Here is a 55,171-nt window from a genome sequence, read left to right on the forward strand (position 1 = left end):
CTTCATATTCCCCAACTTCGGCCCCCCCCGCCCGCGGGCGCTGCCGGGGGGGCGCCCGGTGTTGGGTGGGCTGCTCCCCCCCGCGCCCCCCGCCGTCCCGCCCCTAAGCGCGGCCCCCGCGGCCCCCGCGGCCGTTGACGCGATAGCTGACCACGCCGTCGCTGGCCACGTCGCCGATGTCGAAGCCGAGATAGGCCCTACCGGCGTCGTTGATGCCGGTTTCGACATAGCGCTGCCTGCCGTCGGGACGCTTGCTGACATAGTTGACGATGCCGCCCGGATTGCTGCCGCCATAGAGCACCGAGGCCGGACCTTTCAGCACTTCGATGCGCTCGATCCCGAAGGAATCTATATAGAATCCGCCGAAGCCATAGCTGAACAGCTGCAGTCCATCCATGTAGATGCCGGTGTCCGTCGCCTGGAAACCACGGATGAAAATCCAGTTGGTATCGCTGTCGGGACCGAAGGGCTGCGTGAAAACGCCGGCCGTATATCGCAGCGACTCGTCTATCTTCTGCGCGCCCTGGTCGTCAATTTCCTGCCGTCCGATCACCGAGACGGATTGCGGGATCTCGGTGAGCTTGGTCGCGGTCTTGGACCCGGTCTTTGTCTCCTTGGCAACGACGCCGTCGACCGGTCCGGTTGCGCTGTCGCCGGTCTCGCCTTCGACCACCACAGGCTCGAGCTGGATGTCGTTTTGCTGGGCGAACGCGCTCACGGACGGGATCAAAGCGAGGGCGGCGCCCGCCAACAGCGGCTTCATCCGGCAGATTCTGTTCATAAGGCAAACCCCAGGTTCTCGAAACGCATATACCTGACTGTTTACCTCAGCTTATGTGAGGGTCATTGGATGGATTTGCGCGGTTTGTCGGTTTTTGTCCCAAAAGGCGGACATTGCGACTTGATGTTGCGGAAAAGCGCGTCGCGTCTGATGAGATTGATGCGACGCGCTTAAGTTCTTGTTTTATGCATGTCGTCATCCCAAAACCGCTGCGCACTTTTGGGCGACATGCATTGGCGCCCACCGGCACTCCTCATCCACGCACCAGGCGTCAATCCGACGACGGATTTGAACACCCGTGTCAGATGTGCCTGATCGAAAAAGCCGGTCGCTTCAGCGATATCACCGAGTGACGCGGAGTCGCCCGCCATCATGGTCTGGATTTTGCGGACCCGTGCCTGCATCTGCCAACGGTGCGGCGGTATACCCGTAGCCGCCTTGAACGCGTGGCTAGTTGCGGTTTCCGACAGGCCGGTCAGCGCGGCCAGATCGGCGAGACGGATCTTGCCCAGGCAATGCGCGTCGATGTAGTCGGTGACCAGGCGCAGTTTTCGACGAGACAGCGGCGTGCGCCGCCGCTGTCCGCCCGGTTGGCCGATCTCGAAAAGTCCGGCGAACAATGCGTTCAGCAAGCCCTCGCCGTAGAGATCATGCATCGGCTGGCCGCTGTTGCATTCGGCCGCGATCAGGCCGGCAAGCATGGCGATCCGGTCGTCGTGAAACTGAAACCGCGACACATGCAAGGCGTCGCGGTCCAGGCTGCCGCCGAAGCGGCGCGTCAGCGCTGCCTCGTCAAAATGCAGATCGAGGTGCTTGATGCGGCGCAGGCCCTCGACCCTGCCTCTGATGGGGACCCCGGCCGGTATGTAGGCCATCGAAAATGCCCGGTCGTGACGGCGCAATTCGCCCTGCGAGCCCTCGACGAAAAAGGCGCCGTCGCCATCGACATCCAGCGTGACAAAGAGCCGGGGGTCGGGAGAGACATAATAGCCTTCCGCATTCGCTCCGCACGAGACGTCCCAGAGATCGGCGACGACGCCGTCCCAGACATGTGCCTTCAGGCCACCGATGACGGAAAAACCCTGAATGCGACTTTCCATGCGTGGAGCGAAGGCCACGTGCCGATTCCCTGTGATTGCATGATCTCTCGGCCTTGATATATTTCATGATGAAAATTATCAAGTTTTATAAAGACAGCAGCGGGCAAGCGGTCCGAGGTTTGGCGAAAGCCGAAGCGACATTCGATCTCCCCCGCAAAGGCGAAATCGGCAGCTTCGCCCATGGCGAGCTTTTGGGACTCTAATTTCGCGCTGCTTCGAGACGCGCGCGAAATTCCTCGAGCTCCGCTTCGGCAATGGCTGCCACTTCGGTATCGCCTGGATAGCTCCCACCGGCGACCTCCTTGCGGAAGCCCGACAGCGCCTCGACCCGCGCGTCCCTGACGGCTTGGTGCAAGGCAGCCAGATTGCCCCACGCACGGGCGTGACGCGGCACGCGAGTGTTCTCGCCGCAAATGTCCGAGGTGAACAGAAAGATGACGTCCACCTCGGTGCCCGAGCCGAGCGACACGGTGACCAGCGAGGTGCGGCGGTTGATCTCGGCCATCACCTCGGCCGCGATGATTTCGCATTCGACGGCGAAGGCGCCGGCATCCTCGAGCCGCCGGAAGCGGTCCCACAGTTCCAGTGCCTCGGCCGAGGTCTTGCCGACCGACCTGATGCCGCCGACCCAGGTGGATTTGCGCGGCACGAAGCCGAGATGCCCCATGACAGGGATCTGTTCGTTGGCGAGTAGCCGGACACTGTCATGGCCGCGCCCGGTGATCACTGCATCGGCGCCTGAGGTTATGGCGCCAAACGCCGTGCGCAGGATCTCGTCGCCGGTGATGGCGTCGGCGAAGCCGAGGGCCGCTGTCACGAAAACGCGCCGCGACCCTTCGCGCACGCGCGAAACGTTGGCGGCGCGGCAGACGACCATCTCGACGCCGGCGGCCTCGGCGGCCGCCGCCTCATCGGTCGTCTCCGCCGTCACCTGGGCGGCATGCCGCCCGGTTCCCTTGAGCGCGCGCAGATCCGCGACTGTTACGCTGCGCTCGACCTCGCGGCCGCCGAAATCGAAGATGCGCGGCATCTCAGCCTTTCAGCTTCTTGGCGTAGTAGTCCGGCGCGACGACGCCAGGCTTGGAGAACCAGGCCGGTACGTCGACGCCGGAATAGAGCAGGATGTTGCCCCACGGATCGAAGGCGCCGGTGCGCACGATGACTTTGGCCTTAGCCGCCATCTCGCTGAGGATGGTCTCGTGCTCAGTGGTTTCGAAATCGGCGTCGGGGAACAGCCGCTTCAGCTTGGCCAGCAGCGGCGCATTGTGCACCGGCAGCGTATCGGCGTAGCCGACGCGCTCGGCGATGAAGCTGGCGGCGATCGGCGCCAGCACGGTCTCCAGGTCCGGCACGTCAGGCGAGATGGCGAGGTCGATGCGCCAGGCGCTCGAAGGAATCGGAAAGCCCGCATCGCAGACGATCATCAGGTCGCCATGGCCCATCGAAGCGATGGCGTGCGCCAGTTCGGCATTGAGCAGCCGGTTTCGGTTCATGTCGTTTCCTTCTTGGTTGTCTTTAGGGGCTTTGTTGTCTTTAGAGGCCATGTTGTCTTCAGGGCTTCAGCGTAGAGCGCGTCGGCTTTGGCCCGCTGGGGCAGGCCGGGGATAACGCCGAGTTCGGTGCAGGCGATCGCGCCGCAGACGACGCCGAAGCGGACCGCATCGACGATGTCGCGGCCTTCGGCGAGTGCCACTGCGAAGCCCGAATTGAACGCGTCGCCGGCGCCGGTCGTGTCGACCACGCTGACCGGCACCGCCGGCACCATCACGTCGAGCTCGTCGGTCAGGATCAGCGCGCCGCTCCGGCCCAAAGTCACCACCACGTTGCGGACGCCGCGGCGGCGCAATTCGCCGGCAAGCTCGCGCGAGGAGCGCGGATCGTCGGCCGGCAGACCGAGCAGAATGCGCAATTCGCTCTCGTTCGGCGTCAGATAGTCGACGGAGGCGAAGATCGCGTCGGGAAGCTGGCGTGCCGGTGCGGGATTGAGGATTGTGCGGGCGCCATGCTTGCGGCCGAGCTCCATCGCGCGGGCGGCAGCAGCGATCGGCACTTCGAGCACGGTCATGACGACGTCGCTTTGCGCGATGCGTGGTTCCGCCGTATCGACGGTCGCGGCATTCATCAGCTCGTTGGCGCCCATGTCGAGGATGATGAAATTCTCGCCCTTGTCGTTGAGGATGATGAAGCCGACGCCAGTGGCGCGCTCGGCGCGCGTCGTGACCAGGCTCGAATCCACCCCTTCGGCGGCGTAGAGATCGGTGGCGATGCCGGCCAGCTTGTCGGTGCCGATGATGGCGAGCAGCGACGAAGCGGCGCCCAGCCTTGCGGTGGCGACGGCCTGGTTCGAACCCTTGCCGCCCGGACCCATGTCGAAATCGGTGCCAAGCATCGTCTCGCCGAAGATCGGCAGTTTTGGCGCCCGCATGGTCAGCCCGACCGCGAAACTGCCGACGATTGTGATTTTGGGCGTGATCTTGGGTGTGGTCATCAATGCCTCGTTCGGGGCCTCGTTCAGGACGCCATGGCGCGCGCCAGGATCGCTTCCTCGTTGATGCCGGCGCCGGTCAGTTCACCCGAGACCCGGCCGTTGCGCAGCACCAGCACGCGCTCGGCGTTCATGATCAATTCCGGAATCTCCGACGAGATCATCACCACCGCCACGCCTTCGCCGGCAATGCCGCGCAGGATGGCGTAGATCTCGGCCTTGGCGCCGACATCGACGCCGCGCGTCGGCTCGTGCAGGATCAGCACGCGCGGATTGGTGACGAGGCTGCGCCCGAGGATGATCTTCTGCTGGTTGCCGCCCGACAATGTCGCCAGTTTCTGGCTGAGATGTGAAATGCGCGCGTCAAGCCGGGCGACCTGCGCGCGGGCTTCGCGGCGGACCGCGCTGCGCCGCATGAAGCCGGCGAGCGAAAAGCGCGGCAGCGACGCCGAGACGACATTGTTGGCCACGCTCATCGACAAAAGCGCGCCGGCGCCGCGCCGGTCCGCCGGCACCAGAGCCATGCCGTTGCGGATCGAGGCATGCGGGTCGGCGGCGCGCAGTTCCTTGCCGTCGATTGTGATGCGCCCGCTACGGCCGCACAGGCCGAACAAGGCCTCGCCGAGCGTGTCCTTGCCGGAATCCGGCAAGCCGCCAATGCCGAGGATTTCGCCGGCGCGGGCGCTAAAACTCAGCTCGTCCAGCCCCGGTGCGGTCAGCTGCTCGACGGATAGCACAACTGGCGCGGCATCCGACCGCGCTTCGGACTGCAGCGACCATTGCGCCGCCGTGTCGAGATCGCGGCCGACCATGGCGCGGATCAGCCGGTCTTCCGACAGGCCATCATTGTCGAGCGTCTCGATGGTGCGGCCGTCGCGCATCACCGTGATGCGGTCGGCAAGATCGAGCACTTCCTTGAGATGGTGCGAGACATAGATGACGGTGACGCCCTCGCTGCGCAATTGCCTGACAATATCGAACAGCCGCTCGCTTTCGCGCTTGGAAAGCGCCGAATTCGGTTCGTCGAGGACAAGCAGGCGGGCACGCTGGCGGATGGCGCCGGCGATCTCGACCAGTTGCATCTCGGCGACGGAAAGCCGGCTAACTTTGGTGTCCGGATCGAGCTTGCCCATGCCGAGCCGGGTCAAGGCCGCCCGCGCTTCGCGCCGCATCTCCTCGCGCGGCACCAACGACACGGCCGAGCGCGCCGCCATCTCAGACATCATGATGTTGTCGGCGATGGTCAGCGTCGGGCAGAGCGCCAGTTCCTGATAGACCACAGTGATGCCGGCGGCCCGGCTGGCCAGCGGCGAGGCGACGGTGGCTTGCTTGCCGTCGATGCGGATTTCGCCGCCGTTCGGCTGCAGGTCGCCGGCAAGGATGTTCATCAAGGTCGACTTGCCGGCGCCGTTTTCGCCGATCACGGCATGCACCTCGCCGGCACGGAAATCGACGGAAATACGGTCGAGCGCCAGCACCCCGGGGAACCGCTTGGTCAGGCCGGAGATTTCGACGATGGGGGTAGGGGGCTGTTGCTCTGTCATTGGCTGGCTGGATGAAGGGTTGTCGACCCAAGGCCGGCAGCCCTTCATCACGCTGGCTTGTTACTTTTTGGCGACCTCGGCGATGTTTTCCTTGGTGTAGACGCCGACGCCGGTGTCGAGATTTTCGATCGTCTGGCCTTTCAGGAACTGGACGATCAGGTCGACGGCGGCAAAGCCCTGCTTTTCCGGCGCCTGGTCGATCGTGGCTTCGACATTGCCGTCTTGGACAAGCTGCACCGTCTGGTCGAGCAGGTCGAAGCCGACCACCTTGACCTTGTCGGCGGCGTTGTTGCGCTCGACCCAGGTGCCGGCGGCCGGCGTCGAGCAGCATTCGAGCGACAGCACGCCCGAGATCGCCGGATTGGCCAGCATGGCGTTTTCGATCGCCGAATAGATCTTCTGCGGGTCGGTGCCGGTGTTGAGCGTCGAGACCACCTCGATGCCCGGCTCGGCGGTAAGCGCCTCGCGCGCGCCCTTTTCGCGGTCGAGCGACCACTGGGCGGCGGCGTCGATTGTGGTGATCATCACCTTGCCCTTGCCGCCTAGCACCTTGGCCATCAGCTTGCCGGCTTCACGTCCCGACTGGACGAGATCCTGGCCGGCGAAGGCGAGGCGCTTGCTCTCCGGATTGTCGGTGTTGAAGGTCACCACCGGGATGCCGGCAGCGATGACGCGGTCGATCAGCGGCGCCAGCGCGTCGGTCGAAACCGAGGAGATCGCCAGGCCATCCATCTTGCCCATCAGCGTTTCGATCTCGCTGATCTGGCCGTCGGCGTCGGCGCCGACGGGACCGATGAATTGAGCGCTGACCTTGTCCTCCTTGGCGGCGCGCTCGACGCCGGCCTTCATGAACGGCGCGAATTCGTTGGAGACGTCATGGTAGGAGACGTAGATGTCGAGCGGCTCGCCGGCGGCGATCTTGGCCTTGATACGCTCGGCCAACGCGAAATCGGTCAGCTTGGCGCCGGCATGGGCCGACAGCGGCAGCAGGCTGAGTGCGGCTGCGAGAATGACATGTCTGAGTTTCATGGATAGTCCTCCCTTGTTTGGCCTTTTGGCCGCCTGTTGGTTTGGCCTGTTGCTTGGTTATTGCTGTTTTCAGCTCGGCCGGCGTGTGCTCCATTTGTCGATGCCGACCGCTATGATGATGACCAGACCGATCATCAGTTCCTGCACGAAGGGCGATACGCCCATCAGCACCAGCCCATTGCGCATGACGCCGATGATCAGCACGCCGAGAATGGTGCCGAGGATCGTGCCTTCGCCGCCCGACAGCGAAGCGCCGCCGACGATGGTCGCGGCGATGACGTCGAGCTCCAGGCCGAGACCGGTGCGTCCGGCCTGGCCGCTCGGCAGGAAGGCCAGGCTCAAAATGCCGGCGAAGGCGGCCAGCACGCCCATCAGCACAAAAGCGCAGATCTTGACCGAGTTGACGGAAATGCCTGAGACGCGCGCGGCCTTGGCGCTGCCGCCGACGGCGTAGACGCGGAAACCGAAATTGGAGAAGGCCAGCACCGCCCAGGCAAGTGCTGCGATGATGACGAAAAACACCAGCTGCATCGGGATGATGCTGAACAGATAACCCTGGCCCATGAAGCCGAAGGTCTGCAGGACCTCGGGCAGGGCGCCGTTGCGGGCGTTCACCGTCACCGGCTGGCCGTTGGTCAGGATGAGCGCAGCACCGCGAACGATCGACAGCATGCCGAGCGTTGCGATCAGCGAGGGCAGCCGGCCATAGGTGGAAAGCACGCCGTTGACGAGCCCTATGGCGACGCCGGTGAGCAGGCCGACGCCGATCGCCGGCAGCAGCGCCCAGCCGGCGATGATCAGCATGCCGGTGGCGAGGCCGGAGAATGCGTAGGTCGAGCCGACCGACAGGTCGACCTCGCCGGCGATCAGCACGAATGTCATGCCGACCGCCATGATCCCTAGCAACGAGATCTGGCGACCGACATTGAGCAGGTTCAGCGATGTCAGGAACCCGTCGGTGGCGAAGGATAAAAACAGGCACAGCACGAGCAGGGCGATGAACACGCCCGCCTCACGCGCCCGCAACAGCCGCGCCAACGTCAATCGGTCCGTGGCTGGCGCGCGCGCGCCGGTCCTGACCGCATCGGCCATACAGCATCCTCCCTGTACGTGGTGAACGGCCGGTCACGACCGGCGCCGCCACTCTTCTCCCGTTCCATCATCGACCCGTACCGAGCTCGTGCCCGGGCCGATGCATGAAAGCCAATGATCCCGAACAGAATCAGGATGCGGCTCTATCTCCCTGCTTCTCCACGATCTTTCCCATCATGGTGGGCGTGATTGCCCGCACCCGCTTTTGACGTCAGGACGCCTTGCGGAACGAACCGGCAGGCACCTTGCGCAACTCGTCGTAGTTTCCGTATTCTCGCACCTTCTTGAACGGCGCGTTCTCGATAGCGTTGTAGGAGCAGATATAGCCCCAGCGATAGGTATCCGAGCGATTGGCATCCGAGCGGTGCAGCAGATTGCCGTCGAAGATCAGCGCGTCGCCGGCTTCCATCTCGACATAGATATGCTCGTAGCGCTTCAGCGCGGCCTCCAGATGCTCCTGCTCGACATTGGTCTGATCGTTCTCGCGGATGTGGTTGAGACGGCCGAGCTTGTGCGAACCCTTGAGCACCTGCAGGCAGCCATTCTCGCGCGTCGCCTTGTCGAGCGCGACATAGATGCTCATCATCTCCGGCGCGAGGCAGCCGTAATTATACCAGTAGCCGAAATCCTGGTGCCATTCCCAGGCGCCGCCCTCATTGGGCTGCTTCATTGTCATCTTGTGGCTGTAGAGATAGATCGGTTTGCCGACGGCATCCTCGGCGAGATCGACCATGCGCTCGTCGCGCGCCAATAGACCATATTTGTCGTCCTCGGCCTTGGTCCACATCTTCAGGAGGGTGGTCTTGCCTTCCTTGTCGCCCTTGGCCATGACGGCGCCGCTCTTGGTCTCGGCCTCCAGCTGCTTGCGTGCGTGGTCACGAAAATCGTCCACCTCGGCCACACTCAGCAGCCCCTTGCGGATAATGTACCCTTCGCTGATGTAACGTTCCGTTTCTTCCTTGGTCATCGCGAGCATCGTCTTGCCTCCCTGGTCTTCGCGAACGGGCCCTCAGCGGCGCACGCGCCTTGAAGGCCTTGGGAAGAGCGAGGTCTCGAATGCCGACCTCGCCTGCCTCTTGAGAACGACCATAGCGGCGCCTGGCAGGGAACGAAATGGACAGCACCGCGCAGTTTTTGTATAAAACGCGCATGCGGGCAAGAACGTCGGTTCTCGAGAGTTTCCACTATGTGCCGGCCTCCGGATGGACACGCACGGCGTTCAGCGTGCTGCGCGCCGGCAAGGTCGCCGCGGCACCGGATTACCGGATAGAACGCGCGGCCTATCCCGGTCAGGACATCCTCTATTGCCTGTCGGGCCGGGGCGTCGTGGAGACGCTGGGGCAGCGGCTCGATGTACGGCCGGGCCAACTGGTGTGGATGGCCAACGAGGCGCCGCATGTCCATGCCGCCGACGAGCACGATCCGTGGAGCCTGCTCTGGTTCAGGCTCGACGGGCCGGACCCGGCAATCCTGCGGCGCAAGCTGTTCGGCGAGGGGACCTTGCGGGCCGTGTTCACGGAAGCCATGAGCCCGGTTGCGTGGTTCGAGCGGCTGTTTGCCGCGCTGCGGCGGCGAGACGCCAGCATTGACCTCAGGCTCAACCAGCTGGTTGCCGAATTCGTGCTTCTGGTCGACCGGGCGCTCGCCGGCACCGGCACCGATGATTTGCCGAAGCCGCTTGCCGCTGCCCTGGACGCCATGCGTGCAGAACCCGGATTTGCCTGGACCGCACCTGACCTGATTGCTGTTACCGGGCTCGGCCCCTCTCAGATCCGGCGGCTGTTCCAAAAACACCTGCGGACAAGCCCGCACCAATGGCTGATGCGCGAGCGGCTGATGCAGGCGCAATCGCTGCTGGTGCAGAGCGATCAAAAACTGGCCGAGATCGCCGAGGCCTGCGGCTTCTGCGACGTCTATCATTTCGGGCGGGAGTTCAAGCGTTCGGTGGGAATCTCCCCGGCCGCCTGGCGCCGTAGCGAGTTGAGCGCCGGGCCGGGACATTAGAGCGCTTTTGCGTTTGAACTCTTCGTCGCATTTGTCGGACGCCCAACGAGACGTTTGGCTGCCGACGCGGCGGGGGTCCTGCCGCTTTCCGAACGGTGCTACTCGATAAGCAGCAAGCCGCGCTTTTTGTCGCCGTCGCTATCGATTGTGTCCATGGCTGAGAACAGGCGCTCTCGCTCGATCAGCCAGGGCCTGTAGTCCTCGTTTACGTCGAGCACGAAGACCATGTCCTCGGCCTCCAGATACCCTCCGACCGGGGAAAAATGGCCAACGCCGGCGCCGAAAATCTTCTCACGGGTGAAGTTGACGATGTAGCGGCGGCTAGGATCGTTGGCGCGCTTCATGTGCTCGCGAAACGCATCGGCGCTCAGATCCCGAAGCACGGAGACCTTCCGCTTGGTGTTCGTTCGAGCGACCTCGGCAAGCTCGTCCAGCGTGAGCCCGATGATGCAGAAGCCCGTCCAGCACTTTCCCGTTCCCGCGAGGACTTCGGCTTCGGTTGTCTCCTCCTCGCCGATGGAGCGGAATGTGTTTGCGACACTTGCCGGGCCGCACCTCGACCCGTTCGATTGCCATATGACGTCGGCGTTGAAGGTGGCAGCCACGGGCAGCTTCCAGGCGCTGTCGATCAATTCAGGGGTGCGGATAACCGATGACTGGATTGCGTCTTGCGAAACTCTGGACTGACCAGCAATCAAAATTGCAGCGCCGCCCAGCAGACCGACGACGGCGATCACAATCACACCGAAAGCGAGACTGCGCTTCATTGCTGAACCTCTCGGCAGGCAGCAATCGGACAATGAAGAAAAGCCACCGCAACGTCAATCAGGCGTCACATCCCGCCAATCAACCATTCGGTCCGGCACAGATCCCTCAGAACGGTCGGGCCTTCACAGCACCTTCTGCCGGAACTTCGAATGACAGCTTGAGCAATCCTGCAGGATAAGATGCAGGAGGTGCTCGGCGGGAGTGCTGGCAGGATCGGCTCGCGCCGCTGCCGGCCGCTTGCCAAGCAGGCTGCCGCCGTCCATCGCCGGGCTGGAACCCATCCTCATGTCGTCGGTAATGCTGGCGGGCGCCCGCTCGGCCTTGGCGGCAAGCGTGGTCGCCAGCGTCCCGATGTGACGGGCCAGCGCCTCGAATTCCGAACGGGCCTGATCGATTTCCAACCTGGCACCCGAAGGCGCCCCCAATGTCGCGCTGGGAAATTCCGCAATGAGCGCAGGGCCGGTGCGGGCGCGAATGGTTCCGGCTGCCGCCTTGAAGGCCGCGGCGTCATAGGCCAACTTGCCATCGAACATCCCGGCGATCGTTTTCGCGGCTGTAGCCATCTCCTTCATCGAGGCCTGGCGCGAGGCGATGATTGGGTCAGGTCCGGCGGCTGCCATCACCGCAGAGGCACAGGCAAGCGAGAGCATCGCGGTGGCGGCGGTCCATTTCACTGAACCATGCCTTCTCCCGCCAGTTCGTCGATGATCGGGCAGTCCGGCCGCTCATCGCCATGGCAATGCTCGACCAGATGATGTAACAGGCCGCGCAAGCCCATCAGTTCGGCGATCTTCCTGTCGATCTCCTGCAGCTTGGCCCCGGCGATAGCTTTGACGTCGGCGCTCTCGCGCTCCTTATCCTGGTACAGCGAAAGCAACTGGCGGCACTCGTCGACCGAAAAACCCAGGCTGCGCGAGCGCTGCAGAAACCGCAAGCGGTGGATGTCGTCTGCCGAATAGTCACGATAGCCATTCTCCGTCCGGGCCGGGCGCAAAAGCCCGATGTCCTCGTAATAGCGTATCGTCTTGGACGGCAGGCCGGATCTTTCGGAAGCGATGCCAATGTTCATGATGAAAATCTCCGTTCGCAAAGAAAATAGACCTTCCAGCAACTGGAAGGTCAAGTGCCAGGGTGATTTTCACGCGTTGCAGCCCGTTCGGGAGGAGGATGACGAGACGCGGTATCGTGAGCAGGGTCGTTAGCGCGCCTTTAGTAGTTCCAGAGCCGACCCAAGTCCTATCTATTCACGCGGCGGATCCTCGCTAAAGCGAATGTGTTAGCGAAGGCCAAGGAAGCTGAGTATCGCGATTACGATAACAACGGCCCCAACCAGCCAGATGATATTGTTCATGACAGTTCTCCTTTGTCTCTGCCGCGAGCCTTGTGGCAGCTGGCCATAATTTATAGCGAACGCCCTCACGGCGTTCTCGTTCCAAAACTGGCGCTTCAAGCCGGCAACTGTTCTTGGGATCGGGAAAGCCCGCGCCTCTGGAGGAGCGCGGGCCGACCGGAGTACGGGCCCCGATCCAGCAGCCAATATCCGGGAGATATTCGCTGTCATCCTACAACTGTTAGTATGCGCTAATGTTCCATTGATGCAGAAAAGTCAGCGCCCCATTGAGGATCGGGCGCATGGCGCCTCGGCCGTGCTCGCATCTTGCCGGAATTGAGGGCTCTCCGGTGGACACCTCTCTGATGGGGCATATGTTTCTAGTGCGGCGCACAGCAGTATCGCCAGGCAACAGTGCATGCGGGATTTCGGGATGAAACCAGTTTGCGGAAACGTTTGTCGAACAACGCTCAAAACCTGATGCCCAACATCTGGTGCCGATGAGCAAACACCTCCGGCGGCACTTTACACCGTGCACGCGCCGAGGAGACAGAATATGCCGGCCAAAGCCTATATCAACCGGATCGCGACAGCGGTGCCGGAGCATGAGGTTCATCAATTCTATCTGCGTTTCGCGGCTTCCATGCTTGCGGCCGATCGCCGAAGGATTTTCGAACGCATGGCCGATCTTGCCGGCATCGAGCGCCGGTATTCCTGTTTTGCACCTGCCGGCGATCCCGAGGGACTAACTGCCGATCTTGCCGGGACTTTTATCCGGGGCGCCTTTCCTGGAACGGCCGAGAGAATGGCAATGTTCTGTCATGCCGCACCTGTTCTGGCGCAAAAATGCGTCGACGGTTTGCGGCTTGGTGACGGCGCTTCCCGCATCACCCATCTCATCGTCACCACCTGCACCGGTTTTTCGGCGCCCGGCATCGACCTGGAGCTGGTTGCGCGATGCGGCCTGTCGGACAGGGTCGAACGCACGATGATCGGTTTCATGGGGTGCTACGCGGCGATCAATGGCCTCAAGCTTGCCCGCCACATCGTCCGCTCCGACCCGCACGCCAAGGTCCTCCTGGTCAATATCGAACTCTGCACGCTGCATCTGCGCGAAACCACCGAGCTGGAGAAGCTGCTGTCGTTCTGCCTCTGGGGCGACGGCTGTGCGGCCGCGCTCGTCACCGCTGAGTCTCGCGGCATCGAGCTTGACAGCTTTCACTGTGTCGTGGCACACGAAAAGCGGGATCTGATGAGCTGGAGCATTGGCGACCACGGCTTCGACATGGTTCTTTCCGGACAGGTCCCGGCAGCGATTCATGAGGCATTGCGGACCAACCGGGACGCCATCCTCGGCGGCCGGACGACGGAAGCGATCGGCCTTTGGGCCGTGCACCCCGGTGGACGTTCGGTTCTCGACGCTGTCGAGAGGGCTCTGAAGCTCGCGCCCACCGCCCTGGAACCATCGCGTGAGGTGTTGCGCCGGTTTGGAAACATGTCGTCCGCGACCGTCATGTTCGTGATGAAGGAAATGTTGAAGGCGCCGCCGGGCCTGCTCGGCTGCGGCATGTCTTTCGGACCCGGGCTGACGGCCGAAACCATGCTTTTTCGAACTGTGTCATGAGCGGCCTGGAGCACCGCCAGCTTGAGCCGGAAATCCTCGACGGGCTTGCGGCCGACGATCCGCGAGCACTTGCCGCACGCCGCGATCTCCGTCGGATCAACGCGCTGATGTTTCAGACGAAGATCATGGCGTCGCTGCTCAGGAAATTTGTGCCAAGGCCGCCACGCCGCATTCTGGAGATCGGCGCTGGCGATGGCAAATTCATGCTGGCGGTAGCGCGGCGCATGGTTGGGCAATGGCCTGGGGTCGAACTGGTAATGCTCGACCGCGTCGACCTTATCACCGCGCAATTGCGTGGTGATTTCGACAGGCTGGGATGGGCGGTCGAAGGCGTCGCCGCCGATGTCTTCGACTGGGCCAGAAAGAATGAGGACACGCGGTTCGACGCGATCACCGTCAATCTGTTTTTGCATCATTTCCACGATGCCGAGCTCGTGCGTCTGTTTTCGCTGATGGCGCCGAAAGCGCCGTTGCTGTTGGCGACTGAGCCGTCGCGGACGAAACTGGCACTTGCTGCAACCCGTCTTCTCCCGGCAATCGGCGCCAATGACGTCACCAGAAACGACGCGGCTCAAAGCGTGCGCGCCGGCTTTCGCGGCAGCGAGCTTTCCGGTCTCTGGCGGGCAGTGAACGGCAAACCGCTCGAGGAACGGAGTGCCGGCCTTTTTTCCCACATTTTCGTCGGCTCCAGCGCGGGTGACGACCCATGACGCGGTTCCATGACGCGATCATCATAGGCGCCGGCCCGGCGGGCACATCCGTCGCGCTTACGCTGGCCCGGTGCGGATGGGCCGTGGCCATTGTGGAAAAGAGCGCGTTCCCGCGGCGCAAGGTCTGCGGCGAATACATGTCGGCAAGCAATCTTGCGCTTCTGGACCAGTTGGAGATAGGCGATGCCTGGCGTGCCAGTGCCGGCCCCGAAATCCACCGTGTCGGCTTCTTTTCCGGCGAGACCTGCGTCGAGGCGCCGATGCCTCGCGCAAGGAATGGAGTTTCTGCAAGGCCCGGCTTCGGCCGGGCGCTTGGCCGGGACATTCTCGACTGTCTGCTTTTGCAGGCGGCGGGGTCGGCGGGCGTCGAGATCTTTCAGCCTTGCCGCGCCATCGCCATCGATCGGGCTGGCGAAATGCAAATGGTGCGAATTCAAGCCGGAGACGAAACGACAACATTGCATGCGCCGGTGATTGTGGCCGCACATGGCTCCTGGGAACCCGGACCGCTGCCCAGCCAGCTCGGAAAGAGCAACCGCCCTTCGGACCTGCTCGGCTTCAAGGCGCATTTCACCGGATCGTCGCTGGCGCCTGATCTGATGCCTCTGCTGGTGTTTCCGGGCGGTTATGGCGGCATGGTCTCGGCGGACCATGGCCGGCTGTCGATCTCGTGCTGTATTCGACGCGATATGCTCGCGCGATTGCGCAAACAGCGTCGCCCCAAACATCACAGCCACGCGTCGGCCGCCGACGCGGTCTGCCGTAATCTGATCGAATCGTGCCGGGGCGTCAGGGATGTCCTGGAGTCGGCTCACCCCGACGGTCCGTGGCTTGCCGCAGGTCCGATTCGGCCGGGAATTCGCTCCTGCTACGAACGGGACATCTTTCGCGTCGGCAATGCAGCCGGAGAGTCTCATCCTGTTATCGCCGAGGGCATCTCGATGGCTCTTCAGTCAGGCTGGCTGCTGGCGTCGGAACTTGCCTGCGCGCCAAAGGGTCGTGCAGGGCGCGAGGCTGCCGGCAGACGCTACGAGGCGGTCTGGAAAAGACTGTTTTCAACCCGGGTCCACGCCGCTGCAGCTATCGCCGGAATTGCGCTTCGCCCCGGTAGCGCCAGCTTGATGGCGGCAATTGTCCGGAATTTCCCGCAGGCACTGACATGGGGTGCGCAACTAAGCGGAAAGACAAAGCCGGTTCCCGGCTTTGTCTAATGGCGGTTCAAACGGCAATGCTGGCGCAAACCGCAAATGGGCGCGTTTTTTTCGGTTTCGATGGAACAACAACCGCCGGTCGCGGTTGGGAACACAGTCGTTCTACTCCAGCGACTATGGAGCCGTTCGCACGGCTCGGACAAAGGCCCCGCGCTTCCTCCCCGCGGGGTCTTTTCCTGTCTGAAGACTGGGACATTCGCTACCGACCGGCCCCAACCTGTCAAAATCATTGTGTCGAGGAACTAGCTGCGGCCCTGGAGCGCTGCCGTTCATGGCTCGTCGATATCTTGTTTCGAGGGATTACGTGCGAGAGCGCGTTCCTCCTCGTCGTCCGGCAGCGCCTCGTCGCTGTCCTGGTACGGATTGTCGTCGTCTTCCTCCGGCAGCTCACCCTCTTTCTCGAGGTCATAACGGATGTCGCCGTTTCCCGGCACGCTGTCTGGTAGAATTTTGCCGCCTTTGATCGCGTCCCAATCCTGCTGTTCGATTGTCGGGCCTTCGGACGGATCGTCGGGTTTTCTGCGCGGTGCCATAGAAGCTCTCCTCTGCTTATGTGGATCACATGCCTAACTCCGCGGCCCGCTGCGTAGTTCCTCGACCGAACCGGCAGGGCCATTTTGCGTCCATCCCTCGGCTGTCCCGCCGGCGCGGCCATCCAACCACCGACACGTGCCGCAAGACCGGCCAGCAAGCGGCTTTGAACTTGCGTGTTATCTAATATAAGAGCACACTTCAAAAACGGGTGGAGGGGAAACAGCTCAGAAAAAGCAATAGGGAGGAAAGCCATGAACAGCATGAGCCTCACCACGCTTGAACGCGGCAAGACGACAGTTGATGCCGCGGCCCTGGAGGCGCTTTCGGTGCAGTTGCGCGGCACCGTGCTGAGGGAAGGCGACGCAGCCTATGACGACGCACGCAGCATCTGGAATGCCATGATCGACCGGCGACCGGGGCTGATCGTGCGCTGCGCCGGCGCTGCCGACGTCATCGCCTCGGTGAATTTTGCCAGGGAAAACCGGCTTCTTGTCGCAGTCCGCGGCGGTGGCCACAACATCGCCGGCAGTGCCGTCTGCGACGGCGGCCTGATGATCGATCTGTCTTCGATGAAGTCGGTGCGCGTCGATCCGGCGACGCGGCGGGCATGGGTGGAGCCTGGAGCAACGCTCGCCGATGTAGATGCCGAAACACAGGCGTTCGAACTGGCTGTGCCGACCGGCATCAACTCGACCACCGGCATATCGGGTCTGACACTGGGTGGCGGCTTCGGCTGGATCACGCGGAAATTCGGCCTGACCATCGACAATCTTCTCTGCGCCGATGTGGTTACCGCCGACGGCAAGCTGCTGCGCGCCAGCCAGACCGAGAATCCGGACCTGTTCTGGGCATTGCGCGGCGGCGGCGGCAATTTCGGCATCGTCACGGCGTTCGAGTTCAAGCTCCACCATGTCGGTCCGCAGGTGCTGTCGGGGCTTGTCGTTCATCCCTTCGCCGACGCAGAAAACGTGCTGAGCGAGTACCGGGCAGCACTCGAGACGGCGCCCGACGAACTGACCTGCTGGGTGGTCATGCGGCAGGCGCCGCCGCTGCCGTTCCTGCCAGTCGAATGGCATGGCAAGGAGGTGCTGGTTCTGGCCATGTGTTATTGCGGCGATCTGCGGGAGGGCGAGAGAGCGACGCAAAGGCTTCGCGCCATCGGCACACCGATCGCCGATGTCGTCGCTCCAAATCCGTTCACCGGCTGGCAGCAGGCTTTCGATCCATTGCTGGCGCCCGGTGCCCGCAATTACTGGAAGAGCCACGACTTCACCGCGCTTTCCGACAGTGCGGTCGAGGTCGTCACGGCGGCAATATCCAGGCTTCCAGGCCCCGAATGCGAAGTCTTCTTCGGCCATGTCGGCGGTGCCGCAGGCCGCGTGACAGCGGATGCGACAGCGTTTCCGCAGCGCAGCGCGCATTACGTGATGAATGTTCACGCCCGCTGGCGCGAACCGGAAATGGACCGCGCCTGCATCGACTGGGCGCGCGGTGTTTACGAAGCGGTCAGGCCCTATGCCGCCGGCACGGCCTATGTGAACTTCATGCCCGAGGACGAGGTCGACCGGGTCGAGTCAGCCTATGGCGGCAACTATCGGCGGCTTCTGGAAATCAAACAGCGTTACGACCCGCTGAACCTGTTCCGCATGAACCAGAATTTGCGCCTGGTGGAAAGCCTGCGCGCTGCATAGGACAGGCACGCAACGACAAGGCCCGCGTCCCCGACCGAGGACGCGGGCGTCATTTTCTCTAGGTAGCCATCAAGATCGCAATGCGATGCACGCCGACCACGGCGCTCGTGTTCGTCGCGGCGTCGGTTTTGCCCTTGGCGCAGGTGTACATGTCGCCTTCTTTGAGTTTGAATTCCTTGTCCACTTTCTTGATCATGAATTCCCCGGCAGCGATCGTGCATACCATGTCGTTGTCCATGACCATTTCAGGGGCCACTGCTCCGGGCTGAAAGACAATGTCGACAATTGAGATGCTCTTGTAAGCGGGAATGTCGGAGGTCCCAGTGCCGACCTCCACCAGTCTGACGCCGGGCGCAATCTCCGTGCCTTCATTCGGGCCGTACTCCTTGGCCGTTGCGGATCTCGCCAAAGCCAACAGAGGCGTTACCGCGGCGGCGGTGACGCCGAGAGCAATTGCAGACCTGCGATTCATGGCTTCCATCGCATCCTCCCTTTTGTTGGTCGCGCACAAATGTGCATGACCAAGGTATATTAGCACAAGCGCATCTACCTGTATGCAAGGCCGCGCCCGAAGCGCAACGTGCGCGCAGACGATCACAGGGTGATCCGACGCTTTTTATCCCGAAACAGCTCTCAGCTGTCGCCCACCCAGGCAAGGTCTAGTCCGTTCGGTTTCTTGACTCGGTCGGCAAAAACGGGCAGCAAAGCCTGGTATGGCGGGCATTTCCGCCGTTTTCATAGTCGGGGAGGGAGCTTTTTTGATATCGACCTTCGCCAAATCGGCGATCGGTTGAGGGATTGGTTAACCAAGTTTGTCCATCTTTGAATCAATCGGCAACAGACGCGAAGCGTGCAGGGGGCACCAGGCGACTGCGATTATGACGGCAGCGAGTCCCGCATGCCGCAAGGCCGATTGAGGTTGGTTGTATGGCGTTTATGCGTTTGAATAACCGGGGTGACAATCCTGATTCTGGGTTGACTTCGATGAGGCCCGGCCTTCGCTGGGTCGCGGTTCCCGTTGTTGGCGTTGCGATTGCTTTGTGGTCGGTGGCGACCCTGGCCGGCCTTTATTCGGTGGGGACTTCGCTCACCGCTGCCTCCAACAGTCTTCCGCAAGGCTTGCTCTCGCCGCGCACTATCGCGCTCGCCGATCACCGGCGCGCGCTTACCAATTCGTCAGCCAATTCCTGGGCGCCGTCACTGGCAAGCCGGCAGCGTCAGGCGTCGCTGCTCAGCCGATGCGATGCCGGCTGTGCGCACGCCGCCGCGAGCTTCATGCACGAGGGCAAGGTGGCGCGTCTCAAACCGTTGGCGCAGCCGGCTGCCGTGCCGCTTGTTGCAGAAATCTCTCCGCAAGCGCGCTTCGACAGCGTGGTGGCGAAGGCGGCGCTGTCGCCGCAAAAGCTTGCTGCTGCCTTTGCCCACGCAGCACCTCCTATGCTTGCCAGCCTGCCGGCGGCCGGGCGCGTCGAGGAGCCGGTGCGCCTGCCCGAGCAGAACAGCCCGGCCTCGGTGCGCTTCGGGCCGGAGGTCGCTGAGGTCGAACGATCTTCCCGTCTGGCGCTCGCGCTTGCGAATGCATTGCCGGAACAGATGATCGACGTGCTGCCGGAGGTGGCGACAGCCGACCCTGCTGCGCCGCAAGGGGGCGAGGTACAGATGGCCTCGCTGCCGCCGCAGGACGAAATGCCCGACAGCGTTCCGTTGCCGACCTTCCGCCCGCGGGCGGAAATCGATCGGTCAGAGGCGCCCGAGGTCGAGACACCCAAGGTCGAGGCACCCAGGGCCAAAGCGCCCAAGGTCCAGCCATCGAAGGCCGCCAAGGCCCAGTCTCAGTCATCCAAAGCCAACAAGGCGCAGATCGCTGACGCTCCGCAGGTCGAGATGCCCCGGGCGCTGGCCTTGTCGCCGAGGAGTTCGTCACCGGCGGCGATGCCAAGCATGCAAGCCAGTCAGGGCATGCAGGGCAGCCCGGGCAAGCCGGCCAAGCGGTCGAAGGCCACAGACATGCTGGCCTATGCCAAACCCGACAGCCCGGCGGGCGGCGGGGTCTTCCGCAACCTGTTCAGCAAGCCCGGCGTCGGCAGCGGCGTCGCCGTCTACGACATCTCGGCGAAAACCGTCTATATGCCTGATGGTTCGCGGCTCGAGGCGCATTCGGGACTGGGCTCGATGGCCGACCAGCCGCGCTACGCCAACCGGAAGAATGCCGGCCCGACGCCGCCCCATACCTACGATCTAAGGCTGCGTGAATCGCGCTTCCATGGCGTCGAGGCGTTGCGTCTCACTCCTATCGACGGCAAGAACAAATTTGGTCGGGACGGCTTTCTTGCGCACACCTACCTGCTGCGCGGCCGCAGCGGAGAATCGAGCGGCTGCGTCGTCTTCAAGGACTATGCCCGCTTCCTCGCCGCCTTCAAGAAGGGCAAGGTCAAGCGTCTCGTCGTGCGCGGCTAGCAAGCCGCTGATGCAGGTCGTGCCGGAAGGCGCGGCGCAGGTCGCCGCGATGGCCGTCTTCATGGCTTCTTCATCCCAGGGTCTTCGCGACGTCGCTTCGCTCCCGTTTCGCCGCGGGATGACGAAGCTGTGGGAAGATTTCGGCCAATCTCGAAGGTTTTCAATCCTGTTCAGGGATACTATGACTGGAGGTGCCGGGCGGCGGCTTCAACCAATCAACGAGGATGTTATGACTATACGCGCTGTCGTTTGGGGCGAGAATATCCACGAGCGGACCAATGAGGTGGTTGCGGGGATCTACCCCGAGGGCATGCACGCAACGATTGCCAACGCGCTGAAGCTCGATCCCGAAATTTCCGTCTCATGGGCGACGCTCGAGCAGCCGGACCATGGCTTGCCGGCCGACCGTCTGGCGCAAACGGATGTGCTGCTGTGGTGGGGACACAAGGACCATGGCGCCGTCGCCGACGAAGTCGTCGAGCGTGTGGCGCGCCGCGTTTGGGAAGGCATGGGGCTGATCGTCCTTCATTCCGGCCATTTCTCGAAGATATTCAAGATGCTGATGGGCACGCCCTGCACGCTGAAATGGCGCGAGGCCGGCGAGCGCGAGCGGCTCTGGGTGACGAGCCCCAACCACCCGATCGCTGCCGGGATCGGCGAGTATTTCGAGCTCGAGAATGAGGAGATGTATGGCGAGCAGTTCGCCGTGCCGGAGCCGCTGGAAACGGTTTTCATCTCCTGGTTCCAGGGCGGCGAAGTGTTCCGGTCGGGGCTGACCTATCGCCGCGGCGCCGGCAACATTTTCTATTTCAGGCCAGGTCACGAAACCTATCCGACCTATCACGACGCCATCGTGCAGAAGGTGCTGCGCAATGCAGTGAAATGGGCGCACAACCCGCAGGGGTCAAACCCAGCCATCCTCGACGCGCCGAACGTGCCGGTGGAAAAGGCGCTCGAGCCGATCGTCGAGCGCGGTGGAAAACTCCATGCCGCTGATGAAGCCGGCTATCGCTAGCCATCCCGAGGCTTCGGTTCGGAAAATCCACGGTCGAACAACAAGATAAAGCCCAATCCTAAGGATAAGAATCATGCGTCTGTTGATACTCGGCACCGGCTGGATGGCGGAGGAGCACGCCAGGCAGTTCGGTAAGATCGAGGGCGTCGAACTGGTCGGCGCCGTCGATGTCGACCGCAAGCGTGTCGACAAGTTTTCGGACATCAACAACATCCCCAACCGGTTCGCGTCGCTGGAAGACGCGCTCGCATGGGACAAGTTCGACGCGGTGGCGAACGTAACGCCGGATCGCATCCACCATCCGACCACCATGATGCTGGTCGCGGCGGGCAAGCCGGTGCTGTGCGAAAAACCGCTGGCCGAAAATTACCAGAGAGCCAACGAAATGGCCGATGCCGCCGAGCGAGCCGGCATCATCAACATGGTCAACCTGACCTATCGCAACGTCGCCCCGCTGCAGAAGGCGCGCGCCATGGTGCTTGCCGGCGAGATCGGTCAGGTCAGGCACGTCGAAGCGTCCTATCTGCAGAGCTGGCTGGTCTCCAAATTCTGGGGCGACTGGCGCACCGATCCGAAATGGCTGTGGCGGCTGTCACGCGGGCACGGCTCCAATGGCGTGCTGGGGGATGTCGGGATCCACATCCTCGATTTCGCCAGCTATGGCGCCGCACTCGACGTCGACCATGTGTTCTGCCGCCTCAGGTCCTTTGACAAGGCGCCCGGCAACCGGATCGGCGAGTACGAGCTCGACGCCAATGACAGCTTCACCATGGCGCTGGATTTCAGCAACGGCGCTTTCGGCGTCGTCCATGCCAGCCGCTGGGCAACCGGTCATCTGAACGAATTGCGGCTGCGCATCTATGGCGACAAGGGCGGCATCGAAGTCGTGCACAATCTGAACGGCTCGGAGCTGAAAGTGTGCATGGGCGAGAACATCGAGAACGCCAAATGGCAGGTCGTCGATGCCGGAACGGTGCCGACCAACTACCAACGCTTTGTCGATGCGGTGCGCAGCGGCGTTCAGGCCGAGCCGTCGTTCCGCCATGCGGCCGAATTGCAGAAGGTGCTCGACCTTGCCGTCGTCTCCGACGAGAAGAGGGCTGAGCTCAGGGCCCATGCCGAAACCCATTGATGTCGTTCGCTGAAAGGGTCCAGCCATGGTCACGCGCCGCGCCGAATGTTCCTGCGGTCAGCTATCAGCCACCTGTTCGGGCGAGCCGGTACGCGTCTCCGTCTGCCATTGCCTGGCCTGCAAGCGGCGCACCGGCAGTGCGTTCAGCTTCAATGCGCGGTTTCCCTGGGATAAAGTATCGATCGAGGGGCGATCGGCGGAGTTCACGCGTATTGGTGACGAGGGCGGCCGCGTCACCTACAACTTCTGCCCGGATTGCGGCACCACCGTCCATTACCGGATCGATGTCCAGTCCGGTCTGATTGCCATCCCGGTGGGTGCTTTCGCCGACCCATCGTTCCCGCCGCCCTTCCTGTCCTTCTATCACGACAGCCGGCGCTGCGAGTGGGTCGAAGTCCGCACTGAGCCTCTGGCGACGTTCGGCTGAAGACGCCGGCCGCGGAAGGCTGAGGTTTTAGGGCAAAATCCAATCACTCTGAGCGGTCGACCCTAAGCGTTCACGAGCGACCGGCCAACTCATGCCCCATTTCGGAAGTCGGCTGGCATTTGCAGACGACGGCTGATCGTCGCCCGATGGGTCGGACCAAGCGGGCCGCGCCAGAGCGACGTGCGTCCACTTGGAAAGTACGCTCTAGCACTTTTGAATCTGCGCACCGTGCTTTCCGAAATCGATTCCGAGTTTCGGGCCGATGCGTCACGCCTCGAGGAAGTCCAGGGCTTTTTCCACGAAGGCGCCGTGATACTGGAAAATGGCCGTATGCCCGCCGTCCTTGTACAGAACCAACTCGGCATTGGGAAAGCGCCGTGCCATGTCGAGGGAATTGCTGGTGGGCACCATTCTGTCTTGATCGCCATTGACCACGAGGATGGGGTGCCGGATACGCGACAGGTCGGCATGGCGCTCCCGGCCAAAGGCACGAACTGCCTTGAGCTGCTGGTTGAAGGCGCCGAGCGCGATGGGCTTGTCGCGGTCATTGGTCCGCTCCTTCAATCGCTGCAGAAACTCGCGCGCCGCCTTCTTGCCGTTGGCGCTTTGGGTGAAGAAGAGGTAGTTCTTTGGGTCCTTGATGGTCAGTGCGGCGCGGATCATGTCGAAGATGGTGACGAACGTCACCCTGTCGATGCCGGTACCTCCGGCTGGGCCGGTTCCCGCGAGGATGATCTTGCGAACCAGATCAGGCTCCAACTGAACAATCGCCTGGGCGATGAAGCCGCCGAGAGATAGGCCGAGCAGATCGACCTGTTCGAAACCGAGGGCGCGGATGAAGGCGATCGCGTCGCGGGCCATCGCCTCCACCGTGTTGGGAGTGGAGCCGGCTGATGCACCAACACCACGGTTGTCGAAGGTGATGACCCGCCGCTTTGCGGCAATGCCATCGACGACCCGGGGATCCCAATTGTCGAGAACCGCACTCAGATGGGTGAGAAAGATCACCGGTACCCCTGACGCGGGGCCAAGCTCCCGGTAGGCGAATTTCGTGCGGCCGACGTCGACCGTTTTCGTCGGCACGTCCCTGTGTTTGATGATCGCGGCAGGTCGCGATAGCTGGTGCACGTTCATGAGGATTTCCTTTCCGCTGGCTTGCCGTTCTCGCGGGGCTGGAGCAGCGCCTTCGCCGCCACCGCGCCTGCCTCAAGAATGCGATCGGACAGTTCGGTTCCGTTCACCGCGCGCGACAGCTCAAGCGTGCCGATCAGGGTCGCAAAGACACCGAACGCGACATCTTCGAGGTTGCGGGCGTCGGGCGTAAGTTCGGCCGCCACCGGGCGTACGAGCTTGAGCAGGTGCTCGGCGTAGACTTGGCGCGTCTCGACCGGCTCACGCGCGATTTCGGGCAACAGCGCGGCTGAAGCGCAACCTCTGCCCGGATTGTCCCGGTGGTCCGCCGACAGATACGCGTCGATGGCCATTGACAGGCCACCGGTGGCCAATAGCTCCTGAATCTGGGTCGCCTGAACCTCCAGGGCGGCCGCCACACTCTCACGCACAAGCGCCGCCTTCGATGGAAAATGGGGATAGAAAGCTCCATTGGTCAGCCCCGCCTCGCCCATGATGCCGGCGAGACCTGATGCAGCGATGCCGTCGGAGCGAAACCGTTCGGTCGCCACATCCATAATCCGCTGCCGCGATGCGTCTTTCCTGCCCTTCTCGTAGCGCATGTTTTTTCTCCTTCGATCAGCTATTGCATTATGATTATAATATCACTAAATGGTCGTAATGCAATAGGGACACGCCACTGCGGGTCTCTTCGATTTGGGAAAGCTACAATGAAGGCCTTCATCGTCGATCGATACGCAAAGAACGCTCCCCTGCGGCTTGGAGAGGTTCCAGAGACGGAAGTAGGGGAGAATGACGTGCTGGTGCAGATCCATGCCGCCAGCGTCAATCAGCTGGACTCTAAGATCAGGGATGGAGAATTCAAACTCATCCTGCCCTATCGCCGGCCCTTCGTTGCCGGCCATGACGTGGCCGGAACGGTCATTCGCGTCGGTTCGAAAGTCCGACAGTTCAAGCCGGGCGACGAGGTCTATGCGCGACCGCGCGACGGTCGGATTGGGGCTTTCGCCGAGTACATCGCCATCAACGATGCGGACGTGGCTCTGAAGCCGAAGAACCTCAGCATGGAAGAGGCTGCGTCCATTCCACTGGTGGGGCTGACCGCTTGGCAGGCGCTGGTTGAAAGGGCGAAGCTGAAGAAAGGACAGAAGGTCTTCATTCAGGCCGGCTCAGGCGGAGTGGGGACATTCGCCGTTCAATTGGCAAAGCACCTCGGCGCGACGGTCGCCACGACGACAAGCGCGTCGAACGTGGACATGGTCAGGAAATTGGGCGCCGACGTCATCATCGACTACAAGAAGGATGACTTCGAGAAGGTCCTTTCGGGCTACGATGTCGTCCTGAACAGCCAGGACAACAAGACGCTCGAAAAGTCGCTGCGTGTGTTGAAGCCGGGTGGCCTCGCCGTTTCGATCTCCGGTCCGCCCGATCCCGGGTTTGCCAGGGAGAAGGGCCTGAACATGGTGCTGAGACTGGTTATACGCCTTTTGAGCGCCGGCATCAGGAGACGGGCCAAACGCGCAGATGTCCGATATTCGTTCCTGTTCATGGCCGCCAATGGCGCGCAGTTGACCAAGATCACGTCTCTCATCGAGTCGGGCATTGTCCTCCCGGTCATAGATCGCGTCTTCCCGTTTGAGCTGACCAATGAGGCCTTGGCCTACATCGAGCAAGGCCGCGCCAAGGGCAAGGTTGTCATCAAGGTCAAATAGCTTGGCGGCGACGACCTTCGCTTCCGGCAATCCTAATGCCTTAGGATCTTGCTCAGAAAAGCGCGGCTGCGGTCAGTCTTGGGATGCGAGAAGAACTCGTCCGGCGTGCCGCTCTCGACGATAGCGCCGGCATCCATGAACACCACGCGCTGCGCGACCTTGCGGGCAAAGCCCATCTCGTGGGTCACCACCATCATGGTCATGCCTTCCTCGGCCACCGCGACCATGACGTCGAGCACTTCCGAGATCATCTCGGGATCGAGCGCCGAGGTCGGCTCGTCGAACAGCATGATCTTGGGGCGCATGCCGAGGCAGCGGGCGATCGCCACGCGCTGCTGCTGGCCGCCTGAGAGTTGCGCGGGATAGGCGTTGACCTTGTCGGCAAGGCCGACCTTGGCAAGCAGCTCGCGCCCGGCCTTCTCGGCCTCGGCGCGCGGGATCTTGCGCACATGGATGGGAGCGAGCGTGACGTTCTCGAGCGCCGTCTTGTGGGGATAGAGGTTGAAGGACTGGAAGACGAAGCCGATCTCTGTGCGCAGCCGCGTCATGTTGGTGGCGGGGTCGCCGAGGCGCTGGCCGTCGACCACCAGGTCGCCGTCGCGGATCGTCTCCAGGCCGTTGATGCAGCGGATCAAGGTGCTCTTGCCCGAGCCGCTCGGCCCGCAGACGACGACCACTTCGCGCGGCTCGACGCTGAGCGTGATATCCCTGAGCACATTAAGCGCACCGAACCATTTGTTGACGCCGCGAAACTCGATCATGCCGGTACCATTTTTGCTGCGGTTCGACGTCATAACTGCACCTCGCCATGGGCCGCACCCATGCGCTGCTCCAGCCGGCGGGCCAGCATGATCAGCGGATAGCAGACGATGAAATAGCCGAGGCCGACGAGGAAGAAGACCAGCAGGCCGTTCGGCACACGCTGCACCACCAGCCAGCCGACGCGGGTGAGGTCGGTGAGCCCGATGGCCGAGACGACGGAAGAGTCCTTGATCAGCAGCACATATTGCCCGACCAGCGGCGGCAGCACGATGCGCATCGCCTGCGGCAGCACCACCTGGCGCATGCGTTGCCAGCGCGACAGGCCGGACGCCAGCGCTGCCTCGACCTGACCTGTCGGCACCGAGCGGATGCCGGCGACGACGATCTCGCAGATGAAGCAGGCGGCCAGATTGGTCAGTGCGATGATGCCGGCGGTAAAGGCGTCCAGCTCGATGCCGAGCTCCGGCAGGATGAAGAAGATCAGGAAGATCTGGACCAGGAACGGCGTGCCGCGGATCAGGTCGACCCAGGCGCCGATCGCGCCGCTGATCAGCCGGTTGCCGCCGGTTCTAAGGATGCCGAGGCCAAAGCCGATTAACGTGCCTAGCACCAGGCTGATCAGCGACAGCATCACAGTCATGCCGAGGCCGCGCAAGGCGAGGGGATAGCTGCCGGCGAGGCTTTGCAGTTGCTGCCAGATCATGTCCGTGCCCCCGCTAGGCCGAGCCAGCGCCCGGACAGCGCCGCCAGTCCCTTCAGCCCGTAATAGAGCAGGAGGTAAAAGGCAGCGATGGTAATAAAACCTTCTGCCGGCATAAAGCGGTCGGAAGCGAGCAATTGTCCGGCACGCGTCAGTTCGGCGACCGCAATCAGCGACAGCAGAGCGGAATCCTTGACCAGCACGATCGCCTGTCCGAGCAGCGGCGGGATCGTCACCTTGAACGCCTGCGGCAGGATGACCAGGCGCATGCGCTGGACATAGGTCATCCCCGAGGCGACGCCGGCCTCGACCTGGCCGCGCGGGATCGACAGGATGCCGGCGCGGATGATCTCGGCGACATAGGCGCCGCTGTTCAGCGACAAAGCGAGGATACCGACGACGAGCTCAGGCAGGATGATGCCGAGCCGCGGCAGGCCGAAATAGAGGAAATAGAGCTGCGCCAGCAAGGGCGTGGCGCGCACCGCGTCGATATAGGCCTTGGCCGGGATGCGGAACAGCCGCCCGCGCTGCAGGTTCATGGCGGCGAGCACGATGCCGACGGCGAGCGCCCCGGCAAAGGAGAGGACAGACAGCCACACGGTCGTGACGAGGCCCTGCCCGAACAAGGGCAGATATTCGACGATGGTGCGGAAGCTGAAGTTTTCGAGCATGGCGGTGAATGGCGAGTAGCGAGTAGCGAGTAGCGAGTAGCGAGTAGCGAGTAGCGCTTTACTACTCCCTACTCCCTACTCCCTATTCGCTCTACTCAGTGATCTTTCTTCCAGTCTTCGGAATTGACCCAGTAGTCGAGGTTCTTCTGCAGGCGGCCGTCGAGGCTGACCTGGTCGAGGAACAGGTTCATCCAGGTCAGCAGGTCCTGCTCGTCATAGCGGGTGGCGAAGGCCAGCGGCTCCTTCGACAGCATGTCCGGCATGATGGTGAAGCTGCCGGCCGGATAGGCGGTCGACTGACCCTTGACCGCGGAGACGTCGTTGACGCCGCAATCGGCCTGGCCGTTGTTGACAGCGTCAAGCAGCAGCGGGCCGCCGCCCTTGTAGCTCTTGATGTCGGCGTCGGGGAAGGCCTTCTTGGCCTCCTTCTCGCCGGTCGCGCCGAGCAACACGGCGATCTTGGTGCCCTTGGCCTTGCAGTCCTCGGTGGATTTGAACTTGCCGTCGGCTTTGGTGAAGACCGTGCTGCCCGTGTACATGTAAGGTTTGGTGAAAGCGACCTTCATGGCTCGAGCCAGCGTCGGCGTCATGTCGGCGACCAGAAGATCGGCCTTGCCCGACAGCAACGCCGGGATCAGCCCGTCCCAGTCGAAATCGAGGAAGGTGATCTTGACCCCCATTTCCTTGGCCATCAGTTCGGCAAGCTCGACCGAACTGCCAGTGCGTTCGCCGGCAGCGCCGACCAGGGAGAAGGGCGGTCCTTGCGTCTGCACGGCAACGCGCAATTCGCCGCGCTTGGTGATCTCGTCGAGCGTTCCGGCGTTGGCGGCGGCAGTGAGGCCGGCGAGCGCAAGGCCTGCGATGAAAAGTTTGGCAATCTTCATTGGCTTCATCGAGTATTCCTCCTTGTTGTCGTTTGTTATTTCACCCGTCCTGGGTGCTTTTTGAGCGGCAGCGCCGTTGCCGGCGGCGGCCACCGTTCGAAAATCCTTCAATCCCAGCTGGTCGTTTCGGATACCCGTATACCGCGCCGGGCCAATTCGTCGAGGAAGCGGCCGTCAGGCACATGCAGCAGCGGGTTGAGCAGGCCGGGCTCGGTAATTTCGCTCCGCGCCAGCATCTGCGCCACGATGCTGGCGGGATAGCCGACGCCGAGGCTCATGCCGAACAGGCCGGAGGCGAGATCGCGTTCGATGATCAGGTCCGACGTCACCGTCTTGCGGCGGCCGCCTTGGGTGCCGGCAAAGACGTTGCGCATTACGCAAAGGTCCTTTTCGTCGGCGCCATATTGCAGTTGCGGTCCGAGCAGCCGGCCGAGAAATTCGCGCGGGCTGGCGCCAACGCCGGGCACCTTGTCTTCGGAAAGGAAGCCAAGCTCCTTCAGCGGCGCCCAGAACGCCGACCAGCCGGGCCAGCGCAGCGAATAGCGGCCGGAGCGCTGCAACCCCTTGGCGGCGGCAAGCATGCCAGCATAATGCGGCGCGTCGCCATTGGGGAAGGCTTCCAACCTGCCCAGCCCCTCGACCTCGATCTGATGGATGAACGGATTGTCGTGCTGGCGGCCGGCCGGCACCTCGACCCGTCGGCCGTCCTCGACCAGCACGCTGTCGCGGTTCTGGCTGACCAGAACCATGTCGAAGTTCCAGCTCACCTTGTAGCACAGCGGCTTGGCCATCGCCTTCGGTTCGGGGATGCCGCCGCAATAGGAATCGATCGCGGTGATGGCGTCGAACTGCTTCGCAGCGCGCGCGTAGAGCACGAGGTCGATGCCGGGGTCGAGCCCGCATTCTGTCATGATCGAGACGCCGGCTTTTTCCGCTGCCGGGGCAAGGTCGGCGATCGTCTTGCCGTAATTGGTGGTGACCAGTGGCGTGCGCGTCGCGATCGCCGCCTGCACCGCTTCGCGCATCAGCGGCTGCGGCAACAGGTCGATGGCGGCGTCGACACCTGTCAGCACATTAGCCAATACTGGACCGATCGCACCTTCGGGCACGACGAAACGCACACGGGCAAGATCAGTCAGGCCGCCAAGCCGGGCTGCCCCATCCGGCGCGGTATCGACGCAGACCACCTCTTCGACATCGGCGCTGGCGACGAGATCGGCGATTGCCGCCCGGCCTTGCAGGCCGAGGCCACCGAGAACCGCGATCTTCATGGCATTTCCTTCCGGCCGGTTTCGGGCCGCCCAGTTTCGTCGCGCTTGCTCTCGTCCGACCAGCAGCCTTCCGGCAGGCTGACCCATTTGTTGCAGGAGGCCATGACGACGAAGGTCTCACTGCGCACGACTTCGCCCGGCTCGCCGGCACCGGGAATCAGCTCGCTGGTGACGCGGTAGAGGTCGGCGACATCGCCAGCTACGGTGACGTCGACGATGATGTCGAAGCGTCCGGTGACCACCGAGGCCGAGTTCACGAAAGGCAGCTCGCAGATACGCTGCGCCAGTTCCCGCGCCCGGCCGCGCCCCTGCGCATTGATGCCGACGATGGCCGAGATCAGTTCGGGGCGCTCGGTCAGGTTAAGCAGCCCGACGATCTTGAGCAGGTTGCGGTCCAAGAGGTTGCGCAAGCGCATGCGCACCGTAGGCACCGAGACGGCCATCTTCTCGGCGAGGCGATTGACGCCAAGCTGCGCATCCTGCGACAGCAGCTTGACCAGTCGCCGGTCGGTCTGATCGAGATGTTCCCGCAAACGCTCAGGCTTTCATAAATGGAAAGAATTTATGGTTTTTTCTTTCTGATATGAAAACAGCTTAGGGTGTATCTTTTGAAATCGCAAGAGCGTTCGGCCGCCTGTCAACAAGGCGAACGGTGTGTCCGGGAAGGCGGCATGCCGACTAACGCGGCTTCTCGATCCCCGGAATGCCGCCGATCCGCTCGGCGAGAAAGTCGACCAGCAGCCGGACCCGGGCAATGCCCGCGCGCTCCGGGACGATCAGCATGCTTAGCGGTACGGGAGGCGGGGAATAGCCTGGCAGGACCACTTCCAGCCGGCCGGCTGCCAGAAGATCGTCGACAAGCCAGTGATGGGCGGGCGCGATACCGCGTCCGGCGATAAGGGCCTCGCGCGCGGCAAGTCCATGGTCCACCCGAAATCGGCCGCCAAAAGGCACCGCATGGCGTTCGCCCGCCGGTCCCTGCAGGGCGAGCGTGTCGCTTCCCGCGATGTTCGACATCCGGATGCCTTCATGGCCAGGCAGATCCTGCGGAACAGCCGGTCTGCCCCGCGCCGCCAGATAGGCTGGCGCCGCCACCAGCAGACGTCGGGATTGGCCGAGCGCCCGCAGCTTCATCGAGCTGTCGGTGAGCGGGCCCAGGCGAAGCGCGATGTCGACGCCCTCCCGCACAAGGTCGATGCGCTCGTCGGTGAGGCTGAGATCGATCCCGATGTCGAGATAGCGGTCCTGGAAGGCGAAGATCAGTCGGCTGACGTGCAAGACCCCGAGCGCCGCCGTGCAGGATATCCGGATCGTGCCGGCCGCCGCGCCGCGCGTGCCCCGCGCCTCATCGCCGGCCTGCTCGACGAGGCGCAGGATCAGGACGGCGTCGGCATAGTAACGGGCGCCTTCATCGGTCATCGTGACACGCCGGGTGGTCCTGCTGAGCAAGGGCACGCCGATGGCCTCCTCGAGCTCCCGCAGATGCCGTGTGACCGTCGATTGCCCAACGCCGAGCTCTCGCGCCACCGCCGAGAGGCTGCCGCGCTCGGCGACGCGAACGAAGGTGCGCATGCGCTCGAGCGTGACGTCGGATTTATCCATTATTCGGCTTAATCTTATGCATTACCTGGATATAGCGGATCAGCCCGGGGCTGGCTACCTTTGCACCAATCGTCCTTCCTTCGGAGTTGACCCATGAAAGTCCTGCTTGTTTTTGCCCATCCTGAACCGCGTTCGCTCAACGGCGCACTGCGTGACGTCGCCATCAGGGAACTCGAGGCCCAGGGCCACGAGGTGCTGATATCGGACCTCCATGCCGATGGCTGGAAATCCGAGGTGGACCGTGCCGATTTTCCGTCGTGGCCGCCCGATGCCGGCTGGGGCCTCCAAAAAAGCTTTTGCGACCAATACATTGACCGATGACGTTAAAGCGGAAATCGACAAGCTGCTGTGGGCCGACACGCTGATCCTCCAGTTCCCGCTGTGGTGGTACGCCATGCCGGCGATCCTCAAGGGCTGGGTCGACCGGGTGTACGCCTACGGCTTCGCCTATGGTGTCGGCGAGCACAGCGACAAGCGATGGGGTGACCGCTTTGGTGAGGGAACACTCGCCGGCAAGCGCGCGATGCTGATTGTGACCGCCGGCGGGTGGGAGGAGCATTATGCCGCCCGCGGCGTCAACGGCCCGATCGACGACCTGCTGTTCCCGATCAATCACGGGATCCTCTACTATCCGGGCTACGACGTGCTGCCGCCGTTCGTGATCTACAGAGTGGACCGTTTCGGGGAGGCCGACTTCGAGCCTGTCGCGGAACGCCTGCGCGAAAGGATGCGGACGCTCGAGACAACCCGGCCGATTCCCTATCGGCAGCAGAATGGCGGGGACTATCACATCCCGAGCATGCAGCTCCGCCCCGAACTGGGCGATCCGGGGGCAACGGGCTTCGCGCTTCACGAGGATCGCGCCAAGTCGGCGACCCCGCGTTCGACTTTGCGGGACGTGGCCTGACGCAGGATCCCGAAATGATGATGGTCAGGAAACCTGTGGGACAAATCAGCGACCGGCCTGGAAGATCGCGACGGCAGCAGCCGTCAGTGCGGCATTGCCTGATGCCGTAGTGCCGTCCGGAAGCTGCTTGCCATCTTCCAGCCCGACACGCGTCGACCAGTGGCGTTCCGCCGCCCGGTGCACGAACGGCCAGACCGTGGCGTCGGCGCCGTGCAGCAGGATGGCGCGACGCAGCCCGGCGCTGTCGAGCACCGCCGCGATGCCGTCGCTGACTTCCCATGCCACGTCCAGTTCCTGCTCGGAGATCTCGATCAGGATGCGCAGCACCTGGCTGCCATGATCGAGCCGGACCAGGCGCTCGGCATCAGGGACGGAGGCGAGCCCGGCTTCGATGCCGATGCCGCGCTGGCGCAGGCAGTCCATGACCTCGGCGGCGGCCTTTTCGCTGAGATTGACCGAGGCATAGTCGGGCAGCTCACTCCAGCCGGTGATCGCGGCAAGCGTCCGCTCGTCATCGTTCTCGATCCAGGCGCCGGTCGACACGCCGATCAGCGTTCCCGGGCAGGCGCGGCGGAGGGCAAGGATGGTGCGATCCATCGCCTCAGGTGCGAGGCTTTCGCGGCGATCGGGCCCGCGTGCATGGACATGCAGCTCGGCGGCACCGGCGGCGACGCAGGCCGCGCCGTCGCGCGCCATGGCGTCCGCGTCAAGCGGCAGCTGCGGGTGGAAGTCGGCGCTGCGCGCGCCATTGATGCAGGTCTGGACAATCATGAGATGGCGGCCCGGTTGCGGTTGCAACCAGTCTAGCGCACGCCCGCGAAATCCGGAATCGGCCCGGTGCGCATTCCTGACAACGGATGACGCATATTGGGAAGTTCAAGCAGCACTGCTGAGATCGGCTATCTTGACGATCGTCAGCGGATGCTGCGGTATCCGGCCCCGAGCACGCCAGGAGCAACGTCATGCCCGGCCGGCCGAAAGGATATTTTAGAAATGAGTGAGCTCAAGGTCAGGACCCGAACCACCGGCGCGGTTGCCGTGCTGTCGCCGGGCAGCTTGCCTGTCGTCACCACGCCGACCGGCGGCATGGTCGACGTCGTGACCGGTGTCAGCGCGCCGGGCTTCAATCCGCTCGACCTTCTATATGCCTCCGTGGCCGCCTGCATGGTGCTGAGCGCGCGGATCGCTGCCATGCGCATGGGTGTCGCCGCCAGCCTCGGCGACGTCCGCGCCGATGTGAGCGGCGAAAAGGCGGCGGGCGACGTTTCCCGCGTCGGCCGCGTCACGATCACACTCGACATATCGGGCGATCTCGACGAGGCCGTAAAAAGGCGGATCGTCGAGGACGCCGAAACGATCTGCACGGTCAGCAACACGCTGCGTGAGACGCCCGAGCTTGTCACTACGCTCGCCGGCTGATCGCATCCTTGTTGGCTAATTTCACGTATCCTCCGAGGCCGCCCATGGCACGTATTTCCCCGATCGACTATGACACCGCCTCGCCTGAAATCCGCGCGGCGCACGACGAGGAATTGCGCTTGCGCGGCCGGATGACGAACATGAAGCGCATCCTGCTGCATTCGCCCGCTGCCCATCGCATCTATGCCGAGTGGTTCACCTTGCGCGACCTGCTGCGGTCTGATCTCGACGATCGCGCCATCTGGCTGTTTTCGCTGACGATTTCCGCAGTGTGCCGGGCCGAGGTGCCGGTGACCTTCTTTCGCCGCGCGCTGATCGATATGGGGCTCGATCCGGAGAGCATCCAGCCGACGGCCGATGAAGCGCTGCTGATTGCCTTCGGCAAGGCCATCGCGACTGACGCCAATGCTATTCCCGATGAGATCTGGGCCGAACTGAAAGCCCGCTACCATGAGCCGCTGCTCGTCAATCTGGTCGCTTTCGCCGGCATCATGGTGGCGACGACCGTGTTCACCAATGCGGTGAGCGTCGACCTCGATCCGGAGCTCGAGCCTTACCGCAAGAAGGCCTGAGGCAATCGAAACCACCGCGCTGGGCGACCTCTATCTGGAAAACTCGCTGCGCACGATGCCGTGGCGCTGGAGCTTGTCGTAGAAGGTCTTGCGCGGAATCCCCAGCGCCTCGATCGTACGCCTGACGTCGCCCTCGTTGCGGCCAAGAGTCTCGCGGATGATGTCGGCCTCGTAGCGTTCCAGCCGCTCCGGCAGTTTCATGGCGGCGTCCGGCTGGGCTGGGGCAGGGGATGACGTCGCAGCGTCTTCCTCCAATCCAAGCACAAGCCGCTCGGCGAAATGCGCAAGTTCGCGCACATTGCCCGGCCAGTCATGCTCCCTGAGATGGCGGTGCACCGAGGCCGGTATTGCCGGCACCGGGCGCCGGAAGCGGGCGGCGGCGCGCTCGGCGAAATAGAAGAACAGCAAGGCGACGTCGTCGCGGCGCTCGCGCAGCGGCGGGATGGAAATCGTCACCACGTTGAGGCGGTAGTAGAGGTCCTCGCGGAACGTGCCGCGCTGGTGCGGATCGCCGAGATCGACCTTGGCGGCCGCAACCACGCGCAGGTCGACGGGCCGCATTTCGTTGGTGCCGAGCGGGGTGACCTCGCGCATCTCCAGCACGCGCAGCATCTGCACCTGCGTCGAGACCGGCATGCTTTCGATCTCGTCGAGGAACAGCGTGCCGCCGCTGGCATGTTCGATGCGGCCGATCCGCTTCTTCTGCGCGCCGGTGAAGGCGCCAGCCTGGTGGCCGAACAATTCGCTCTCGATGACCGTCTCCGGCAGCGTGCCGCAATTCAGCGCGACGAAATTGCCCCTGGCGCGGCGGCTCCAGCGATGCAGAAGGCTCGCCACCACCTCCTTGCCGGAACCGGTTTCGCCGGTCACCAGCACGTCGACATCGGTGTCGGCGATCTGACGCAGCGTGCGGCGCAGCCTTTCCATCGCCGGCGTCTGGCCGATCAGCGGCAGGCCGTCCTGCGCTTCTCCGGCCGCCTCGCGCAAGGCGCGGTTTTCCATCACCAGGCGGCGCTTTTCCGCCGCGCGGCGCACGCTTTGCACCAGGCGGTCGGCGGCGAAGGGCTTTGTGATGAAATCGTAGGCGCCGTCCTTGATCGCCTTGACCGCCATGGCGATGTCGCCATGGCCGGTAACGAGGATGACCGGAATGTCCGCATCCAGCCGCAGGACGCGGTCGAAAAGCAGCAAGCCGTCGATCTCAGGCATCCGGATATCTGATACCACCACGCCGCCAAAACCGGCGTCGAGCCTGGCCAGGGCCTCGGCCGCCGCCGAAAAAGCGGAGACCGAAAAGCCGGCAAGCTCAAGCGTCTGCGCCGTGGCCTTCAGGAGATCGCTGTCGTCATCGATCAGGATGACCGGCGCTGCGTCGTCGTTCGTCATACTGCCTTGGCCATTACGCTGCTTTCAAGAGATGGATGGTGAAGCGGGTGCCGTTGTCGTCGCTCGAAACCTCGATGCGTCCGCCATAATCGGAGACGATATCCTTCGAGATGACGAGGCCAAGGCCGAGACCTTTTTCCTTCGACGTGTTGAACGGCGTGAACAGCGATCTGAGAATCGCTGGCGGAATGCCCGGTCCGTTGTCGGACACGCCGACCGTCACGCCGTCCGCTGTGTCTTCGACCGAAACCTGCACCCGAGCGTCGTCGCGGCCTTCCAGCGCCTCCAGCGCGTTCTGGAAGAGGTTGATCAGCACCTGTTCGAGCCGGACCCGGTTGCCCATGACCTTGAGGGCAGGTGGCGGCAGGTCGATGGCGAGTGCGTCGAGCCGGCCGGCAAAGCGGCTCCTCAAGAGCACGACGGCGCCTTCGATGATGCTGCGCAATTCCACCGGCTCGGCGGCGGTGCGGCCCTTACGAGCAAAGGCCTTCAGCTCCTCGGTGATAGTACCGATGCGTTCGGTCAGCGCGGCGATGGCGCCGAGATTTTCCTCGACCGGCGAAGTCTGCTTGCGGTCGAGGAAGGTGCGGGCGTTGTCGGCATAGGCGCGGATGGTGGCGACCGGCTGGTTGATCTCATGGGCGACGCCGGCGGCGACCTGGCCGAGGATGGCGAGGCGGTTGGCCTGAACCAGATCCTGCTGCACCACCTGCAGCTTGGCTTCCGTGCTGCGATGGCCTGATATCTCGGCCTGTAGCCGGTCGCGGGCGCGGCTCAGATCCTCGGTGCGTTCGACGACGCGGCGTTCGAGCTCGGTGCGCGCGGCCTGTTCGGCTGCGATCCGCATTTGTCCCGACTGGCGGCGCCACAACAGATACGCGGCAAAGCCGAGCAACGGAACGATGACGCCGAGCGCCAGCAGTCGCATTTCACGGATCGCGGCGGCGATCGGCGCTTCAGCCGGAACGAGATAGTCGAGCCGCCAGGGGGTCGAAGGGACTGGCGTTGAAAGCCTGAGATATTCCGCGTCGCTGCCGCCGGGCGTCACCGCGTGGACGATCGACATATCAGGGCTGAGTGCCTGGGCGCGCGTGATCGGCAACGGCATCAGCGGTGCGTCGCCGAACTGCTGGCTGCCCTGGATGGTGGCAAGATCGGGCCCGGCCAGCCGCCCGGTCGTCATAAAGCGCCAGGACGGCACGCTGGTGATCAGGACGACGCCCTTCTCGTCGCTGACATAGGCCGGCCGGTTTGCCTCGTGCCAGTCGGCCTCGAGCTGATCGAACTCCGCCTTGACGACGACGACGCCGAGCGGTGCGGCAGCATCGCCGACGCGTCGCGAGATGTAGAGGCCGGGGCGTTTGCTGACATTGCCGAGCGCGAAATATTCAGCGGTACCCGATTGCATTGCTCCTGAGAAATAATCGCGGAACCGGTAGTCGTTGCCGACGAAGCTGATCGGCTCGCGCCAGTTGCTGGAGGCGATCGCCAGCCCGTCGGTGCCGATGACATAGAGCACCGAAGCCTTGGTGCCGGAGACCAGCCCGTCGAGCTTGCGGTTCAGCACATCGACCGCCGCATTGCTTTTCTGTGACAGCGCGTCGCGCACCTGCTGGTCTTCCGACAAAAGCAGGGGCAGGGCGCGGGGGCTTTCCAGCACGGCGCGCAGCAGCGCGACCTTCAGATTGGCGTCGGTGCGGCCCTGCGCCGCCAGTGCCCCAAGCTCCGTGGCGCGGCCATAGAGACCGGCGCCGTAAAGTGCGGCCGTGGCGATCGCAAGGGCGATGACCGCAAACAGCAGCCACGCACGGCGCGCCCGCCTGCCGAGTTGCTCGGGCGTCGACAAGGCAGCGGCGGGGCGTTGCAGCATCACCCATTTGTGCATGATTTCGCACAAAGCACAATTCGGCTATGCGAATATCCGCACTTTCTGTGCGCGAAGCGACCTCGTGAGTTCTTGAATATTAAATAAAATCAAAGTGCTGGCTCTTTTTCGTGCGCTTGGCACGGCAGTTGCTAACACGAATTCAGCGGTCGTGAGGCTGCTGGGGGTGGTCAATGCAATTGCTCCGGGAGGTCGAGCTTTCGATCGGAGCACAATGGAGGACGTCATGCAGACAGCATTCGCTGCCGCCGAGCCGCGCGGCAAACTTCCCTTCTACCGGCATCTCTATGTGCAGGTGCTGGCGGCGATCGCCGCCGGCGTGCTTCTCGGCCATTTCTATCCCGAAACCGGTGAGGCGATGAAGCCGTTCGGCGACGCCTTCATCAAGCTGGTGAAGATGGTGATCGCGCCAGTGATCTTCCTCACGGTAGCGACCGGCATCGCCGGCGTTTCCGACCTGCAGAAGGTCGGCCGCGTCGCCGGCAAGGCGATGATCTATTTCCTGACATTCTCGACGCTGGCGCTTGTCGTCGGTCTCGTCGTCTCCAATGTCGTCCAGCCCGGCGCCGGCATGCACATCAATCCGGCCACGCTCGACGCCAAGCAGGTGGCGACCTATGCCGAAAAAGCGCACGACACCAGTATCGTCGGTTTCCTGATGAACATCATCCCTGACACGATCACCGGCGCTTTCGCGAAGGGCGACATCCTGCAGGTGCTGTTCTTCTCGGTGCTGTTCGGCGTTGCCTTGGCTATGGTCGGCGATCGCGGCCGTCCGGTCGTCGATTTCCTGCAGGCGCTGACGACACCGATCTTTCGCTTAGTCGCCATCCTGATGAAGGCTGCGCCGATCGGCGCCTTCGGCGCCATGGCCTTCACCATCGGCAAATACGGCATCGGCTCGATCGCCAACCTCGCCATGCTGATCGGCACATTCTACCTGACCGCGCTTTTGTTCGTGCTGGTCGTGCTTGGCGCTGTCGCCCGCTACAACGGCTTCTCGATCCTGGCACTGGTCCGCTACATCAAGGAGGAGCTGCTGCTGGTGCTCGGCACCTCGTCCTCGGAAGCGGCATTGCCGGGTCTGATGGCCAAGATGGAGCGCGCCGGCTGCAACCGCTCGGTGGTCGGACTGGTCATCCCGACCGGCTACTCCTTCAACCTCGACGGTACCAACATCTACATGACGCTGGCCGCCCTGTTCATCGCGCAGGCGACCGACACGCCGCTCACCTTCGGCGACCAGATCCTGCTGCTCGCCGTCGCCATGCTGAGCTCCAAGGGCGCTGCCGGCATCACCGGCGCCGGCTTCATCACGCTGGCCGCAACGCTCTCGGTCGTACCCACGGTGCCGGTTGCCGGCATGGCGCTGATCCTCGGCGTCGATCGCTTCATGTCGGAGTGCCGGGCGCTGACCAACTTCATCGGCAACGCGGTGGCGACCGTGGTCGTGGCGCGTTGGGAAGGCGAACTCGACCAGACCAAGTTCGCCGCCGCGATGGCCGGCGACTTGCCCGAAGAAGTCGACCTGTCGCTGCCCGGGCTGCAACCCGCCTGACTGTTGGCTGCATGGTCCGAAGCCGGCTTGCCGCCGGCTTCGGGACAGCCGCCGCCAATCTCCAACATCTGCGATTATCAACAGGCCACGCCGCTGCGCGCCGCGTCAGATGTAACAGGCTTGTGAGCCTTGTTCTCGGCGCGGGGCTTGTTCCAGCCGTATTTGAAGGCCACTATCCGCCATGCCTTCAAGGCGCTCGCCCACTTCGATCCCGACCTGATCGCGACCGAAGGCGGGACATTTCCGTCGGACTCGGTTGCGACCGGCCGAAATCGTCGGATCGTTTGCTGCCACAACCCTGACCAGGCGGCAGCCCTCGAAGGCATGGCGGCCTCAGTACGAAGTCGCAAGAGACGTGACCCGTCTCCTGATGGAAGGCGCAGGCTTTCCTCTCAGGAACTCGTCGGGCACTTGAAGAGGGGGCGCTTGAAGAGGAAGCAGGCCCGTGAGCGGGCCTTTGCCGAAACCAAAGCAAGATGTGAGGTCAAACGCGATGCAGCCCGTCCCGAGGATTCCGGTATCCATCATCATCCCGAACTACAATTACGCGCGGTTCCTCAAACGCAGCATCGATAGTGCGCTGGAGCAGGACTACGCGGATGTCGAAGTCATCGTCGTCGATGATGCATCGCAGGACAATTCCACGACAATCATGAAATCCTATGGCGACAGGATCCTTGCCTGCCCCCGAGAGAAAAATGGCGGGCATGCCGCCGCCTTCAACACCGGCTTTGCGGCAAGTTCGGGCAAGATAGTCCTCTTCCTCGACGCCGACGATTATCTGTATCCAACTGCCGTCTCGACGATTGTGGACACCTGGGACGCGGCAACCGCCCAGGTGCAATCCAGGCTGCATATCGTCGACGAACGACAAGGCACCAAGCAAGAAGGCATCAAGGATGTCTTTCCGCCGCCCGAACTGCCCTTCGATAGCGGCGACGTCATGCCGAAACTGCTTCACAAGGGCCGCTATCAGACAACCGTGACCAGCGGGCTGGCCTTTGACCGCGCAACCCTGGAATCGATCATGCCGATTCCGGAGCTGGAGTTCCGCCAGGGCGCCGATGGCTATCTTGCAACGCTGGCGCCCATGTACGGGCACGTCCAGTCCATCGACGAATGCTTAGGCGCCTACCGGATCCACGGCGCCAACCATTCGGTGTTCGGTGAAAAGCTCGCCGAGCGGGCACGCTGGAGAGTAACCCACGATTTCCGCCGCATGCAGGCGCTGTCGGACCAGGCTTCCGGGATCGGCCTGACCATCGTGCCGTCAGAAGCTGTCCGCCACGATCCGGTTCACCTGGAAGAGCGGCTGGCGTCGCTCTGCGCAGACAGGGGCCAGCACCCCGTAGCCGACGATTCCCGTCTGGCGCTCGGGGCGGCCGGCGCCGTCGCCAGCCTTGAAATGTCAGCGTCGCTGCGCCGGCGCGCCGTCCTTGCCGCCTGGTTCCTGTCGGTCGGGGTGTTGCCGCGGAAAATGGCGACGGCAGTGCTGTCGTGGAAGCTCGACGCATCGTCGAGACCGGCATTCCTCAGTCGTCTGTCCAAGACTATCCGCCACGCCATGGGGTAGCGATGCCGTGACATAGCTCCGCCAAGCCGGCCGGTCCGGGCCAAGCGTCGTGGTCGCTGACGCGTTCGAAACTGCGCCGCTATTCAATGTCCATTCTGGATCGGGTGCGATCATCGCCTCCGACAATTTGGATCGCCTGTAAATTATTTGCTTACATCTGGTTGACCTGCGTAAGCAGCATGCTTACATGTTGCATGATCAAATCGTTCAAGCACAAGGCGCTGGCGGAACTCTTTCAAACGGGAAAGACCGGGAAGATCGACGCCAAGATGCATAAGCGCATTCTTGCTCGGCTTGACCGTTTGGAAGTCTCGGAAAGGCCTGAAAACATGGACCTGCCCGGTTTTGACTTCCACCCTTTGAAGGGCTTCAACCCGACCCGCTACACAGTGCATGTCAACGGGCCGTGGTGCATCACATTCGAATTCGACGCCAATGATGCCGCCCGCGTCGATTTCGAACAGTACCATTGAGGCGGCCAGATTGGAGAAGTCGGAGATGAGCGTGTATGAGCCGATGCGTCCGATGGAGCGCTGCCCATCCCACCCTGGAGCGCTGCTTGACGACATTATCCCGGCAACCGGAAAGACCAAGGTGGAAATCGCCAACCTACTCGGAATCTCGCGCCAGCAGCTTTACGACATCATCCGTGAGAAGAAGCCGGTGTCGCCGGCTGTCGCCGCCCGTCTTGGAAAGATGTTCGGCGACGGCGCCGCGATCTGGCTCAGGATGCAGGCCGCTTATGATGCGTGGCATGCGGAGCGCGAAGTGGATGTCAGCGCCATCCCAAGGCTGCACGCTGCCTAAGACACAACAAGCCCGAGCGCATCAGCAGGATGCCTTCGGGATGGTGCGTAGCGGCCGGCCTGCCTGCGCTAATGCGCCCCGCGCAGCCTGACCACAACACTGCGCACCACAAGCACCAGCACTGTGATGATGATCAGGATCACCGAGAGTGCTGCGATCGCCGGGTCGATGTTGTCGCGCAGGCCCATCCACATCAGCCTGGGTAGCGTGATGGCGTTGACCGAGGTGATGAATAAGGTGACGCCGATCTCTTCCCAGGAGAGCACGAAGGACAAAAGGGCGGCGGTGATGATGCCGAACTTGATGTTGGGCATGATGATGCGGGTGGCGCGCTCCCATACGGTGGCGCCAAGGCCGCGCGCGGCAAGGTCGATGCGCCGGTCGAGCTGGCTGAGCGAGACCAGGATCAGCACCGTGGCAAAGGGCACCGTCATCACCGCATGCGCCATGGCGACACCGAGCCAGGTGTCGTAGCCGAAGAACGAGCTGGCGCCGGAAATCGAGGTCAAAAGGAAATAAAGCGTGATCGCCGAGACCACCGGCGGCACCACCATCGGCAGCAGCACGAAGCCGACGAGTGCGGCGGTAAAGCGCGGCTGGAACATCCAGACGCCGAGGCTGAAGCACAGCGCCAGCACGGTGGAGAAGGCGCTGCTGACCACGCCGATCCTGATCGAGAGCAGGATCGAGTTGATCCAGCGCGGATCCTCGATCAGCGCCCGGTAGTGGCGCAGCGACAATTCGCCTGATGGCATCGCCAGCATGCGGGTCGGCGTCAGCGACACCGGGATGACGGCAAGCAGCGGCAACAGCAGGAACAGCGCCACCAAAACGGCGAGGATCAGCGAGACGGGACCGGGACGATAGGTCGGCATCAGATCATCTGCTTCGGTCTGATATAGCGGAACAGCAGCGCCATCAGCACGCCGACGAACAGCACCAGCACCACGCTGATCGCCGCACCCAGGCCCCAGTCCGGGCTTTGGAAGATGCGGAGATAGATCAGCTCTGCGATCATCACGCTGCGGCCGCCGCCGAGGATCGCCGGCGTCACGAAGAAGCCGAGCGAAAAGACGAAGACGATGAGCGCCGAGCCGATGATGCCGGAGCGCGTCATCGGCACGAAGACGGACCAGAAGGTGCGCATGCGGCTGGAGCCGAGGCCGCGCGCCGCCAGCAGCACGCGGTCGTCGAGGCTGCGCATCGAAGATGCCAGCGGAAACACCGCGAAAGGAATGAGGAAATGCGTCATGCCGACGATGACGCCGAACTCGTTACGCACCAGCGTCAGCGGTTCCGAGATAAAGCCGATCGCCTGCAGCCAAGTGTTGATCAGGCCGCGGTTGGACAGCAGCGCCACCCATCCGAAAGCGCGCGTCAGCACCGAGATCCAGAACGGCACCAGGATGCAGAACTCGGCGACCACACGCTGCGCCGGCGTGCCGCGCACCCAGACCACGGTGATGGCGTAGGCGGCGGCAACCGAAACAATCGTGACGATTGCGGCGATGCGCAGCGTGCGGATGAACACCGACTGAACCAGCGGGTCGCTTAGCAGCGTGCCATACTGCCCGAGCCCCGGCTCGGGCAGGGTGAAGCTCCATCTGACGACGCCCAGGAATGGCCAGGCATAGGCCAGCACGAGGAAGAGGAGCAGCGGCGCCATCAACAGCGCCGCGCCCGTCCTGTCGGAGAGATATGCTTTCATCTCAGCCCCGGTTATCCCGGTCGATCAGGCGGAGATGATCTTCGTGTATTCGTCGAGCGCGGCCCCATAGTTCTTGGCGTACCACTCCATGTCGAGCGCGATCTGCTTCTTCATGTTTTCGGGGTCGACCGGGTTGATGCGCTTCTTGTCGGCGGGGATCAGCGCGTCGGCGGCCGGATTGGCCGGGCCCTGGCCGAGCTTGTCGAACATGATCAGCTGCTTTTCCGGATCCTGGGCGCTGGCGATGAACTTCATCGCCGCTTCCTTGCCGCCGGGATTGCCCTTCAGCACGGCGAGCGCGCCGGGCGAGATCAGGCCCTGGTCCCAGATAAACTTGATCTTGCCGCCGGAATCCTGCTCGATCAGCGAGGCGCGGGTCGACCAGACGATCGCCATCGAGGCCTCGCCGTCGAGCAGCACGCTCTGGCTTTCGGCGCCGCCGCCCCAATAGGCGACGACATTCTCCTTGAAGGCAGCGATCTTGTCATGCGCGCGCTTGAGGTCGAGCGGGTAGAGCGAGGCCGGCGCGATGCCGTCGGCGAGCAATGCGGCTTCCCAGCTCGATACGCCCCATTTGTAGAGCGAGCGCTTGCCGGGGAATTTCGCCACGTCGAAGAAATCGGCCATGCCGGTCGGCGCCTGGCTGCCAAACTTTTCGGCGTCATAGGCGATGACATAGGAAAAGAAATAGGTCGAGGCGGCGTGCTCCCAGCCGAAGCCTTCGCGCATCTTCTTCTTGTCGACGATCGAATAGTCGATCGGCTCCAGCATGCCTTGGCTGCCCAGCGTGATGGCCGAGAACGGGTCGACGTCGACCAGGTCCCAGGTCGGAGCGCCGCTCTTGAACTGTGCCGCGATCGCGCCCTCGGTCGGGCCCGAGCCATCCATCTTGACGGTGATGCCGGTCTCCTTGGTGAAGGCCTGGCCATAGGCCGCATCATAGGCGGTGATGGCGTCGCCGCCCCAGTTGACCAGCACCAGTTGCTTGGCTTGCGCGAAGGCATCGGTCGAGCGCAGCAGCATCGGCGTGCCGGCCAGCACGAGTGCAGCCAGCTGCGTGAACTGCCGGCGCGAAATCTCGCCGCGCACGGCTCTGGCGGACAACGTCTCGATGGTGTGTTTCTTGGTTTTGTTTGTCATGTCAGTTCCCCTTTTTTTCGTTAATATTTCCCGAAAGCCTGGCGAATTTCAGCTTCGCCATGCCGATCGTCATTGTCCTCCGTCCGGAAGGAGGAAGCCCTTTTCCGCCGGCCATGTCAGCCACACGGAATTGCCCTTGCTGAGTGCCGAAGCGGCAACCTCGTTCGGCACCGAGACCGTCACCTTGGCGCCCTGGCGCGTCGTCAGATCGAGCCGCGTCGCAGCGCCGAGATAGGTCGAGGCGACCGCAGTGGCGGCGATGCCGTTCTCGCCCGCTGCCGCTTCGGGCGCGATCGACATGTATTCTGGCCGGATCGCCAGGATGGCATTGCTGCCGACAGCGCTGGCATTGCCGCGCAGGTTGATGGTGCGGTCTTCGCACAGGCCGGTGGCGCCATTGTCGGCGTTGCGCACACCCTTCAGCGGCAGCATGTTGATCTCGCCGAGGAACTCGGCAACGAAGCGGTTGGCCGGCCGGTCGTAGACTTCGTCAGGCGCGCCGACCTGCAGCAATTTGCCGTGGTTGAAGATGGCGACGCGCGACGATAGTGCCAGCGCCTCGCTCTGGTCATGGGTGACGAAGACGAAGGTGGTGCCGGTCTCCTGGTGCAGCCGCTTCATCTCGGCCTGCATCTGGCCGCGCAGGCCCTTGTCGAGCGCCGAGAACGGCTCGTCGAGCAAAAGCACACCAGGTTCGAACACCAAGGCACGCGCCAGCGCCACGCGCTGCTGCTGGCCGCCGGACAATTGCGACGGCAGTTTCTTCTCGTGGCCCTTCAGCCCGACGCGCTCGATCATCTCGCCGACGCGTCGCTTGATCTCGGCGGCCGATTTCTTGCGCACCTTAAGCGGGAAGGCGATGTTGGCTTCGACCGACATATGCGGGAACAGCGCGTAGCCCTGGAACACCATGCCGGCGGCGCGCTGCTCGGCCGGCCGCTCGGTGATGTCGACGCCGTCGCTGTAAAGGCGGCCGTCGGTCGGCTGCACGAAACCGGCAAGGATCATCAGGAAAGTGGTCTTGCCCGAGCCCGACGGCCCGAGCAGGGTCAGGAACTCGCCGCGGCCGATATCGAGCGTCAGATCGTCCAGCGCACGGAATGAGCCGAAGCTCTTGCCGATCCCGATTGCCTTGATCTCTGCGGCCCGGCCGGGTTGCTGCATCCTGCCTTTGTCCTCACGCTGAGGTAAATCGTAGGGCAGGGCGGCGGCTCACCGCAACCGAATAGTTTTCGCCGGACCGGCAAATTTGATTCATCTGTTGTCGACGTTGGAGAGGCGAGCGGGACGCTGCTGCCAATCTCCCCCCTTGAGGGGGAGATGTCGCCGAAGGCGACAGAGGGGGTCGGTCCGACTGGACTCAGCCTGCTGCCGCAGATGGAGGTTGGCGCTTCACGCGCGGCGACCCCCTCTGGCCTGCCGGCCATCTCCCCCTCAAGGGGGGAGATTAGCTATTCTCCGACAGCTTTGACCTCAGCCATCTCACGAATACATCGAGCACCGGATGCCCGGCCTTCGCATGCTCTGACACGAGAAAATACGAGCGCGGCGATTTGATCGCGATGTCGAACGGGCGCACCAGCCGGCCTTCGCTCAGCGCCCGGCGGCTGGTCAGTTCGTCGCCCATGGCAATGCCCTGCCCGGCGATCGCCGCCGAGAAAACCAGGTTCATGTCGGAAAAGAAGATGCCGCCCTCGATGTCGGGATTCTCGACCTTCGACAGCGCCAGCCAACGCGCCCAGTCCTCGGTGTCGCCGAGATGCAGGAGATTGGCGCGCAGCACGTCGGCGGGCTTGGAAAAACCGCCGATCTTGTTGAGCAGCGTCGGGCTGCACAGCGGCGTGAACGAGATTTCGCACAACAGCTCGACCGCGCGGTTCGGCCAGTTGCCGACGCCAAAGGCGATGAAGGCGTCGGCCTCGGCATTGCTGACATCGTCCAGCCGCCGCGGCGTCAGGATGCGCAGCGCTACATCGGGGTACATCTGCCGGAATTCGCCAATGTGAGTACACAGGAACAGCGAGGCGAAGCCCGGCGTGCAGCTGACGCTGAACGAGCCGCCGACGCCGGTGCCGGCATGGCGCGTTACCGCGTCGCCCAGCACCGTCAACGCCTTGCGCACGTCGCTGGCGTAGCGCTGGCCGCGCGGGGTGAGCGCCACGCCCTTGCCGATGCGCTCGAGCAGATCGAAGCCGAGATCGCGTTCGAGCAGGCGAAGCTGGTGGCTAACCGCGCTACGGGTCAGGTGCAGTTCGTCGGCGGCGCGCCAGACGCTGCCGTGGCGGGCAAAACTGTCGAGGGCGCGCAGCGCCTGCGTCGAGGGAATTCTCAAGAGGTGAACCGAATTTGCATGAGCCGGAAATACATATCACTTTTTGGCGAGGCGCTTCACTGCTTTCTTTGACCGATGGAGGAACCGGTGACGAACTCGGCCCAAGCGACCGCGCTTGCTTGTCTGGACGATATCCAGCCGTCGCTGTCGGCGTGGACGAGGACCATCTTCGACTTCGGCGAGACCGCCTGGCGCGAATACCAGTCGGCCGCGTGGTATGTCGAGCGGCTGAAATATGAAGGTTTTTCCGTCGAGGAAGGCTCTGGCGGCATGCCCACAGCCTTCTGCGCGCACTGGACCAACGGCGCCGGGCCGACAATCGGCATGTATGCCGAGTATGACGCGGTGCCCGGCAATTGCCAGGATGCGGCGACCGTCAAGCGAGCGCGTCCTGGCCTCGGCGAACAGGCCGGCGGCCACACCGATCCGCATTCCGGGCTCGGCATTGCCAGCCTGGGCGGGCTTTTGGCGGCCAAGGCGGCGATGCAGCGCCACGGCATACCGGGCACGCTGCGCTTCACCGGCGAGCCGGCGGAGAAGGTGCGGGGCTCGAAGCCGATCCATGCGGCTAAGGGCTATTACGATGGCCTCGCCGGCATGATCTCCTTCCATCCGTTCTACATGCTGCCGCTCTGCAACACGGCGCGCTGGGACACGCATTGCGGCGCGGCCTATGCGATGATCTACCGTTTCGTCTGCGACGAGCCCGAAAATTGGGTTCGCGCAAGCGATGGCGCGCCGATCCCGCAGGCGCATTCGGCGGTCAGGGCGCCAGGCGCTAACGACGCGCTCATGATGATGTATATGGCGTCCAAGGCGCTTCGCGATTCCATGCTGCCGCATCAGGGCGGCTGGTCGATCAGCGAGGCGATCCTGACGGCGGGGCAGGCTACCGCCGACAATCTGCCGGCCGGGCTGGCGGAGATCCAGTACATGATCCGCGCGCCGACCTTGGCGATGGCCGAGCAGGTGACCGCTGTGCTCGACCGCAATGCGGAAGCCGCCGCGAAAATGAGCGGCTGCCGCCATGAGCGGCACTGGGTGTCGAAGTCGCGGCCGGGGCTGGCCAATCACGCCATGGCTGATATTGCCTATGAAGCGCTGTCGACAGTCGGGCCGCCGCGCTGGGACGAGGCGGCCAAGGCAATCGCCCGCGAAATCCAGGTCAATGCCGGCGGCACGGCGACCGACGAGCCGTTCATCGCCGAGATGGAGCAGCTGATTGCACCGCGGGAGGCAGAGGCGATCCTGCGCCGCGACCTGCCGCCATCGCAAATCAACTCGACCTCAGACGATTATACCGACATGTCGTGGCATGCGCCGACGGCGCGGTTCTATGTAGCCCGCCCGGCGCTGCGTTCTGGGAGTGGCCACGCCTATCCGTCCTGGGTGATGAACGCGCTGGGCGGCATTTCTGCGACGATCGATCCGATGGTCACCTGTGCCGCGAAGACGATCGCGCTGGCAGCACTTCGCCTGCTGGAAGACAAGTCCGCCCGCGATGCGGCGATGGACGAATTCGTCAGCCGCACCGGCGGCGGCATCGGCGGCTCGAACTGGATCGCGCCGCTCTGCGACTACGACCCGCCGATCCATTTCCGCTGGCCGGAATATGTCACCACCCCGCGCGGACGGGACTGGTGGATACCAAGCAACCCGCAACCCGCGTGATCACCCAAGCCAGGAGAATCCCATGACCGTTCATGACCGCATCGTCGCAGAACCGTTTTCGTTGCAGCGCCGCAACCCGGCCGGCGGCACCAAGCCGCTGACCACTTGGGGCTTTGCCAACGAGACCGATGTCCTGACCGACGTGCTGCTCGGCTCGCCCAATTTCCTGCGCCACCTCTCGACCAGCTCGCTGTCGCGCAAGCATCTGCGCGAGGCGCCGTGCAACGTCCAGATCGCGCAGGCGCAGCACAAGGACCTGGTTGCCGCCTACGAGCATTTCGGCGTCAACATCCACTGGCACGAGCCGACGCCGGAACTGCCGATGCAGGTCTACTCCCGCGATTCCAGCGTGATGACGCCGTACGGCGTCATCATCACCGCGATGGCCAATTGGTGGCGGCGCGGCGAGAACTACGCGGCGATCCGCACTTATGAGAAGCTCGGCATCCCGATCTACGATATGGTCACCGCAGGCACTTTCGAAGGCGGCGACTTCAACGTCATCGAGGACGGTGTGGTGCTGATCGGCTGCGGCGGCGCCCGCACTCAAGAAGAAGGCGCCCGCCAGGTTCAGGCCTGGTTCGATAAGGAAGGCTGGGAGACCCGCATCGCCTTCATCGACGAGTACTACGTCCATATCGACCTGATGGTGGTGCCGATCGCCGAAAAACTGACGGCCGTCTGCCTCGCCTGCACGGAGCCGGGCATCGTCGACTGGCTGAAGGGCAAGGGCCATGAGATCATCGACGTGCCGTTCCAGGACACGATGGCGCTCGGCTGCAACTTCATGTCGCTGGGCAAGGACAGGGTGATCGCGCCGACGTCCAGCCAGACGCTGATCGGTCAGCTCAAGGCACGCGGCTTCGAGGTTGCGGCGGTCGACATGAGCGAGATCTCGAAGACCGGCGGCGGCATCCACTGCATGGCGCAAGCGCTGAAGCGCGAGCCGGCGTGAGGGGGCAGGTGCGAAGCCGGGCCTGACAGCGGCGCCTTATTCCAGCGTCTTGCGCAAGAAAATGCGGGCGTGACGGTCGTCGCCGAACTCAACCCGGCCAATTTCGTCGTAGCCGTGCCGGAGGTAGAAATCCGGAGCCTGGAAGCTGCTTGTCTCGACGACGGCGCGCTTGCAGCCGCGGCTTCTCGCTTCCTCCTCTACCGCCGCGAGAAGCCGTGCACCTTGCGATTTCCCGCGTACGAGCTCCGGCAGGAAAAACATGTCGAGAAACAACAGCCCAAGCTCGGTCCGGCCCCAAAGGCCGCCCAATACCTCTCCCGAAGAGCTGCAAAGCTCTGCGCCGATCGGCATTCTGTCGTCGATCCCGGTCTTTTCGATATTGTAGCGGTAGAGAGAAGCGGCGGCCCGTTCCTTTGCCTGGAGGTTCGGGGCCCGGAGGTCCGTTGCATGCGTCAGCCGGACGGTCCATTCTCCGCTGTCGTTTCGGTATCGCATGGCGCTCCTCCATTGCCGCAACATAGGGCAGGGATGGTCAATGCAAATGCCGGCTCGATCGGCGCCCGTCCGCTCCTGCGAAAGCGCCATTGTCAGCAGCGTCGATCCCGCCTGGCTCGCACGCGCCTACAGCAAGACCAGCTTTCCCTTGCCTAGGCGCCGGGCGCAACGATAGGCGAGGTCGGCGGCGACCATGTCTTCCATCGCAATGCCCATCGCCTTGTAGGTGGTGATCTCTCGATCCGAAACGCGGCCCGGCGCGCGGTCGAGCAGCATGGCGCCAAGCTCGGTGCCGAAATCCGGGTCGAAGCCGGCAAGCTCGCAAGAACCGACCGGGGTCGGTTTGAACGCATCCTTGGTCTCGACAAAAAGACTGGATTTGCCGATGAGTTCGATCGGCATTTCACCGCCGGGAGGCGCCACCCCGACCGACGAGACATGCGTGCCGGGCTGGACCCAGTCTGCCTTGATCACCGGCTCGTAGGAATGCGTCGCCAGGCACACCACGTCGGAACTGCGCACTGCCGCTTCGAGGTCGGCGACCGCCACCACCGACGGATGCAGCCGGGCAAGCGCTGCCGCATCGTCGAAGCTCTTTGAAGCGACACGGATTTCGGCAAAGTCGCGCACCAGCGGCAAGAGATGAAGGTGCTGGTTGGCCTGCACGCCGGCACCGACCACGGTCGCGATCCTGGCATCCCGGCGCGCAAGCGCGCGCACCGACAGCACGGCGGAGCCGGAGGTTCGTACCGCGGTTATGAAGGTGCCGTCCATAATACAGACCGGCAGGCCGGACAGCGGATCGAACAGGCTGATCGTGGCGAGGTGGCTGGGCAGGTTCTTGGCCAAATTGCCTTCGAAGACATTGACGATCTTGACGGTCAAATTCATGCCCTCCATCCACGCTGGCATGGCGAGGCTGTAGCCGGCGGCGGGGATGTCGAGTTGCGGTCGGGGTGGATTGACGACCTTGCCTTGTGACAGCGCCTTGAAGCCGTCTTCCAAAACATCGAGAAGCTGACTGAGGTCGATGCATTCCCTCACGTCGGTTTCGCTCAGCACCAGGATCTCGGTCGCTCCCTTGCTGATTTCCGCCGCACTCCTGCCGGCTGGGCTGAACGCTTCCTTGGTCATCCTGCACTCCCTTAGTTCGTCGAAATCGGCTCGCACGTTTGCTTTAAGCGCAAGTTATTGGGAGATTTTATGTGATGAAATACCTTGATTCCGGCGTCTCTGCGTGAAATCAATGCAAAAATCCCAGAGGTAGCGTGGATTGTGAAATGAGCGACCTCGACCAGATAGACCGCAGCCTGCTCCGGTTGCTGCAGGAAGACGGACGTCGGACGACGCTTGATCTTGCTGGGCGTGTCGGGCTGTCGCCAACCGGAACCAGCCAGCGGGTGAAGCGCCTGTTCCGCGACGGGTTCATCACCGCGGTCAGGGCCGTGCTCGATCCGCGCAAGGTCGGCCGGGGAACGCTGGTGTTCATCGAGGTCCGGCTTGACCACACGGCGCCGCACGTCTTCGACCGCTTCGCCGAAGCTGTGGCGAAAGCTCCGGAGGTTCTGGAGTGCCATATGGTGGTTGGCGGTTTCGATTATCTGGTCAAGGCGCGGATCGCCGATATGGCGGTGTTCCAAGATTTCCTGCAGCGGGTCATCTTGCCACCGCCCGGCGTGCGCGAAACGCACACCTTCGCCTCCATCGCCGATGTCAAGCCGAACGCTCTCTTGCCGGTGTGAGCAGATGCTTACCGCCAGCCGCCCGAGGCGGTAATGCGTTCGCCGGTCAGCCAGGACGCGTCGTCGGAGGCGAGGAACACCGCGATGCGGGCGATGTCGTCGGGCTGGCCGAAGCGGCCGAGCGGGGTCATGGCGATGATTTGCTTTTCAAACTCGCTGCCGACGATGCCGATCCGCTGCAGGCCTTCGGTGTCGACGCCGCCGGGCGCAATGGCATTGACGCGGATGTTGCGGGCGCCCAGTTCTCTCGACATGGACAGCGTGATCGAATCCACCGCGCCCTTGGTGGCGGCGTAGACCAGCGAGTTCGGCTGCGGGTTGAGGCTGGCGACCGAGCTGATGTTGATGACGCTGCCGCCTCCGGCGCCGAAATGGTTCACTGCTTCCCGGATGGCCAGAATGGTGCCCAGCACATTGGTGTTGAATTCACGGTGGAACTCGGCCTCGGTCACTGCTTCCAGTGGCTCGAACGCGAAGACGCCGGCATTGTTGACCAGGATGTCCACAGCGCCAAACGACGATTTGGTCGCCTCGAACAGGCGGCGCACGTCGGCCGCTTGCGACACGTCGCCGTGGACGGCGACGGCCCGGCCACCTCCGTCCTTGATCGCGGCAACGACGCGGTCCGCAGCTTCCCGCGACGAAGCATAGTTGACGACCACGGCGGCACCGGCCGCCGCAAGGCCCTTGGCGATGCCGGCGCCGATACCCTTGGAGGCGCCGGTGACGATGGCCACCTTGCCGTTCAGCTTGCTCATCAAATCTCTCCTTCGTTGACGATGAGCGGTATTTAATAGTGATCGTATAGCGTATTAGGATCGCTTCGATCGGTTCTTTCGTGCCTGGAATTCTTGAATGACCACTATCCTTGAAAAGACCGCAGGTCTCGTCGCCTTCGTGCGCACGGTCGATGCCGGCTCGTTCCACGCCGCCAGCCGGCTGGTCGGTTCCAGCCCGTCGGCGGTCTCGAAAAGCGTAGCGCGGCTCGAGCGGCGTTTGGGCGTCAGGCTGATCCAGCGCTCGACGCGCCGCCTGGCACTGACCAGCGAAGGTCTCGCCTATTACGAGCGGGTCGCGCCTTTGCTGAGAGCGCTCGACGATGCCGAGGACATCGTCCAGATGGCCGACACGGCGCGCGGCCTGCTGCGCGTCACGGCATCCGTCGAACTCGGGCGCGGCCTGATCGCCGCATGGGCGCAAGCGTTCCTGGCTCAGCACGACGAGGTGAAGCTCGAGCTCAGCGTCACCGACCGCCACGCCGACCTGATCCGCGAAGGCTATGACGTTGCGGTGCGCATGGGGGCGCTCTCGGACACCGGGCTCATCGCGCGCAAGATCGCCAATCTGCCGATCGTGCTGGTGGCATCGCCGGCCTATGTCGAATGGCGCGGCCGGCCGGCCTCGATCGAGGATTTGCAGAGCCACGACTTCGTCCGTTACCAGATGGCCGGCCGGCCTTATCCCGTCACATTTGCCGAAGGCGCTGTGATCGTGCCGAACGGTCGGCTCGATACCGATGACGGTGGCGGCATCCGGCAAGCGGCGCTTGCCGGAGCCGGCATCGCGCATCTGATGCAGTTTGCGGTGCAGGACGACCTCGACGCCGGCCGTCTGGTCCGCATTCTGCCCGAGGTAACGATGCCGACCATGCCGGTGCACATCGTCCATGCGTATGGGCGACAGCTACCGGTCCGCGCTCGGCTGTTCGTCGACTTCCTGGCGGGCCAAATGGCGGCGCTGACGAGATAGGCAGGTTGATGGCGTCCGCAGTCGATCCGATGCCATCGCAAGCCGGCTTCAGCCGTCGTCGCCCGGTGATCAGAACGTAATCTTCACCGAAGCGGCGCTGCGGTTGGCTGGCCCGTGAAAGACGGCCTCGATGTTGTTGCCGTCGGGATCGAGCAGGAAGGCGGCATAGTAGCCGGGATGGTAGTGCTGCCGCTCGCCGGGTGCGCCATTGTCCGTGCCGCCGCCGTCGAGTCCGGCCTTGTAGAAAGCGTCGACCATCGCGCGGTCCTTTGCCTGGAAGGCAAGGTGGTGGCGTCCGGTCAGCTTTCCCTGGGCGGCTCGGCTGTCGATGCTGGAAACGAACAGTTCGTCGGCCCAGAAATAATCCTCGGCGCTGCCACCGATTGGAATATCGAGCACCTTGAAAACCGCCTCGTAGAAGCGGCGGCTGGCCTTGAGATCCCTGACCACCAGCTGGACGTGGTCTATGAGACGGCCCCGATGAAGTTCCATGCCTGATAGCTCCTGATCGCCAGGTTGGAAATCTAGCTCAGGACAGTGCACGGTCAATGCAATGAAGCAATCGAGTGGCGCGATTTCCAGACTGGATAAAAATTGCAACCGGATTGTAGGATTCGAAAAGCCGCCATCGTCCTTCGGACGCAAGCGGCGTGACGAAGCTCGAAAGAAAGTCGCGCCGTGTCCAAACGATCTCGGGAGAAAAATATGAGCATTTCCTATCGTTGGGTCATCGTCGCGGCTGGCGCCTTGATGACCTGTGTCGCCCTCGGGGCGATGTTCTCGCTGGCGATCTTCCTCGAACCGATGGCGCTCGACACAGATTGGTCGCGCGCCGGCATATCGAGCGCGATGACGCTGAACTTCCTGGTGATGGGCCTCGGCGGCTTCGCCTGGGGCGCCATTTACGATCGCTATGGCGCTCGCATAGTTGTGATGACAGGTGCGTTGCTGCTCGGGCTGGCGTTGGTGCTGGCCAGCCGCACCGGCTCGCTGCTTGTCTTCCAGATCACCTATGGCGTGCTTGTCGGCCTCGCGGCAAGCGCCTTCTTCGCGCCGATGATCGCGCTGACCGCCGCTTGGTTCGACACCAATCGCAGCTTGGCCGTTTCCCTGGTCTCGGCGGGCATGGGCGTAGCGCCGATGACGATCTCGCCCTTCGCGCAATGGCTGATCACGGCCTATGACTGGCGCACCGCCATGTTCGTCATAGGCGTCGCGGCATGGGCGCTGCTGGTGCCGGCCGCATTGCTGGTGCGCCAGCCGCCCAAGCCTGCCGCCGACGGGGCCGCCGCCGATGTTGCCGCCAACGATACCGGCATGTCGGTTCCACAAGCGCTGCGCTCGCCGCAATTCATCGTTCTGGCACTGACCTTCTTTGCCTGCTGCGCGGCGCATTCCGGACCGATTTTTCACATGGTCAGCTATGCCATGCTGTGCGGCATAGCGCCGATGGCGGCGGTCAGCATCTATAGCATCGAGGGCCTGGCCGGCTTGGGCGGCAGGCTTCTATATGGCGTGCTTGCCGACAGGCTGGGGGTCAAGCCGGTGCTGATTACCGGTCTGGCAATACAGGCCGTCGTGATCGCAGCCTATCTTGCCGTCAGC

56 protein-coding genes and 2 pseudogenes (1 of these 58 only partly in view) are annotated in these 55,171 nt (G+C 63.3%); 23 read left to right on the forward strand and 35 right to left on the reverse strand.

Annotated features, from left to right (window positions below; genetic code table 11):
* Positions 1–115 precede the first annotated feature (115 nt).
* Together AC0L26_RS19765 and AC0L26_RS19770 are read right to left on the reverse strand one after the other, a co-directional pair.
* Positions 116–763: pseudogene (locus AC0L26_RS19765) on the reverse strand (TonB-dependent receptor plug domain-containing protein); the annotation flags it as partial.
* A gap of 188 nt (positions 764–951) precedes the next feature.
* On the reverse strand, positions 952–1,899 hold the full coding sequence (locus tag AC0L26_RS19770) for a helix-turn-helix domain-containing protein (RefSeq protein ID WP_473634063.1): 948 nt from the start codon (positions 1,897–1,899) through the stop codon (positions 952–954).
* 47 nt (positions 1,900–1,946) lie between these two features.
* On the opposite strand from AC0L26_RS19770, the gene AC0L26_RS19775 reads away from it, so the two are divergent.
* Positions 1,947–2,084 (forward strand): hypothetical protein, encoded by a 138-nt coding sequence (locus tag AC0L26_RS19775; protein ID WP_473634064.1) that lies wholly within the window; start codon positions 1,947–1,949, stop codon positions 2,082–2,084.
* Here the strand turns inward: AC0L26_RS19775 and AC0L26_RS19780 are convergent.
* From AC0L26_RS19780 to AC0L26_RS19810, 7 genes are all read right to left on the reverse strand, one after another.
* On the reverse strand, positions 2,081–2,911 hold the full coding sequence (locus AC0L26_RS19780) for a 3-methyl-2-oxobutanoate hydroxymethyltransferase (RefSeq protein WP_473634065.1): 831 nt from the start codon (positions 2,909–2,911) through the stop codon (positions 2,081–2,083). The two genes, AC0L26_RS19775 and AC0L26_RS19780, sit on opposite strands and share 4 nt — an antisense overlap.
* 1 nt (position 2,912) lies before the next feature.
* Complete coding sequence (gene rbsD / locus AC0L26_RS19785; RefSeq protein WP_352931400.1) at positions 2,913–3,374, reverse strand: D-ribose pyranase; 462 nt, start codon at positions 3,372–3,374, stop codon at positions 2,913–2,915.
* Positions 3,371–4,369, reverse strand: a complete 999-nt coding sequence (locus tag AC0L26_RS19790; protein WP_473634066.1) for a ribokinase — start codon at positions 4,367–4,369, stop codon at positions 3,371–3,373. The genes rbsD and AC0L26_RS19790 overlap by 4 nt, the downstream gene beginning before the upstream one ends.
* 23 nt (positions 4,370–4,392) lie before the next feature.
* The gene (locus tag AC0L26_RS19795) at positions 4,393–5,910 is read right to left on the reverse strand and encodes a sugar ABC transporter ATP-binding protein (RefSeq protein WP_473634067.1); all 1,518 of its coding nucleotides are present in this window, start codon (positions 5,908–5,910) and stop codon (positions 4,393–4,395) included.
* A gap of 60 nt (positions 5,911–5,970) precedes the next feature.
* The gene (locus AC0L26_RS19800; RefSeq protein ID WP_473634068.1) at positions 5,971–6,939 is read right to left on the reverse strand and encodes a sugar ABC transporter substrate-binding protein; all 969 of its coding nucleotides are present in this window, start codon (positions 6,937–6,939) and stop codon (positions 5,971–5,973) included.
* A 69-nt stretch (positions 6,940–7,008) separates the two neighbouring features.
* A complete protein-coding gene (locus tag AC0L26_RS19805) occupies positions 7,009–8,031 on the reverse strand; it encodes an ABC transporter permease (RefSeq protein ID WP_473634069.1) in 1,023 nt (340 codons plus the stop codon).
* A 211-nt stretch (positions 8,032–8,242) separates the two neighbouring features.
* Positions 8,243–9,007, reverse strand: a complete 765-nt coding sequence (locus AC0L26_RS19810; RefSeq protein ID WP_473634070.1) for a phytanoyl-CoA dioxygenase family protein — start codon at positions 9,005–9,007, stop codon at positions 8,243–8,245.
* Between the two features lie 173 nt (positions 9,008–9,180).
* Between AC0L26_RS19810 and AC0L26_RS19815 the strand changes: the two genes are divergently transcribed.
* On the forward strand, positions 9,181–10,035 hold the full coding sequence (locus AC0L26_RS19815; protein ID WP_473634071.1) for a helix-turn-helix domain-containing protein: 855 nt from the start codon (positions 9,181–9,183) through the stop codon (positions 10,033–10,035).
* 98 nt (positions 10,036–10,133) lie between these two features.
* Here AC0L26_RS19815 and AC0L26_RS19820 read toward each other — a convergent pair whose 3' ends face one another.
* From AC0L26_RS19820 to cueR, 3 genes are all read right to left on the reverse strand, one after another.
* The gene (locus tag AC0L26_RS19820; RefSeq protein WP_473634072.1) at positions 10,134–10,802 is read right to left on the reverse strand and encodes a phytochelatin synthase family protein; all 669 of its coding nucleotides are present in this window, start codon (positions 10,800–10,802) and stop codon (positions 10,134–10,136) included.
* A gap of 123 nt (positions 10,803–10,925) precedes the next feature.
* Positions 10,926–11,477 (reverse strand): cytochrome c, encoded by a 552-nt coding sequence (locus AC0L26_RS19825; RefSeq protein ID WP_473634073.1) that lies wholly within the window; start codon positions 11,475–11,477, stop codon positions 10,926–10,928.
* Positions 11,474–11,872, reverse strand: a complete 399-nt coding sequence (cueR, locus tag AC0L26_RS19830; protein ID WP_473634074.1) for a Cu(I)-responsive transcriptional regulator — start codon at positions 11,870–11,872, stop codon at positions 11,474–11,476. Before cueR ends, AC0L26_RS19825 begins: the two co-directional genes overlap by 4 nt.
* 817 nt (positions 11,873–12,689) lie before the next feature.
* On the opposite strand from cueR, the gene AC0L26_RS19835 reads away from it, so the two are divergent.
* From AC0L26_RS19835 to AC0L26_RS19845, 3 genes are read left to right on the forward strand one after another with little or no spacing between them, the layout of a single operon-like run.
* Positions 12,690–13,757, forward strand: a complete 1,068-nt coding sequence (locus tag AC0L26_RS19835; RefSeq protein WP_473634075.1) for a type III polyketide synthase — start codon at positions 12,690–12,692, stop codon at positions 13,755–13,757.
* Complete coding sequence (locus AC0L26_RS19840; protein ID WP_473634076.1) at positions 13,754–14,467, forward strand: methyltransferase domain-containing protein; 714 nt, start codon at positions 13,754–13,756, stop codon at positions 14,465–14,467. Before AC0L26_RS19835 ends, AC0L26_RS19840 begins: the two co-directional genes overlap by 4 nt.
* A complete protein-coding gene (locus tag AC0L26_RS19845) occupies positions 14,464–15,678 on the forward strand; it encodes an NAD(P)/FAD-dependent oxidoreductase (protein ID WP_473634077.1) in 1,215 nt (404 codons plus the stop codon). Before AC0L26_RS19840 ends, AC0L26_RS19845 begins: the two co-directional genes overlap by 4 nt.
* 269 nt (positions 15,679–15,947) lie before the next feature.
* Here AC0L26_RS19845 and AC0L26_RS19850 read toward each other — a convergent pair whose 3' ends face one another.
* Complete coding sequence (locus tag AC0L26_RS19850; RefSeq protein WP_352931426.1) at positions 15,948–16,211, reverse strand: hypothetical protein; 264 nt, start codon at positions 16,209–16,211, stop codon at positions 15,948–15,950.
* A 252-nt stretch (positions 16,212–16,463) separates the two neighbouring features.
* Between AC0L26_RS19850 and AC0L26_RS19855 the strand changes: the two genes are divergently transcribed.
* On the forward strand, positions 16,464–17,903 hold the full coding sequence (locus tag AC0L26_RS19855; protein WP_473634078.1) for an FAD-binding oxidoreductase: 1,440 nt from the start codon (positions 16,464–16,466) through the stop codon (positions 17,901–17,903).
* Between the two features lie 58 nt (positions 17,904–17,961).
* On the opposite strand, the gene AC0L26_RS19860 is transcribed toward AC0L26_RS19855, so the two are convergent.
* Complete coding sequence (locus tag AC0L26_RS19860) at positions 17,962–18,384, reverse strand: hypothetical protein (RefSeq protein ID WP_473634079.1); 423 nt, start codon at positions 18,382–18,384, stop codon at positions 17,962–17,964.
* Between the two features lie 503 nt (positions 18,385–18,887).
* Here AC0L26_RS19860 and AC0L26_RS19865 point away from each other — a divergent pair.
* From AC0L26_RS19865 to AC0L26_RS19880, 4 genes are all read left to right on the forward strand, one after another.
* On the forward strand, positions 18,888–20,360 hold the full coding sequence (locus tag AC0L26_RS19865; protein WP_473634080.1) for a DUF2778 domain-containing protein: 1,473 nt from the start codon (positions 18,888–18,890) through the stop codon (positions 20,358–20,360).
* A gap of 229 nt (positions 20,361–20,589) precedes the next feature.
* Positions 20,590–21,375, forward strand: a complete 786-nt coding sequence (locus AC0L26_RS19870) for a ThuA domain-containing protein (RefSeq protein WP_473634081.1) — start codon at positions 20,590–20,592, stop codon at positions 21,373–21,375.
* A gap of 73 nt (positions 21,376–21,448) precedes the next feature.
* Positions 21,449–22,507 (forward strand): Gfo/Idh/MocA family protein, encoded by a 1,059-nt coding sequence (locus AC0L26_RS19875; protein ID WP_473634082.1) that lies wholly within the window; start codon positions 21,449–21,451, stop codon positions 22,505–22,507.
* Positions 22,508–22,532: 25 nt separating this feature from the next.
* Positions 22,533–22,934, forward strand: a complete 402-nt coding sequence (locus tag AC0L26_RS19880) for a GFA family protein (RefSeq protein ID WP_473634083.1) — start codon at positions 22,533–22,535, stop codon at positions 22,932–22,934.
* A 267-nt stretch (positions 22,935–23,201) separates the two neighbouring features.
* On the opposite strand, the gene AC0L26_RS19885 is transcribed toward AC0L26_RS19880, so the two are convergent.
* Both AC0L26_RS19885 and AC0L26_RS19890 read right to left on the reverse strand, forming a co-directional pair.
* Positions 23,202–24,068, reverse strand: coding sequence for an alpha/beta fold hydrolase (locus AC0L26_RS19885; protein ID WP_473634084.1), 867 nt, complete (start codon positions 24,066–24,068; stop codon positions 23,202–23,204).
* Positions 24,065–24,667: a TetR/AcrR family transcriptional regulator gene (locus AC0L26_RS19890; protein WP_473634085.1), complete on the reverse strand. Its 603-nt coding sequence runs from the start codon at positions 24,665–24,667 to the stop codon at positions 24,065–24,067. The genes AC0L26_RS19885 and AC0L26_RS19890 overlap by 4 nt, the downstream gene beginning before the upstream one ends.
* Before the next feature lie 108 nt (positions 24,668–24,775).
* On the opposite strand from AC0L26_RS19890, the gene AC0L26_RS19895 reads away from it, so the two are divergent.
* Positions 24,776–25,777 (forward strand): NADP-dependent oxidoreductase, encoded by a 1,002-nt coding sequence (locus tag AC0L26_RS19895; RefSeq protein ID WP_473634086.1) that lies wholly within the window; start codon positions 24,776–24,778, stop codon positions 25,775–25,777.
* A 32-nt stretch (positions 25,778–25,809) separates the two neighbouring features.
* On the opposite strand, the gene AC0L26_RS19900 is transcribed toward AC0L26_RS19895, so the two are convergent.
* From AC0L26_RS19900 to AC0L26_RS19930, 7 genes are all read right to left on the reverse strand, one after another.
* Positions 25,810–26,538: an amino acid ABC transporter ATP-binding protein gene (locus AC0L26_RS19900; RefSeq protein WP_473634087.1), complete on the reverse strand. Its 729-nt coding sequence runs from the start codon at positions 26,536–26,538 to the stop codon at positions 25,810–25,812.
* A gap of 29 nt (positions 26,539–26,567) precedes the next feature.
* On the reverse strand, positions 26,568–27,242 hold the full coding sequence (locus AC0L26_RS19905) for an amino acid ABC transporter permease (RefSeq protein WP_292220187.1): 675 nt from the start codon (positions 27,240–27,242) through the stop codon (positions 26,568–26,570).
* Complete coding sequence (locus AC0L26_RS19910; protein ID WP_126105565.1) at positions 27,239–27,910, reverse strand: amino acid ABC transporter permease; 672 nt, start codon at positions 27,908–27,910, stop codon at positions 27,239–27,241. Before AC0L26_RS19910 ends, AC0L26_RS19905 begins: the two co-directional genes overlap by 4 nt.
* A 95-nt stretch (positions 27,911–28,005) precedes the next feature.
* Positions 28,006–28,794, reverse strand: coding sequence for an ABC transporter substrate-binding protein (locus tag AC0L26_RS19915; RefSeq protein ID WP_473634124.1), 789 nt, complete (start codon positions 28,792–28,794; stop codon positions 28,006–28,008).
* A 107-nt stretch (positions 28,795–28,901) separates the two neighbouring features.
* Positions 28,902–30,065: a saccharopine dehydrogenase family protein gene (locus AC0L26_RS19920; protein ID WP_473634088.1), complete on the reverse strand. Its 1,164-nt coding sequence runs from the start codon at positions 30,063–30,065 to the stop codon at positions 28,902–28,904.
* A complete protein-coding gene (locus AC0L26_RS19925) occupies positions 30,062–30,598 on the reverse strand; it encodes an Lrp/AsnC family transcriptional regulator (RefSeq protein ID WP_473634089.1) in 537 nt (178 codons plus the stop codon). The genes AC0L26_RS19920 and AC0L26_RS19925 overlap by 4 nt, the downstream gene beginning before the upstream one ends.
* 145 nt (positions 30,599–30,743) lie before the next feature.
* The gene (locus AC0L26_RS19930; RefSeq protein WP_473634090.1) at positions 30,744–31,667 is read right to left on the reverse strand and encodes a LysR family transcriptional regulator; all 924 of its coding nucleotides are present in this window, start codon (positions 31,665–31,667) and stop codon (positions 30,744–30,746) included.
* A gap of 93 nt (positions 31,668–31,760) precedes the next feature.
* Here AC0L26_RS19930 and AC0L26_RS19935 point away from each other — a divergent pair.
* Positions 31,761–32,574, forward strand: a pseudogene (locus AC0L26_RS19935) (NAD(P)H-dependent oxidoreductase).
* 45 nt (positions 32,575–32,619) lie between these two features.
* On the opposite strand, the gene AC0L26_RS19940 reads toward AC0L26_RS19935, so the two are convergent.
* Positions 32,620–33,345 carry a 3-keto-5-aminohexanoate cleavage protein gene (locus AC0L26_RS19940; protein WP_473634091.1) on the reverse strand — a complete coding sequence of 242 codons (726 nt, stop codon included), beginning with the start codon at positions 33,343–33,345 and terminating at the stop codon, positions 32,620–32,622.
* 222 nt (positions 33,346–33,567) lie between these two features.
* Here AC0L26_RS19940 and AC0L26_RS19945 point away from each other — a divergent pair, with 222 nt between their 5' ends.
* Together AC0L26_RS19945 and AC0L26_RS19950 are read left to right on the forward strand one after the other, a co-directional pair.
* Positions 33,568–33,993 carry an OsmC family protein gene (locus AC0L26_RS19945; RefSeq protein WP_473634092.1) on the forward strand — a complete coding sequence of 142 codons (426 nt, stop codon included), beginning with the start codon at positions 33,568–33,570 and terminating at the stop codon, positions 33,991–33,993.
* 44 nt (positions 33,994–34,037) lie between these two features.
* Positions 34,038–34,565: a carboxymuconolactone decarboxylase family protein gene (locus tag AC0L26_RS19950; protein WP_473634093.1), complete on the forward strand. Its 528-nt coding sequence runs from the start codon at positions 34,038–34,040 to the stop codon at positions 34,563–34,565.
* Between the two features lie 30 nt (positions 34,566–34,595).
* On the opposite strand, the gene AC0L26_RS19955 is transcribed toward AC0L26_RS19950, so the two are convergent.
* Positions 34,596–35,951 (reverse strand): sigma-54-dependent transcriptional regulator, encoded by a 1,356-nt coding sequence (locus tag AC0L26_RS19955; protein ID WP_473634094.1) that lies wholly within the window; start codon positions 35,949–35,951, stop codon positions 34,596–34,598.
* Between the two features lie 13 nt (positions 35,952–35,964).
* The gene (locus tag AC0L26_RS19960; protein WP_473634095.1) at positions 35,965–37,821 is read right to left on the reverse strand and encodes a sensor histidine kinase; all 1,857 of its coding nucleotides are present in this window, start codon (positions 37,819–37,821) and stop codon (positions 35,965–35,967) included.
* A 241-nt stretch (positions 37,822–38,062) separates the two neighbouring features.
* Here AC0L26_RS19960 and AC0L26_RS19965 point away from each other — a divergent pair, with 241 nt between their 5' ends.
* From AC0L26_RS19965 to AC0L26_RS19980, 4 genes are all read left to right on the forward strand, one after another.
* Complete coding sequence (locus AC0L26_RS19965) at positions 38,063–39,394, forward strand: dicarboxylate/amino acid:cation symporter (protein ID WP_473634096.1); 1,332 nt, start codon at positions 38,063–38,065, stop codon at positions 39,392–39,394.
* 493 nt (positions 39,395–39,887) lie between these two features.
* Positions 39,888–40,967, forward strand: coding sequence for a glycosyltransferase family 2 protein (locus tag AC0L26_RS19970; protein WP_473634097.1), 1,080 nt, complete (start codon positions 39,888–39,890; stop codon positions 40,965–40,967).
* Positions 40,968–41,161: 194 nt separating this feature from the next.
* Positions 41,162–41,440, forward strand: coding sequence for a type II toxin-antitoxin system RelE/ParE family toxin (locus AC0L26_RS19975; RefSeq protein WP_473634098.1), 279 nt, complete (start codon positions 41,162–41,164; stop codon positions 41,438–41,440).
* Between the two features lie 25 nt (positions 41,441–41,465).
* The gene (locus AC0L26_RS19980; protein WP_352455430.1) at positions 41,466–41,774 is read left to right on the forward strand and encodes a HigA family addiction module antitoxin; all 309 of its coding nucleotides are present in this window, start codon (positions 41,466–41,468) and stop codon (positions 41,772–41,774) included.
* Between the two features lie 68 nt (positions 41,775–41,842).
* Here the strand turns inward: AC0L26_RS19980 and AC0L26_RS19985 are convergent, their stop codons facing one another.
* From AC0L26_RS19985 to AC0L26_RS20005, 5 genes are all read right to left on the reverse strand, one after another.
* Positions 41,843–42,649 carry an ABC transporter permease gene (locus AC0L26_RS19985; protein ID WP_473634099.1) on the reverse strand — a complete coding sequence of 269 codons (807 nt, stop codon included), beginning with the start codon at positions 42,647–42,649 and terminating at the stop codon, positions 41,843–41,845.
* Positions 42,649–43,482, reverse strand: coding sequence for an ABC transporter permease (locus AC0L26_RS19990; RefSeq protein WP_473634100.1), 834 nt, complete (start codon positions 43,480–43,482; stop codon positions 42,649–42,651). Before AC0L26_RS19990 ends, AC0L26_RS19985 begins: the two co-directional genes overlap by 1 nt.
* A gap of 24 nt (positions 43,483–43,506) precedes the next feature.
* Positions 43,507–44,622 carry an ABC transporter substrate-binding protein gene (locus AC0L26_RS19995; protein ID WP_473634101.1) on the reverse strand — a complete coding sequence of 372 codons (1,116 nt, stop codon included), beginning with the start codon at positions 44,620–44,622 and terminating at the stop codon, positions 43,507–43,509.
* Positions 44,623–44,691: 69 nt separating this feature from the next.
* Entirely contained in the window at positions 44,692–45,786 is a 1,095-nt protein-coding gene (locus tag AC0L26_RS20000) for an ABC transporter ATP-binding protein (RefSeq protein ID WP_473634102.1), read from the reverse strand.
* Positions 45,787–46,069: 283 nt separating this feature from the next.
* Entirely contained in the window at positions 46,070–46,954 is an 885-nt protein-coding gene (locus tag AC0L26_RS20005; protein WP_473634103.1) for a LysR substrate-binding domain-containing protein, read from the reverse strand.
* A 75-nt stretch (positions 46,955–47,029) separates the two neighbouring features.
* Between AC0L26_RS20005 and AC0L26_RS20010 the strand changes: the two genes are divergently transcribed.
* Positions 47,030–48,625, forward strand: a complete 1,596-nt coding sequence (locus AC0L26_RS20010; RefSeq protein ID WP_473634104.1) for a zinc-binding metallopeptidase family protein — start codon at positions 47,030–47,032, stop codon at positions 48,623–48,625.
* 22 nt (positions 48,626–48,647) lie between these two features.
* Complete coding sequence (locus tag AC0L26_RS20015; RefSeq protein WP_065006680.1) at positions 48,648–49,580, forward strand: dimethylarginine dimethylaminohydrolase family protein; 933 nt, start codon at positions 48,648–48,650, stop codon at positions 49,578–49,580.
* Between the two features lie 36 nt (positions 49,581–49,616).
* On the opposite strand, the gene AC0L26_RS20020 is transcribed toward AC0L26_RS20015, so the two are convergent.
* On the reverse strand, positions 49,617–50,075 hold the full coding sequence (locus AC0L26_RS20020; protein ID WP_473634105.1) for a GNAT family N-acetyltransferase: 459 nt from the start codon (positions 50,073–50,075) through the stop codon (positions 49,617–49,619).
* Between the two features lie 126 nt (positions 50,076–50,201).
* Complete coding sequence (locus AC0L26_RS20025; protein ID WP_473634106.1) at positions 50,202–51,209, reverse strand: ornithine cyclodeaminase family protein; 1,008 nt, start codon at positions 51,207–51,209, stop codon at positions 50,202–50,204.
* A 146-nt stretch (positions 51,210–51,355) separates the two neighbouring features.
* On the opposite strand from AC0L26_RS20025, the gene AC0L26_RS20030 reads away from it, so the two are divergent.
* Positions 51,356–51,817, forward strand: coding sequence for an Lrp/AsnC family transcriptional regulator (locus AC0L26_RS20030; protein WP_473634107.1), 462 nt, complete (start codon positions 51,356–51,358; stop codon positions 51,815–51,817).
* Between the two features lie 8 nt (positions 51,818–51,825).
* On the opposite strand, the gene AC0L26_RS20035 is transcribed toward AC0L26_RS20030, so the two are convergent.
* Entirely contained in the window at positions 51,826–52,575 is a 750-nt protein-coding gene (locus AC0L26_RS20035; RefSeq protein ID WP_473634108.1) for an SDR family NAD(P)-dependent oxidoreductase, read from the reverse strand.
* Between the two features lie 97 nt (positions 52,576–52,672).
* Between AC0L26_RS20035 and AC0L26_RS20040 the strand changes: the two genes are divergently transcribed.
* Complete coding sequence (locus AC0L26_RS20040) at positions 52,673–53,566, forward strand: LysR family transcriptional regulator (RefSeq protein ID WP_473634109.1); 894 nt, start codon at positions 52,673–52,675, stop codon at positions 53,564–53,566.
* A 69-nt stretch (positions 53,567–53,635) separates the two neighbouring features.
* Here the strand turns inward: AC0L26_RS20040 and AC0L26_RS20045 are convergent, their stop codons facing one another.
* A complete protein-coding gene (locus tag AC0L26_RS20045) occupies positions 53,636–54,058 on the reverse strand; it encodes a VOC family protein (protein WP_473634110.1) in 423 nt (140 codons plus the stop codon).
* 213 nt (positions 54,059–54,271) lie between these two features.
* On the opposite strand from AC0L26_RS20045, the gene AC0L26_RS20050 reads away from it, so the two are divergent.
* Positions 54,272–55,171: the 5' portion of an MFS transporter gene (locus AC0L26_RS20050; RefSeq protein ID WP_473634111.1), read on the forward strand. Its footprint extends 303 nt past the window's final position; the window shows 900 of its 1,203 coding nt (coding positions 1–900); the start codon lies at positions 54,272–54,274; the stop codon falls past the right edge of the window.

This window comes from Mesorhizobium sp. WSM4823, assembly GCF_055811195.1.

Coding starts and splice junctions, on each gene's coding strand:
- AC0L26_RS19800 (WP_473634068.1), bottom strand. CDS start 6,939: ATGAAACTCAGACATGTCATTCTCGCAGCCGCACTCAGCCTGCTGCCG.
- AC0L26_RS20035 (WP_473634108.1), bottom strand. CDS start 52,575: ATGAGCAAGCTGAACGGCAAGGTGGCCATCGTCACCGGCGCCTCCAAG.
- AC0L26_RS20045 (WP_473634110.1), bottom strand. CDS start 54,058: ATGGAACTTCATCGGGGCCGTCTCATAGACCACGTCCAGCTGGTGGTC.
- AC0L26_RS19875 (WP_473634082.1), top strand. CDS start 21,449: ATGCGTCTGTTGATACTCGGCACCGGCTGGATGGCGGAGGAGCACGCC.
- AC0L26_RS20020 (WP_473634105.1), bottom strand. CDS start 50,075: ATGCGATACCGAAACGACAGCGGAGAATGGACCGTCCGGCTGACGCAT.
- AC0L26_RS19810 (WP_473634070.1), bottom strand. CDS start 9,007: ATGCTCGCGATGACCAAGGAAGAAACGGAACGTTACATCAGCGAAGGG.
- AC0L26_RS19930 (WP_473634090.1), bottom strand. CDS start 31,667: ATGGATAAATCCGACGTCACGCTCGAGCGCATGCGCACCTTCGTTCGC.
- AC0L26_RS19840 (WP_473634076.1), top strand. CDS start 13,754: ATGAGCGGCCTGGAGCACCGCCAGCTTGAGCCGGAAATCCTCGACGGG.
- AC0L26_RS19990 (WP_473634100.1), bottom strand. CDS start 43,482: ATGAAAGCATATCTCTCCGACAGGACGGGCGCGGCGCTGTTGATGGCG.
- AC0L26_RS19945 (WP_473634092.1), top strand. CDS start 33,568: ATGAGTGAGCTCAAGGTCAGGACCCGAACCACCGGCGCGGTTGCCGTG.
- AC0L26_RS19895 (WP_473634086.1), top strand. CDS start 24,776: ATGAAGGCCTTCATCGTCGATCGATACGCAAAGAACGCTCCCCTGCGG.
- AC0L26_RS19970 (WP_473634097.1), top strand. CDS start 39,888: ATGCAGCCCGTCCCGAGGATTCCGGTATCCATCATCATCCCGAACTAC.
- AC0L26_RS19775 (WP_473634064.1), top strand. CDS start 1,947: ATGATGAAAATTATCAAGTTTTATAAAGACAGCAGCGGGCAAGCGGTC.
- AC0L26_RS19955 (WP_473634094.1), bottom strand. CDS start 35,951: ATGACGAACGACGACGCAGCGCCGGTCATCCTGATCGATGACGACAGC.
- AC0L26_RS19835 (WP_473634075.1), top strand. CDS start 12,690: ATGCCGGCCAAAGCCTATATCAACCGGATCGCGACAGCGGTGCCGGAG.
- AC0L26_RS19850 (WP_352931426.1), bottom strand. CDS start 16,211: ATGGCACCGCGCAGAAAACCCGACGATCCGTCCGAAGGCCCGACAATC.
- AC0L26_RS19920 (WP_473634088.1), bottom strand. CDS start 30,065: ATGAAGATCGCGGTTCTCGGTGGCCTCGGCCTGCAAGGCCGGGCGGCA.
- AC0L26_RS20000 (WP_473634102.1), bottom strand. CDS start 45,786: ATGCAGCAACCCGGCCGGGCCGCAGAGATCAAGGCAATCGGGATCGGC.
- rbsD (WP_352931400.1), bottom strand. CDS start 3,374: ATGAACCGAAACCGGCTGCTCAATGCCGAACTGGCGCACGCCATCGCT.
- AC0L26_RS19915 (WP_473634124.1), bottom strand. CDS start 28,794: ATGAAGATTGCCAAACTTTTCATCGCAGGCCTTGCGCTCGCCGGCCTC.
- AC0L26_RS19860 (WP_473634079.1), bottom strand. CDS start 18,384: ATGGAAGCCATGAATCGCAGGTCTGCAATTGCTCTCGGCGTCACCGCC.
- AC0L26_RS20010 (WP_473634104.1), top strand. CDS start 47,030: ATGGAGGAACCGGTGACGAACTCGGCCCAAGCGACCGCGCTTGCTTGT.
- AC0L26_RS20030 (WP_473634107.1), top strand. CDS start 51,356: ATGAGCGACCTCGACCAGATAGACCGCAGCCTGCTCCGGTTGCTGCAG.
- AC0L26_RS19905 (WP_292220187.1), bottom strand. CDS start 27,242: ATGATCTGGCAGCAACTGCAAAGCCTCGCCGGCAGCTATCCCCTCGCC.
- AC0L26_RS19940 (WP_473634091.1), bottom strand. CDS start 33,345: ATGATTGTCCAGACCTGCATCAATGGCGCGCGCAGCGCCGACTTCCAC.
- AC0L26_RS19820 (WP_473634072.1), bottom strand. CDS start 10,802: ATGAAGCGCAGTCTCGCTTTCGGTGTGATTGTGATCGCCGTCGTCGGT.
- AC0L26_RS19965 (WP_473634096.1), top strand. CDS start 38,063: ATGCAGACAGCATTCGCTGCCGCCGAGCCGCGCGGCAAACTTCCCTTC.
- AC0L26_RS19995 (WP_473634101.1), bottom strand. CDS start 44,622: ATGACAAACAAAACCAAGAAACACACCATCGAGACGTTGTCCGCCAGA.
- AC0L26_RS19865 (WP_473634080.1), top strand. CDS start 18,888: ATGAGGCCCGGCCTTCGCTGGGTCGCGGTTCCCGTTGTTGGCGTTGCG.
- AC0L26_RS19790 (WP_473634066.1), bottom strand. CDS start 4,369: ATGACCACACCCAAGATCACGCCCAAAATCACAATCGTCGGCAGTTTC.
- AC0L26_RS19815 (WP_473634071.1), top strand. CDS start 9,181: ATGCGGGCAAGAACGTCGGTTCTCGAGAGTTTCCACTATGTGCCGGCC.
- AC0L26_RS19780 (WP_473634065.1), bottom strand. CDS start 2,911: ATGCCGCGCATCTTCGATTTCGGCGGCCGCGAGGTCGAGCGCAGCGTA.
- AC0L26_RS19805 (WP_473634069.1), bottom strand. CDS start 8,031: ATGGCCGATGCGGTCAGGACCGGCGCGCGCGCGCCAGCCACGGACCGA.
- AC0L26_RS19950 (WP_473634093.1), top strand. CDS start 34,038: ATGGCACGTATTTCCCCGATCGACTATGACACCGCCTCGCCTGAAATC.
- AC0L26_RS20015 (WP_065006680.1), top strand. CDS start 48,648: ATGACCGTTCATGACCGCATCGTCGCAGAACCGTTTTCGTTGCAGCGC.
- AC0L26_RS19855 (WP_473634078.1), top strand. CDS start 16,464: ATGAACAGCATGAGCCTCACCACGCTTGAACGCGGCAAGACGACAGTT.
- AC0L26_RS19975 (WP_473634098.1), top strand. CDS start 41,162: ATGATCAAATCGTTCAAGCACAAGGCGCTGGCGGAACTCTTTCAAACG.
- AC0L26_RS19890 (WP_473634085.1), bottom strand. CDS start 24,667: ATGCGCTACGAGAAGGGCAGGAAAGACGCATCGCGGCAGCGGATTATG.
- AC0L26_RS19910 (WP_126105565.1), bottom strand. CDS start 27,910: ATGCTCGAAAACTTCAGCTTCCGCACCATCGTCGAATATCTGCCCTTG.
- AC0L26_RS19985 (WP_473634099.1), bottom strand. CDS start 42,649: ATGCCGACCTATCGTCCCGGTCCCGTCTCGCTGATCCTCGCCGTTTTG.
- AC0L26_RS20025 (WP_473634106.1), bottom strand. CDS start 51,209: ATGACCAAGGAAGCGTTCAGCCCAGCCGGCAGGAGTGCGGCGGAAATC.
- cueR (WP_473634074.1), bottom strand. CDS start 11,872: ATGAACATTGGCATCGCTTCCGAAAGATCCGGCCTGCCGTCCAAGACG.
- AC0L26_RS19795 (WP_473634067.1), bottom strand. CDS start 5,910: ATGACAGAGCAACAGCCCCCTACCCCCATCGTCGAAATCTCCGGCCTG.
- AC0L26_RS19900 (WP_473634087.1), bottom strand. CDS start 26,538: ATGATCGAGTTTCGCGGCGTCAACAAATGGTTCGGTGCGCTTAATGTG.
- AC0L26_RS19885 (WP_473634084.1), bottom strand. CDS start 24,068: ATGAACGTGCACCAGCTATCGCGACCTGCCGCGATCATCAAACACAGG.
- AC0L26_RS19960 (WP_473634095.1), bottom strand. CDS start 37,821: ATGCTGCAACGCCCCGCCGCTGCCTTGTCGACGCCCGAGCAACTCGGC.
- AC0L26_RS19880 (WP_473634083.1), top strand. CDS start 22,533: ATGGTCACGCGCCGCGCCGAATGTTCCTGCGGTCAGCTATCAGCCACC.
- AC0L26_RS19870 (WP_473634081.1), top strand. CDS start 20,590: ATGACTATACGCGCTGTCGTTTGGGGCGAGAATATCCACGAGCGGACC.
- AC0L26_RS19845 (WP_473634077.1), top strand. CDS start 14,464: ATGACGCGGTTCCATGACGCGATCATCATAGGCGCCGGCCCGGCGGGC.
- AC0L26_RS19980 (WP_352455430.1), top strand. CDS start 41,466: ATGAGCGTGTATGAGCCGATGCGTCCGATGGAGCGCTGCCCATCCCAC.
- AC0L26_RS20040 (WP_473634109.1), top strand. CDS start 52,673: ATGACCACTATCCTTGAAAAGACCGCAGGTCTCGTCGCCTTCGTGCGC.